Origin of the sequence: Pseudomonas sp. sp1636, assembly GCF_030376615.1 — a bacterium.
Taxonomy (GTDB): Bacteria; Pseudomonadota; Gammaproteobacteria; order Pseudomonadales; family Pseudomonadaceae; genus Aquipseudomonas.
On sequence record NZ_JARRAB010000010.1, the window covers coordinates 1 to 57671 of the forward strand.

The 57671-nt window shown below is 61.5% G+C and carries 46 protein-coding genes, 4 tRNA genes and 1 pseudogene (1 of these 51 running past the window's edge); 28 read left to right on the forward strand and 23 right to left on the reverse strand.

What is annotated here, in order from left to right:
* From P8H27_RS11505 to P8H27_RS11525, 5 genes and pseudogenes are all read right to left on the reverse strand, one after another.
* Nucleotides 1–2050: DUF4347 domain-containing protein (locus P8H27_RS11505; RefSeq protein ID WP_289637629.1), on the reverse strand; the 2050-nt coding region annotated here is incomplete at its 3' end.
* A 23-nt stretch (nucleotides 2051–2073) separates the two neighbouring features.
* The gene (locus P8H27_RS11510; RefSeq protein ID WP_289637630.1) at nucleotides 2074–2904 is read right to left on the reverse strand and encodes an efflux RND transporter periplasmic adaptor subunit; all 831 of its coding nucleotides are present in this window, start codon (nucleotides 2902–2904) and stop codon (nucleotides 2074–2076) included.
* Nucleotides 2905–2919: 15 nt separating this feature from the next.
* Nucleotides 2920–4449, reverse strand: a complete 1530-nt coding sequence (locus P8H27_RS11515) for a TolC family protein (RefSeq protein ID WP_289637631.1) — start codon at nucleotides 4447–4449, stop codon at nucleotides 2920–2922.
* A gap of 823 nt (nucleotides 4450–5272) precedes the next feature.
* A pseudogene (locus tag P8H27_RS11520) lies at nucleotides 5273–5377 on the reverse strand (trehalose operon repressor); the annotation flags it as partial.
* Nucleotides 5378–5810: 433 nt separating this feature from the next.
* The gene (locus P8H27_RS11525; RefSeq protein ID WP_289637853.1) at nucleotides 5811–6671 is read right to left on the reverse strand and encodes a MurR/RpiR family transcriptional regulator; all 861 of its coding nucleotides are present in this window, start codon (nucleotides 6669–6671) and stop codon (nucleotides 5811–5813) included.
* A gap of 192 nt (nucleotides 6672–6863) precedes the next feature.
* Here P8H27_RS11525 and zwf point away from each other — a divergent pair, with 192 nt between their 5' ends.
* From zwf to pgm, 4 genes are all read left to right on the forward strand, one after another.
* On the forward strand, nucleotides 6864–8333 hold the full coding sequence (zwf, locus tag P8H27_RS11530; protein ID WP_289637633.1) for a glucose-6-phosphate dehydrogenase: 1470 nt from the start codon (nucleotides 6864–6866) through the stop codon (nucleotides 8331–8333).
* The gene (pgl, locus tag P8H27_RS11535; RefSeq protein WP_289637634.1) at nucleotides 8320–9033 is read left to right on the forward strand and encodes a 6-phosphogluconolactonase; all 714 of its coding nucleotides are present in this window, start codon (nucleotides 8320–8322) and stop codon (nucleotides 9031–9033) included. The genes zwf and pgl overlap by 14 nt, the downstream gene beginning before the upstream one ends.
* A 19-nt stretch (nucleotides 9034–9052) precedes the next feature.
* Entirely contained in the window at nucleotides 9053–9733 is a 681-nt protein-coding gene (locus P8H27_RS11540) for a bifunctional 4-hydroxy-2-oxoglutarate aldolase/2-dehydro-3-deoxy-phosphogluconate aldolase (RefSeq protein WP_289637635.1), read from the forward strand.
* Nucleotides 9734–9822: 89 nt separating this feature from the next.
* Nucleotides 9823–11475 (forward strand): phosphoglucomutase (alpha-D-glucose-1,6-bisphosphate-dependent), encoded by a 1653-nt coding sequence (gene pgm / locus P8H27_RS11545; RefSeq protein ID WP_289637637.1) that lies wholly within the window; start codon nucleotides 9823–9825, stop codon nucleotides 11473–11475.
* 443 nt (nucleotides 11476–11918) lie between these two features.
* Here pgm and P8H27_RS11550 read toward each other — a convergent pair whose 3' ends face one another.
* From P8H27_RS11550 to P8H27_RS11575, 6 genes are all read right to left on the reverse strand, one after another.
* Nucleotides 11919–13109: an MFS transporter gene (locus tag P8H27_RS11550; RefSeq protein WP_289637638.1), complete on the reverse strand. Its 1191-nt coding sequence runs from the start codon at nucleotides 13107–13109 to the stop codon at nucleotides 11919–11921.
* A 358-nt stretch (nucleotides 13110–13467) separates the two neighbouring features.
* Nucleotides 13468–14697 (reverse strand): organoarsenical effux MFS transporter ArsJ, encoded by a 1230-nt coding sequence (gene arsJ / locus P8H27_RS11555; protein WP_289637640.1) that lies wholly within the window; start codon nucleotides 14695–14697, stop codon nucleotides 13468–13470.
* A 128-nt stretch (nucleotides 14698–14825) separates the two neighbouring features.
* A complete protein-coding gene (locus P8H27_RS11560; protein WP_289637642.1) occupies nucleotides 14826–15830 on the reverse strand; it encodes an ArsJ-associated glyceraldehyde-3-phosphate dehydrogenase in 1005 nt (334 codons plus the stop codon).
* 21 nt (nucleotides 15831–15851) lie between these two features.
* On the reverse strand, nucleotides 15852–16229 hold the full coding sequence (locus P8H27_RS11565) for a metalloregulator ArsR/SmtB family transcription factor (protein WP_289637644.1): 378 nt from the start codon (nucleotides 16227–16229) through the stop codon (nucleotides 15852–15854).
* A 346-nt stretch (nucleotides 16230–16575) separates the two neighbouring features.
* On the reverse strand, nucleotides 16576–17544 hold the full coding sequence (locus P8H27_RS11570) for a DMT family transporter (protein WP_289637646.1): 969 nt from the start codon (nucleotides 17542–17544) through the stop codon (nucleotides 16576–16578).
* A 19-nt stretch (nucleotides 17545–17563) separates the two neighbouring features.
* Nucleotides 17564–18268 (reverse strand): SDR family oxidoreductase, encoded by a 705-nt coding sequence (locus P8H27_RS11575; RefSeq protein WP_289637648.1) that lies wholly within the window; start codon nucleotides 18266–18268, stop codon nucleotides 17564–17566.
* A 121-nt stretch (nucleotides 18269–18389) separates the two neighbouring features.
* Here P8H27_RS11575 and gcvA point away from each other — a divergent pair, with 121 nt between their 5' ends.
* The 3 genes from gcvA to fusA all read left to right on the forward strand — a co-directional run bounded on the left by gcvA (nucleotide 18390) and on the right by fusA (nucleotide 22194).
* Entirely contained in the window at nucleotides 18390–19301 is a 912-nt protein-coding gene (gcvA, locus tag P8H27_RS11580) for a transcriptional regulator GcvA (RefSeq protein WP_289637650.1), read from the forward strand.
* A 120-nt stretch (nucleotides 19302–19421) separates the two neighbouring features.
* Nucleotides 19422–19766 (forward strand): hypothetical protein, encoded by a 345-nt coding sequence (locus P8H27_RS11585; RefSeq protein WP_289637652.1) that lies wholly within the window; start codon nucleotides 19422–19424, stop codon nucleotides 19764–19766.
* A 325-nt stretch (nucleotides 19767–20091) separates the two neighbouring features.
* A complete protein-coding gene (gene fusA / locus P8H27_RS11590) occupies nucleotides 20092–22194 on the forward strand; it encodes an elongation factor G (RefSeq protein WP_289637854.1) in 2103 nt (700 codons plus the stop codon).
* Nucleotides 22195–22197: 3 nt separating this feature from the next.
* On the opposite strand, the gene P8H27_RS11595 is transcribed toward fusA, so the two are convergent.
* Together P8H27_RS11595 and P8H27_RS11600 are read right to left on the reverse strand one after the other, a co-directional pair.
* The gene (locus tag P8H27_RS11595) at nucleotides 22198–22638 is read right to left on the reverse strand and encodes a hypothetical protein (RefSeq protein ID WP_289637654.1); all 441 of its coding nucleotides are present in this window, start codon (nucleotides 22636–22638) and stop codon (nucleotides 22198–22200) included.
* A gap of 489 nt (nucleotides 22639–23127) precedes the next feature.
* The gene (locus P8H27_RS11600) at nucleotides 23128–24987 is read right to left on the reverse strand and encodes a sigma-54-dependent Fis family transcriptional regulator (RefSeq protein ID WP_289637656.1); all 1860 of its coding nucleotides are present in this window, start codon (nucleotides 24985–24987) and stop codon (nucleotides 23128–23130) included.
* Between the two features lie 381 nt (nucleotides 24988–25368).
* On the opposite strand from P8H27_RS11600, the gene P8H27_RS11605 reads away from it, so the two are divergent.
* The 6 genes from P8H27_RS11605 to P8H27_RS11630 are packed head-to-tail and all read left to right on the forward strand — an operon-like array spanning nucleotide 25369 to nucleotide 31322.
* Complete coding sequence (locus P8H27_RS11605; RefSeq protein WP_289637658.1) at nucleotides 25369–26463, forward strand: ABC transporter ATP-binding protein; 1095 nt, start codon at nucleotides 25369–25371, stop codon at nucleotides 26461–26463.
* Nucleotides 26463–27575: an ABC transporter ATP-binding protein gene (locus tag P8H27_RS11610; protein WP_289637659.1), complete on the forward strand. Its 1113-nt coding sequence runs from the start codon at nucleotides 26463–26465 to the stop codon at nucleotides 27573–27575. Before P8H27_RS11605 ends, P8H27_RS11610 begins: the two co-directional genes overlap by 1 nt.
* Nucleotides 27572–28438 (forward strand): carbohydrate ABC transporter permease, encoded by an 867-nt coding sequence (locus tag P8H27_RS11615; protein WP_289637660.1) that lies wholly within the window; start codon nucleotides 27572–27574, stop codon nucleotides 28436–28438. Before P8H27_RS11610 ends, P8H27_RS11615 begins: the two co-directional genes overlap by 4 nt.
* 9 nt (nucleotides 28439–28447) lie before the next feature.
* Complete coding sequence (locus P8H27_RS11620) at nucleotides 28448–29248, forward strand: carbohydrate ABC transporter permease (protein WP_289637661.1); 801 nt, start codon at nucleotides 28448–28450, stop codon at nucleotides 29246–29248.
* A gap of 11 nt (nucleotides 29249–29259) precedes the next feature.
* Nucleotides 29260–29532, forward strand: coding sequence for a DUF2160 domain-containing protein (locus P8H27_RS11625; RefSeq protein WP_289637663.1), 273 nt, complete (start codon nucleotides 29260–29262; stop codon nucleotides 29530–29532).
* 47 nt (nucleotides 29533–29579) lie between these two features.
* Nucleotides 29580–31322, forward strand: coding sequence for an ABC transporter substrate-binding protein (locus P8H27_RS11630; protein WP_289637665.1), 1743 nt, complete (start codon nucleotides 29580–29582; stop codon nucleotides 31320–31322).
* 61 nt (nucleotides 31323–31383) lie between these two features.
* On the opposite strand, the gene folD is transcribed toward P8H27_RS11630, so the two are convergent.
* Nucleotides 31384–32238 carry a bifunctional methylenetetrahydrofolate dehydrogenase/methenyltetrahydrofolate cyclohydrolase FolD gene (gene folD / locus P8H27_RS11635; protein WP_289637667.1) on the reverse strand — a complete coding sequence of 285 codons (855 nt, stop codon included), beginning with the start codon at nucleotides 32236–32238 and terminating at the stop codon, nucleotides 31384–31386.
* A gap of 270 nt (nucleotides 32239–32508) precedes the next feature.
* Between folD and P8H27_RS11640 the strand changes: the two genes are divergently transcribed.
* The 10 genes from P8H27_RS11640 to P8H27_RS11685 all read left to right on the forward strand — a co-directional run bounded on the left by P8H27_RS11640 (nucleotide 32509) and on the right by P8H27_RS11685 (nucleotide 41452).
* Nucleotides 32509–32585: transfer RNA gene (locus P8H27_RS11640), tRNA-Arg, on the forward strand.
* Between the two features lie 34 nt (nucleotides 32586–32619).
* A tRNA-His gene (locus tag P8H27_RS11645) sits at nucleotides 32620–32695 on the forward strand.
* 53 nt (nucleotides 32696–32748) lie between these two features.
* Nucleotides 32749–32833, forward strand: a tRNA-Leu gene (locus tag P8H27_RS11650).
* Between the two features lie 127 nt (nucleotides 32834–32960).
* Nucleotides 32961–34271, forward strand: a complete 1311-nt coding sequence (tig, locus tag P8H27_RS11655; RefSeq protein ID WP_289637855.1) for a trigger factor — start codon at nucleotides 32961–32963, stop codon at nucleotides 34269–34271.
* A 92-nt stretch (nucleotides 34272–34363) separates the two neighbouring features.
* Entirely contained in the window at nucleotides 34364–35005 is a 642-nt protein-coding gene (gene clpP / locus P8H27_RS11660) for an ATP-dependent Clp endopeptidase proteolytic subunit ClpP (RefSeq protein WP_079201854.1), read from the forward strand.
* A 109-nt stretch (nucleotides 35006–35114) separates the two neighbouring features.
* A complete protein-coding gene (gene clpX / locus P8H27_RS11665; RefSeq protein ID WP_289637671.1) occupies nucleotides 35115–36395 on the forward strand; it encodes an ATP-dependent Clp protease ATP-binding subunit ClpX in 1281 nt (426 codons plus the stop codon).
* A 153-nt stretch (nucleotides 36396–36548) separates the two neighbouring features.
* On the forward strand, nucleotides 36549–38945 hold the full coding sequence (gene lon, locus P8H27_RS11670; protein ID WP_289637672.1) for an endopeptidase La: 2397 nt from the start codon (nucleotides 36549–36551) through the stop codon (nucleotides 38943–38945).
* A gap of 136 nt (nucleotides 38946–39081) precedes the next feature.
* Nucleotides 39082–39354 (forward strand): HU family DNA-binding protein, encoded by a 273-nt coding sequence (locus tag P8H27_RS11675; RefSeq protein WP_289637673.1) that lies wholly within the window; start codon nucleotides 39082–39084, stop codon nucleotides 39352–39354.
* A 49-nt stretch (nucleotides 39355–39403) separates the two neighbouring features.
* A tRNA-Asp gene (locus P8H27_RS11680) sits at nucleotides 39404–39480 on the forward strand.
* A gap of 97 nt (nucleotides 39481–39577) precedes the next feature.
* A complete protein-coding gene (locus tag P8H27_RS11685; protein ID WP_289637675.1) occupies nucleotides 39578–41452 on the forward strand; it encodes a SurA N-terminal domain-containing protein in 1875 nt (624 codons plus the stop codon).
* 62 nt (nucleotides 41453–41514) lie between these two features.
* Here P8H27_RS11685 and fabI read toward each other — a convergent pair whose 3' ends face one another.
* The 6 genes from fabI to P8H27_RS11715 are packed head-to-tail and all read right to left on the reverse strand — an operon-like array spanning nucleotide 41515 to nucleotide 49721.
* Complete coding sequence (fabI, locus tag P8H27_RS11690) at nucleotides 41515–42309, reverse strand: enoyl-ACP reductase FabI (RefSeq protein ID WP_289637678.1); 795 nt, start codon at nucleotides 42307–42309, stop codon at nucleotides 41515–41517.
* A 30-nt stretch (nucleotides 42310–42339) separates the two neighbouring features.
* Nucleotides 42340–43953 carry an ABC transporter ATP-binding protein gene (locus P8H27_RS11695; RefSeq protein ID WP_289637679.1) on the reverse strand — a complete coding sequence of 538 codons (1614 nt, stop codon included), beginning with the start codon at nucleotides 43951–43953 and terminating at the stop codon, nucleotides 42340–42342.
* A 1-nt stretch (nucleotide 43954) separates the two neighbouring features.
* Entirely contained in the window at nucleotides 43955–44974 is a 1020-nt protein-coding gene (locus tag P8H27_RS11700) for an ABC transporter permease (protein WP_289637681.1), read from the reverse strand.
* 1 nt (nucleotide 44975) lies between these two features.
* The gene (locus P8H27_RS11705; RefSeq protein ID WP_289637682.1) at nucleotides 44976–46049 is read right to left on the reverse strand and encodes a microcin C ABC transporter permease YejB; all 1074 of its coding nucleotides are present in this window, start codon (nucleotides 46047–46049) and stop codon (nucleotides 44976–44978) included.
* A gap of 1 nt (nucleotide 46050) precedes the next feature.
* Entirely contained in the window at nucleotides 46051–47895 is a 1845-nt protein-coding gene (locus tag P8H27_RS11710; protein WP_289637684.1) for an extracellular solute-binding protein, read from the reverse strand.
* Nucleotides 47892–49721: an extracellular solute-binding protein gene (locus P8H27_RS11715; protein ID WP_289637856.1), complete on the reverse strand. Its 1830-nt coding sequence runs from the start codon at nucleotides 49719–49721 to the stop codon at nucleotides 47892–47894. The genes P8H27_RS11710 and P8H27_RS11715 overlap by 4 nt, the downstream gene beginning before the upstream one ends.
* 146 nt (nucleotides 49722–49867) lie before the next feature.
* Between P8H27_RS11715 and P8H27_RS11720 the strand changes: the two genes are divergently transcribed.
* Nucleotides 49868–51313 carry an HDOD domain-containing protein gene (locus tag P8H27_RS11720; protein ID WP_289637686.1) on the forward strand — a complete coding sequence of 482 codons (1446 nt, stop codon included), beginning with the start codon at nucleotides 49868–49870 and terminating at the stop codon, nucleotides 51311–51313.
* Here P8H27_RS11720 and P8H27_RS11725 read toward each other — a convergent pair whose 3' ends face one another.
* Both P8H27_RS11725 and gloB read right to left on the reverse strand, forming a co-directional pair.
* Nucleotides 51314–52867 carry a LysM peptidoglycan-binding domain-containing protein gene (locus P8H27_RS11725; RefSeq protein ID WP_289637687.1) on the reverse strand — a complete coding sequence of 518 codons (1554 nt, stop codon included), beginning with the start codon at nucleotides 52865–52867 and terminating at the stop codon, nucleotides 51314–51316.
* A 101-nt stretch (nucleotides 52868–52968) separates the two neighbouring features.
* Nucleotides 52969–53742, reverse strand: coding sequence for a hydroxyacylglutathione hydrolase (gloB, locus tag P8H27_RS11730; protein ID WP_289637688.1), 774 nt, complete (start codon nucleotides 53740–53742; stop codon nucleotides 52969–52971).
* A 76-nt stretch (nucleotides 53743–53818) separates the two neighbouring features.
* Between gloB and P8H27_RS11735 the strand changes: the two genes are divergently transcribed.
* The 3 genes from P8H27_RS11735 to dnaQ all read left to right on the forward strand — a co-directional run bounded on the left by P8H27_RS11735 (nucleotide 53819) and on the right by dnaQ (nucleotide 55838).
* The gene (locus tag P8H27_RS11735; protein ID WP_289637690.1) at nucleotides 53819–54577 is read left to right on the forward strand and encodes a methyltransferase domain-containing protein; all 759 of its coding nucleotides are present in this window, start codon (nucleotides 53819–53821) and stop codon (nucleotides 54575–54577) included.
* A gap of 87 nt (nucleotides 54578–54664) precedes the next feature.
* A complete protein-coding gene (gene rnhA / locus P8H27_RS11740; protein WP_289637691.1) occupies nucleotides 54665–55117 on the forward strand; it encodes a ribonuclease HI in 453 nt (150 codons plus the stop codon).
* The gene (gene dnaQ / locus P8H27_RS11745; protein WP_289637693.1) at nucleotides 55110–55838 is read left to right on the forward strand and encodes a DNA polymerase III subunit epsilon; all 729 of its coding nucleotides are present in this window, start codon (nucleotides 55110–55112) and stop codon (nucleotides 55836–55838) included. The genes rnhA and dnaQ overlap by 8 nt, the downstream gene beginning before the upstream one ends.
* Nucleotides 55839–55969: 131 nt before the next feature.
* Here dnaQ and P8H27_RS11750 read toward each other — a convergent pair whose 3' ends face one another.
* Complete coding sequence (locus P8H27_RS11750) at nucleotides 55970–57460, reverse strand: aldehyde dehydrogenase family protein (protein WP_289637695.1); 1491 nt, start codon at nucleotides 57458–57460, stop codon at nucleotides 55970–55972.
* A gap of 145 nt (nucleotides 57461–57605) precedes the next feature.
* Here P8H27_RS11750 and P8H27_RS11755 point away from each other — a divergent pair, with 145 nt between their 5' ends.
* A protein-coding gene (locus tag P8H27_RS11755) for a LysR substrate-binding domain-containing protein (protein ID WP_289637696.1) crosses the window boundary here: on the forward strand, nucleotides 57606–57671 show its 5' end (the start). It continues 837 nt past the right edge of the window; 66 of the gene's 903 nt are visible here — the first part of the coding sequence; its start codon is at nucleotides 57606–57608; the stop codon falls past the right edge of the window.

Consider the following 57671-nt stretch of genomic DNA (forward strand, 5'->3'; position numbering starts at 1 on the left):
CCGCGACGTTCAGCGCGGCGCTGGCGCCGCCTCCGTCGCTATTAATCACGGGTGCGGTATTCGGGGCGGGAGCGACCAGGGTAAGGGTGGTATTGCCGCCACTGTAGAGGGCGCTGAAGGTGCCATTGACCGCCGAGATGCCGGTTAGCGTCAGGCTTTGGCCGCTGCCCAGGTCTACCGTGCCACTGGCGTTGCTGCCGTTAAGCGACGAATAGTCCGCGCCGACGATGACGATGGTGTCTTCCAGGGTGAAGTCTTCGATCCGATCCCCATCGTGATCGGCAACCGTACCGGTGAAGATATCACCGTCGGTGCCGCCGAACAGCGTGTCCACCCCGGCCCCGCCACTGAGGGTGTCGGAGCCGGCATCGCCGTGGATCAGGTCGTCATCTGCGAAGCCGCGCAACACATCATTGCCATCTCCGCCGTACAGAGTGTCGTTGCCAGCGTCGCCACTGATGTTGTCGTTGCCTTCACCCCCGTAGACCAGGTCGTCGCCGTTACCCGCCCAAATCAAGTCGATGCCTTCACCGCCCGACATGAGGTCATTTCCGTTGCCGCCGATCAAGGTGTCATTGCCATCGCCACCGTACATTGAGTCGTCACCGTCACCGCCGCTGAGGCCGTCGTTGCCGGCGTCGCCATAGATCACATCGTTACCGCCCAGGGCGTAGATGAAGTCACTGCCGGCACCGCCATAGAACGTGTCCATTCCGCCGTTGCCAGAGAGGCGGTCGTTACCGTCGTTGCCGTAGAGCACGTCATTACCGGCGCCGCCCGTCAGGGTGTCATTGCCGCTACCACCGATGAGGGAGAAATTGCCATCTGTTTCAGCGCTGCCGTCCCACCTTACCGAGGAGCTGCTGGCGGACGCGTCGACGGTCAGCGTCTGTCCGGCGGCTACGGTGGCGTTGTGGGCGGTAATGGACTGCACCCCAGCGGTGATGTTGATCACTTCGAAGTTGGTGAGCGTGCCAGCCCCAAAGGTCACGCTTTGAGCGGCGGAAATGTTCAGCGTGTCGGTGCCGCCCTGGCCGTCGATGGTGTCGCCGGCGTTCAGGCTGTTGATGGTGTCGGCCGTGACGGTGTCGTCACCGCCGGAGAGGGCCGGAACATCATTGCCGCCGGTGAGTGTATCGGCGGCCAGCAAATTGGCGTAGGTGGCCTGCGCAGCGGCTAGGAGGGGATTGCCGACCTCCACCGCTCCCGTGGAGGTTTCCAGCGTCCAGTCGCCGCCGAACAGCGCGGCTCCCGTTGCGTCGGTCGAGGCAGCTACATCGGCACCGGTGGTCAGCGCCATTGCGGAAAGAAATGCCTGACCGTTGCCGTCCGCCACGTTGCAACCATACAGCAGCAGGTCGCCCTCGTTGGTCAAGGCGGCCCCCACCTGCGCCAGATCGACCGCACGGTCTTGCAGAGTCGTGTTGTCCAGCGTCAGCGAGCCGAGGTCCAGCTTGCCTTCCGCGCCATGGCTGATCAGATGGATCGCGTCGATGCCGCTGCGCCCTTGTAGATAGCTCGCCATCTGCTGCAGGCCGTCGCCGCGACTGTCCAGCAGTACGACTTCAATACCGGCTCTGGCTCCGGAAGCCAGGGTCTGATAGTCCGGCACGTTGTCTTCGATAAAAATAATCTCGCTATAGCCATCGTTCGCCGCCGGATCGAGCGCGCTCAATAGGTGCGCGGTGTAGTCGCCGGCGGGCGTGAAGCTGCTGTTCTCCGTATCGTTTTGCTGGATCGCAGGTCCCTGCTCGGCGAACTGTGCGGCAATCGCCGCCAAGGCACCATGATCGGGCGGTGCGGTCATATCGGCTGCAGGCGTGACATCAACCGTAGTGGCCACGGCTGCACCGTCGAACATGAAGCGTTGTTCCAGCGCCAGCGGGCGGACACCGGAAAGGTTCAGCGCGCGGGCTTGCTGAGAGAGATCGCAGGTTGGCTTGTGCAAGGGCGAGGAGGCTGCGGGCGAAGTTGCCTGTGTTTCTGGCGGTTGAGCGTAAGCGAGCAGGCGGGAAAAAGGGTTCCAGATACTGCGATAACTGCGCTTCATTTTGCGGTACTCCATAACCAGGGCTATCGGCCTTCAGGCGGGACCATCAACACCCTGCCGCTCATACCCGAAATAAGTTCGTTGAATGTGCCATCAATGATGCCGGTCAGCATGACTGACTGACTGACGGGATCGACCCGTGCAGCTATGCGCGTCACTTTAGCGGGGTAACTGCGGCCCGTCTCATCAATTTTCACCTGAAACCCTTGTTCCGGTTGAACCCATGCCAGCCAACGGGAGGGCACGATGAACTCAAGTTCGAGCGCCGAGTCGTCAAGGATTTCTAGCAAGGCCTGGCCAGGCTGCACGTACTGCTGCTCGCGTATTTTCTGCTCGGCGATACGCCCAGCATAGGGGGCATCGATGCGGCATTTGCTGATGATCGCTTGATTGCCGTCTACCTCGGCACGAGCTTTTAGAACTTCGGCCTCGGACATATCTACTTCGAGTTTGCCGATCGATTTCAGCTCGGTCAGCCGCTGGTTGGCGCGCCAGACTTTTTCCGCAGCACTGAGCGCGGCTTTTGCCTTGTTCAGTTGTGCTTGCTGTAAGGAGCAGTCGAAGCGAATCAATGTCTGCCCTTCCTTGAATCGCCCACTTTCAGGTACCGGTAGGCCATTGACCTTGGCGCCGATTTCAGCCGCCAGAGTGGTGTAGCGGCGCGGAGTGAGCTGGGCGCGAATCTCTCGGCTGTCGAGGCCGCTGACCGTGACGGGCGGCGTGTTGTCGGGCCCGTTCGCCGAGGCCCAGAATGGGATTGCGGCGCAGCCCAAACCCAAGGCAAGGCGCAGACCGAGAGTAACCCCAGCCCGCCATAAGGAGAGCCCTGGGCCACAAGGAGCTGCATAAGGCATTCGTAACGTCCTCAACTATTGGGCTGCGTCAGGTGCAATCGCTGGGGGAGGAGGCAGTTCGCCGTTCTGCCAGGCTTGCAGCGACTGCCCCACGGCACTGCTGAGCTCCGCCAGGGAGAGGTTCTGCGCACTACTCAAGCTCGGCTCCAGTCCCAAGGTCGCTTGCAGGCGAGAGGCCGCTGCTTGGGCATTGGCGAGTGCTTGATAGCGACGCAGCAGGGAGAGGATAGTCGCGGTGCGCTGTGCGACGCGCTCCTGCTGGCCGATCTTGGCGGCATTCGCCTGGTTGTCGATGTGCTCCGCAATACGGCTATCGACGCTGGCAATGGTGTCGGCACGTTCCAACTGATGGGTGGCGTTTTCATAGAGCTGGCGTGCGATGTGCAATTGCGTGAGTACCGCGAGTTGGATGCTCATGCGTTTCTGATCGGCGAGCGCTACGCCGGCATCGGCGAGGCGCATTTGCGCAGGGGCCGCCAGCAGGTTGATGAGGTTGAAGGAAATCTGCGCACCGACCTCGTTCCAAGACTGATTGATCAGGAAGTCGTCGTCGTTGGTTTTATGACCGTAATTGAAAGACAGGCCGGGAAACAGCTTCAGCAGGATGCGCCGGGTTTCTGTCTGAGCGATGCGTGCGTTGTACATTCCCTCACGCAAATCGGCGTTCTGCATCAAGGCCTGTTCTTCGAGCCTTTCCATGGGAATTTCAAGCCAGGCCGTGTTGATGCGGGTATCGGGCTCGGTGACCTGGAAGTCCAGGGTTAGCGGTAGGTTGGTCAAGGACGCGAGTTCGACTCGCGCGGTCGATAATTCCTGATCGATTGCCTCCAGCAGGCGCAGATTCTCCAGCAACTGGCGCTGATAGCGCAGCGGTTCGAGCGGAGAGCGCAGCCCTTCGGATTCATTCTGTTGAGCATCGCGCAAGGCCGACTCGGCACTGCCGATGGTCTGCCGCAGTTCGGACTTCAGCGCCTGGGCGCTGGCAGTGCGCAGGAAGGCCGTACGGACGTCTTGGATCAGCGTATGCATGGCTCTGCGCCGACGCTCTTCCGCGACCAATACGCGATCGGCGTTCTGCCGCGCGGCGTAGTAGCTCTGGCCGAAGTCGAGCAGACTCCAGGAAAAGCCAAGATCGGTGGTGGTGTATTCGCGGCTTGAGGAAATCGTCTGGCCACCAATGACGGTGTCATTGCTGAGATCCTTGTTCAGGGTCAGCAGGTCTTCGTCACGTTTGCGATAGCCTGCGGCGGCAACGACTTTGGGTAGCAAATCATAGCGAGAGGCATCCAGCGTCCCGGTGGCCACGGCCTCTTCCATCATGCGTAGCCGGTGCTCGGCGTTGTACTTGATGGCACGACCGATGGCTTGTTCCAGCGACAAGGAGCCGTCGAGTGGCTCCACATTGTGTTGTGCGGCGGCCTGGTCGGCCTGTGTGGTGGCTTTTATCTCTGCGGGGGTCAAAGCTTCAGGTTGCAAGGACGCACAAGCGCTTAATAACAGGGCTGCGCCAACGACCGGAATAACAGTGAATTGTTTTATTTTCATAAGCGGTTATCTACCTACGCGCGAAGTTTACGGAACTGGTGAAGGAAGCCTCTGCGACCGGGTACGCGGCGATGCCCATGCAACGGGCAGGCATTCAAGGCGAGAGGAAATATTCTGGCAATCCATTGGTAGGCAGCGAGCACGACCTGGTCCAGGGCAGGCCTGGCTTTGTCGCACCGCGCGCGGTCAACTGGGTTCGTCGTCGAGTGTTTTTAATCAGGTATCTTCCCTGTACTTCGCCGAAATCTGGTCGGGGTAATGCATTGGCATCGATGGTAGTTCTGCAGGCATATCCACTGTGCAGCATTTACTCACCTAGCTTTGCGTCCCTGCTTCTTTCGATGGATTTTCTTTAATTATTGGACACTAAGCTCAGGTTCCGTGCACTGACAGTAGTTAAGGGGGGCGTGGCGCGCAAGTACCTCGGGAGGGATTAAACACGAATACAGGCCGTCGCGTCTTCGTTTAACGATATCGCTATCGGCAGCCGGCCATCATGACTTGAGGCGTGGTTTGAATTTTTTTGGTTGCCTGTACTGGATCACACGCGCTGGCGAGATGAGTAGCGCCGCGCCCGTGTTAGTAGCTTGCTTCGTCCGGTCTCCGTATGGGGTTGCGCAACGCGAGCCCGCTGTATCGAGATGGAGAAACTTGGCGGCCTCCTAGCGCTTTCGGCTGCCATTTCAACATGTAGGTCTGAAGGCAAGCGGTAAGGTGTTGTCGCTGTACAACCTTTCTTTGTCGCGATGGCATCGCATCAGGGCTGTTCACGGTGCAATACCGCAGGGCGTAATCGAGCGGAAAAATACAGGCGGACCCTTAATCAGCGTCGCGGCACATCCGAGAAGCAGAGCTTGTCCAGGGTGTGCCGCGATTCGGGGTATTCAACCAGGCGGCCATCCTGCAGGAAGGTGTGGTTCCTGATCACAGTTACAGGGCCCGGGCCTTGCTCCAGTAGGGCAAGAGCCTGGAAGTGCGCGATTCAGGCGACGGCGAGCCTGCTTCAGGGGTTGAGCGGCGGGCTGCTGGCCGAGCAGCCCCCCGCAGCACCTGGACAACCAGAGCGATTGGCGGGCGGGGTGTTGAGCGTGTGCGAACGATTGAGCGGTTTATTCTGGCGAGCCCTGACACCTCATCTGGTGGCGGACGAAGCCGCGTCCGAACCCATGACGCTGGTCGCGGCCCCGGGAGGCGAGGCTAATCTCAAGCCGCTACGCTGGGTGTTCTTATGCGCTTGCGTGCCGAGTTGCGCGAGATGCGCCGGCTCAGCTCGCCGCTGGTGTGGAGACGCTGAGGGTGTTGCCCGGTAGCTTTTGTGCACTGGCCCGTGCTGCCGGTGGTGGCGAGCTGAGCGAGCGGGCTCAGTCGCTCGAGTCGTCCGCCGGGTAGCGGCTGGCGTTGAGGCTTTCCTTGATCTTGCGCAGGTGCGGCTGGAAGTCCACGCCGCGGCGCAGGGTCACTCCGGTGGCGAGCACGTCGAGCACCGTGAGCTGGATGATCCGCGAGGTCATCGGCATGTAGATGTCGGTGTCTTCCGGCAGCGGGATGTCCAGGCTCAGGGTGCTGGCCTGGGCCAGGGGCGAGCCGGCGGCGGTCAGGCCGAGCACCGAGGCGCCGTTTTCCCGCGCCAGGCGCGCCACTTCCACCAGCTCGCGGGTGCGTCCGGTGTAGGAGATGATCACGAACAGGTCGCCGGTGTGCGCCACCGAGGCCAGCATGCGTTGCATCAGCACGTCGGCGTGGGCGGTCACCGCCAGGTTGAAGCGGAAGAACTTGTGCTGCGCATCCAGGGCGACCGGCGCCGAGGCGCCGAGGCCGAAGAAGTGGATCTGCCGGGCCTGGATCAGCAGGTCGACGGCGCGGCTGATGATCTGCGGGTCGAGCGACTGGCAGGCGCTGTCCAGCGAGGTAATGGCGCTGCCGAAGATCTTGCGGGTGTAGGCCTCGGGGCCATCGTCGGCTTCCACCGCGCGGCTGACATAGGCGGCGCCGCTGGCCAGGCTCTGCGCCAGCTGCATTTTCAGCTCGGGGTAGCCGTTGACGCCGAACGAGCGGCAGAAGCGGTTGACCGTCGGCTCGCTGACCAGGGCGGCTTGCGCCAGGGCGGCAATGCTCAGGCGGGTGGCTTGCTGCGGGCTCTGCAGAATCACCTCGGCGACTTTGCGTTCGGCCTTGTTCAGGCTGTCGAGGCGGCTCTGGATCTGTTCCAGAAGGTTGCGCACGCGATCCATATGTTGTCCTCGGGCTGTCGGTGAAAATGCCGGCTTATCCTACTGGGGCGCCGGGGCTGTCACCACTGGAAGCTGTTTTTTGGCATAATGTTGTTTTTATTACAACATGAAGCCTTGATTTATCCCCTTGCACAGGGTATTTCTAGCCTTACTTTATAGAAGATTGATAAAAGAACAAACATCATGCCTCTGATTACTGTTGATTCCTGCACTTTTGCCTTGTTCGGCGCGCTGGGCGATCTGGCTTTGCGCAAACTGTTTCCGGCACTCTATCAGCTCGACCGCGCCGGCCTGCTGCATGCCGATACGCGCATTCTCGCCCTGGCGCGCGAGAACGCCGACGCGCAACAGCACCTGGCCTGTATCGGCGAGCATTTGCTGCGTCATGTGCCGGCTAGTGAGGTCGACGAGGCGGTGCTGCAGCGTTTCCAGGCGCGCCTGAGCTACCTGAGCATGGATTTCCTCCAGGCCGACGACTACGCGGCCCTGGCCGAGCGGGTCGGCAATAGCGAGCGGTTGATCGCCTACTTTGCCACCCCGGCCTCGGTGTACGGCGGCATCTGCGCCAACCTGGCCCAGGTCGGCCTGGCCGAGCGTACCCGGGTGGTGCTGGAAAAACCCATCGGCCATGACCTGGCCTCCTCGCGGGCGGTCAACGAGGCGGTGGCCGAGGTGTTCGCGGAGACCAGCGTCTACCGGATCGACCATTACCTGGGCAAGGAGACGGTGCAGAACCTGATTGCCCTGCGTTTCGCCAACAGCCTGTTCGAGACCCAGTGGAACCAGAACCACATCTCCCACGTCGAGATCACCGTGGCGGAGAAGGTCGGCATCGAGGGCCGCTGGGGCTACTTCGATCAGGCCGGCCAGCTGCGCGACATGATCCAGAACCACCTGCTGCAACTGCTCTGCCTGATCGCCATGGATCCGCCCAGCGACCTCTCGGCCGACAGCATCCGCGACGAGAAGGTCAAGGTGCTCAAGGCGTTGGAGCCGATCAAGCCCGAGCAGCTCAGCCAGCAGGTGGTGCGCGGCCAGTACGTGGCCGGCAGCAGCGACGGCCAGGCGGTACCGGGTTATCTGCAAGAGGAAAATTCCAACACCCAGAGCGACACCGAGACTTTCGTCGCCCTGCGCGTGGATATCCGCAACTGGCGCTGGGCCGGCGTGCCCTTCTACCTGCGCACCGGTAAGCGCATGCCGCAGAAGCTGTCGCAGATCGTCATCCACTTCAAGGCGCCGCCGCACTACATCTTCGCCCCCGAGCAGCGCCAGTTGATCGGCAACAAGCTGATCATCCGCCTGCAGCCGGACGAGGGCATCGCCCTGCAGGTGATGACCAAGGATCAGGGCCTGGACAAGGGCATGCAGTTGCGTAGCGGCCCGTTGCAGCTGAGTTTCTCCGACACCTACCGCAGCGCGCGAATCCCCGACGCCTACGAGCGTTTGCTGCTGGAAGTGATGCGCGGCAACCAGAATCTGTTCGTGCGCAAGGATGAAATCGAGTCCGCCTGGCAGTGGTGCGACCAGTTGATCGCCGGCTGGAAGAGGCTCGGCGATTCGCCCAAGCCCTATCCGGCCGGCACCTGGGGGCCGATGGGTTCGGTGGCGCTGATCACCCGCGACGGGAGGTCCTGGTATGGCGATCTCTGAACTCGACCTGCCGCTTGGCGTGCTTGCGCGCAGCCTGAGCGATCCGCCGCGGCTGGCCGAAGCCCTCGCCACGGCGGTGGCCGCCGCCCTGCGCGTGGCCATCGAAACCCAGGGCCAGGCGACTTTGGTGGTTTCCGGCGGGCGCAGCCCGATCGCCTTCTTCGAGTGCCTGGCGCGGCAGCCGCTGGCCTGGTCGCAGGTGGTCATCAGCCTGGCGGACGAGCGCTGGGTGCCGGTCAATCACGCCACCAGCAACGAAGGCCTGGTGCGCCGGCATTTGCTGCGTGGCCCGGCCGCCGCGGCGCGCTTCATCGGTCTGTACCAGGTCGCGAGCAGCCTGGAACAGGCGGCGCTGCAAGCCGAGCAGGCGCTGGCCGAGTTGCCGCCGATCGACGTGCTGGTACTGGGCATGGGCGATGACGGCCACACCGCCTCGCTGTTCCCGCACAGCCCCAACCTGGCCGAGGCGCTGAGCGCCGCCTGCCCGCGCCGCTGCCTGCCGCTGCTGGCACCGGCCGAGCCGCGCCAGCGCCTGAGCCTGACCCTGCCGGTGCTGGCCTCGGCGCGCCTGCCGCTGCTGGCGATCCAGGGCCAGGCCAAATTGGCGACCCTGGCCGCCGCCCTGGCTGAGGGCGAGGTGGCGAGCATGCCGGTTCGCGCGCTATTGCATTCCCCCCTTGAGATTTACTGGTGCCCCTAGGGCCGAAGGACCAGCCGATATGACGAGCAACGACAACAGCCAGCACGCCCGCATGGCCGAAAAAATCGCCCAGATCGACAGCCTCTGCGCCCGTGCGCGGATCATGCCGGTGATCACCATCGCCCGCGAGGCGGACATCCTGCCGCTGGCCGATGCCCTGGCCGCCGGCGGCCTGACGGTGCTGGAGATCACCTTGCGCTCGGTGCATGGCCTCACCGCCATTCGCCTGCTGCGCGAACAGCGCCCGGAACTCTGCGTCGGCGCCGGCACCGTGCTCGACCGGCAGATGCTCGCCGCCGCCGAGGAGGCCGGGGCGCAATTTATCGTCACCCCGGGCTCCACCGCGGAACTGCTCAAGGCCGGCCTGGACAGTCCGGTGCCGCTATTGCCCGGCACCGGCAGCGCCTCGGACATCATGCTCGGCTATGCCCTCGGCTACCGCCGCTTCAAGCTGTTCCCCGCGGAAGTCTGCGGCGGCACCGCGGCGCTCAAGGCGTTTGGCGGCCCCTTTGCCGATGTGCGGTTCTGCCCCACCGGCGGCATCAATCCGGGTAACTTGCAGCGCTACATGGCTCTGGCCAACGTGATGTGCGTCGGCGGCACCTGGATGTTCGACAGCGAGTGGGTCAAGAACGGCGACTGGGCGCGCATTCAGCAGTGCAGTGCCGAGGCCCTGCAGCTGCTGGATGGCAATCGCTGAGCCGATCGGGCGTCAGCGGTCGGAGACTCGGCGTTGGCCTGTTAAGCTGTGGCTTTGCTTGAACAAGACCGACAATCAGGGAGCCACTTTTGAGTCCGCGTATTCACCCATTGGCCGGTAAGCCGGCACCCATAGCCATGCTGATCGATGTCGACCAGTTGCTCGCCGCTTACTTCGACCTGCAACCTGACCCCGGCATCGCCGCGCAGCGCGTGGCCTTCGGCACCTCGGGCCATCGCGGCAGTTCGCTGGCGCGCAGCTTCAACCAGAACCATGTGCTGGCCATCAGTCAGGCGATCTGCGATTACCGCAACAGCCAGGGCATCGACGGCCCACTGTTTATCGGCGCGGATACCCATGCGCTGTCGCAGCCGGCTCTCGACACGGCACTGCAAGTGCTGGCCGCCAATGGCGTGCAGACGATGATTTCGCGCGGCGGCGAGTTCACGCCGACCCCGGCGATATCCCACGCCATCCTGGTCTACAACCAGGGGCGTACATCCGGCCTGGCCGACGGCATCGTGATCACCCCGTCGCACAATCCGCCGGACAGCGGCGGCTTCAAATACAACGCGAGCAATGGCGGGCCGGCCGATACCGACATCACCGGCTGGGTGCAAAATCGCGCTAACGCCCTGCTCGAAGGCGGCCTCAAGGAGGTCAAGCGGCTACCGCTGGCCGAGGCGCGCCAGGCCGCGAGTACCCATGAGCATGATTACCTGGCGGCCTATGTCGCCGACCTCGGTAGCGTGATCGACTTCGAGCTGATCCGCGGCGCGGGCCTGCGCCTGGGGGTCGATCCCTTGGGCGGCGCGGGCGTGCATTACTGGTCGCGGATTGCCGAGCAGTACGCCATCGATCTGGATGTGGTGAGTCAGACCATCGACCCGCAGTTCGGCTTCATGAGCCTGGATTGGGACGGCAAGATCCGCATGGATCCTTCCTCGAGCGATGCCATGCAACGCCTGATCGGGCTCAAGGATCGCTACGACATCGCCTTCGCCTGCGACACCGATTACGACCGCCACGGCATCGTTGCGCCCAGTGTCGGCTTGCTGCCGGCCAACCATTTTCTCAGCGTGGCCATCGATTACCTGTTTCAGCAGCGTCCGCAGTGGAGCGCCAGCGCGGCGGTGGGCAAGACCCTGGTCAGCAGCGCGATGATCGACCGGGTCAGCGCGCGCCTCGGCCGGCCGCTGGTGGAAGTGCCGGTGGGCTTCAAGTGGTTCGTCGACGGTTTGTTTGACGGCTCCCTGGGTTTTGTCGGTGAGGAAAGCGCGGGGGCGACCTGTCTGCGCCGTGATGGCAGGGTCTGGACCACCGACAAGGACGGCATCGCCCTGGCTCTGCTGGCGGCCGAGATGACCGCCAGCCGTGGCCGCGATCCGGGCGAGCTGTATCGCGGGCTGAGCGCTGAGTTCGGCGCGGTTTACGCCGATCGAGTCGACGCGCCGGCCAACGCCGCGCAAAAACAGGCCCTGGGCAAGCTTTCGCCGCAGCAGGTCAACAGCAGCCAGCTGGCCGGCGATGCCATCACCCAGGTACTCGACAAGGCGCCGGGCAACGGCGCGGCGATTGGCGGTATCAAGGTGATCAGCGAGGGCGGCTGGTTCGCCGCGCGGCCTTCCGGCACCGAGGACATCTACAAGATCTACGCCGAAAGCTACCGCGACCAGGCGCACCTGCAGCGGATTCTTGGCGAGGCGCAGCAGATCGTCGATGCCGCGTTGGCCAAGGGCTGAGTTCGGCCTTTTGGCTCGCCCTGGGTAACCCCGACGCATTCCGGGTTTATCCGGCTACGGCATTGTCGCGCGAGTGCATGGCTCTGGGGAGTGTTGTGCTGTCTGGGCGGCGGAGCCTGTCAAAGGGTCGTTACGGCATGGTCTCGGCGGAATTTCCGCGGCCGGCTTTCGGGCTTCTGCCATTTCACCGCACTGGTGTTTTGCATCTGCAGCACCGGGCGGTGAACCGCTGCAAAGCCCGCGGCGTCGATAAGGCGCGGGGCCTTCTAACGTGGGCCTCTCATCAGGAAGGCTGCTGGCGCAGCATTCGTCCGAAGATACGGCAAAGGCATGACGGTTGCCTGACCGTCAATGGGCACGGTTTGTTCAGGGCGGGCCTGGAATGCCGATCAACAGCCTTTAGCAAGGACAAAGTCCGCTGGCGAGCGGGCCGGGTGGCCGCCTTATTGGGTCGCTCGTCTGAGTCCCAGCAGGAGCAGCGCCGCGGTCGCCAGGGCGGCACCGGCATGGAAGGTCACTGCGGCACCATACGCCTGCCACAGCCAACCGGCGGTCGCGCTGGCCAGCAGCACGGCGATAGCACTGATCAGATTGAACAGGCCAAAGGCGCTGCCTTTGAGTTCGGCGGGTGTGGTGTCGGCTACCAGTGCTGCCAAAATGCCCTGGCTGAAGCCCATGTGCAGGCCCCACAGGGCGACGCCGAGGAGCATGCTGACGACCGATTCGGCGTAGGCCAGCAGTACATCGGCGGCGATCAACAGAAGCAAACTGGCAGCCAGCAAGGCGCTACGCTCGATGCGATCCGACCACTTGCCCGCCGGATAGGCCGAGAGCATGTAGAACGCCGCCATCACCACCATGATCAGGGGCACCCAGCTAAGGGGTAAACCCAACTGCGCCGCGCGCAGCAGCAGAAAGGCTTCGCTGAAGCGGGCCAGGGTGAAGACCGCGCCTATGCCGACCACCCACCAGAATGCCCGGGAGAATTGCCCCAGCGATCGCAGCCGGACAGGCGAACGCAACGGCCGGGGTCGGGTTGGCCTGTCCGGTTCGCGAACCCCGCCCCAGAGCAGTGCCACCGCCAGCACGGCAGGGATTGGCGCGAACCACAGCACCTGGGTGATATTCCCGTCGAACCAGAGCATCAGCACAATCGCCAGGATCGGCCCGAGAAAGGCGCCTGCGGTGTCCATCGACTGGCGCAGGCCGAAGCAGGCACCGCGGATCGCGGCCGGGGCGACGTCGGCGATCAGTGCGTCGCGCGGGGCTCCCCGAATGCCTTTGCCGATTCTGTCTAGCAGGCGCGCGGCAAACACCGTTTGCGCCGAGTCGGCCAGGGGGAACAACGGTTTGCTCAGCGCGGCGAGGCCGTAGCCGAGCAGCAGCAAGCCTTTGCGCCGGCCGATGAAGTCACTGAACACGCCGGAAAATACCTTGACCAGCAGTGCGCTAGCCTCGGCCAGGCCTTCGATCAGCCCAACCGTGAGCATGCTGGCGCCCAGGGTTCCCACCAGAAACAACGGCAGCAGGCTGTGTACCAGCTCCGATGACAGATCCATGAACAGGCTGACCAGGCCCAGCGCCCAGATCGTACGCGGGATAGCCTGCTGTGGTGTGGCTTTAAACGCTGGCATGCTGCTGTCTCCTGGCAATTGGAGGTGCTGCGAGGGCTACCATTTACGGCCATCTTCAACCTGGGAAAGCGCTGGCAGGTCTGTCGTGCCTATCCACAGATCTGGCCAGCACGCACACCAATACCATGAAGCTGACGGCTGCCGAGATTGCTGCCTTGGACAAACCCAGTAATGCCGCTGGTAGCGTAGATTGGGGTGCAGGTCTCAGCTTCGTGCCTGGCCCTGTTTCTCACACCTGCCGGCTTATCGCGAGCGGCTACTGGCGCGCCCGCCGGTCATCGTACGGCATGACCCGGGCGGCGGTTTTGCGCCGGTCTATCCGGGGCCGCGGTCAAGTTGTGCGCCGGGGTGCAATTGATCAACCGGCGCGGGATGGCTCGGCATGCTTGGGCAGCCCCAGGGAAATCAGCGCGGCGAGCAGGACGAAGGCCGAGGAAATCCACAGGCAGGCTGCCAGGCCATAGGCCTGATAGACCCAGCCGGAGAGCAGGGTGCCGAGCAGCCGACCGAGGGCGTTGGACATGTAGTAGAAGCCCACGTCCAGGGATACGCCGTCTTCCTTGGCGTAGCTGACGATCAGGTAGCTGTGCAGCGAGGAGTTCACCGCGAACAGCACGCCAAAAACCATCAGACCACCGAGGAGTACCCAGTGCGCCGGCCAGCCGCTGGACAAACCCAGGGCGATGACGGCCGGTAACCCCGCCAATAAGGCGGCCCAGACGAAGGCGGCGCGGCCATCCGGCAACTGGCCGTGAGCCTTGCCGGTTATCGCCGGCGCGACGCTCTGGACGATGCCGTAGCCGATCACCCAGGCCGCGAGAAAGCCGCCGACCCGCCAGAAATCCCAGCCGAACACACTGGAGAGGTACACCGGCAGCGCCACCACGAACCAGACATCGCGCGCCCCGAACAGAAACAGGCGGGCCGCCGAGAGGAGATTGATCGCTCGGCTTTTCGACAGAATGTCGCGGAATCTGGGCTTGGCGCGGGCGCGCCCCAGATCCTTGTTCAGCAGGATCAGGCTGGCCAGCCAGATCAGCGTCAACAGCGCGGCCATCAGCAACACTGCGCCGGCGAAGCCGAACAGGGCGAGCAGGCCGCCGCCGAGGAAAAACCCCACGCCCTTGAGCGCATTCTTCGAGCCGGTGAGGAGCGCCACCCACTGGTACAGCCGGCCTTGCTGATTGCCCGGCACCAGCAACTTGAGCGAGCTCTTGGCGCTCATCTTGTTCAGGTCTTTGGCGATGCCCGACAGCGCCTGCGCACCCATTACCCAGGGAATGCCCAGCCAGGCCGCCGGCACCGTGAGCATCAGCAGGGCGGCCACTTGCAGGCCCAGGCCGATGTTCATGGTGCGGTTCAAACCCAGCCGCGCGCCCAGGTAACCTCCCACCAAGTTCGTCAGCACGCCAAACAACTCGTAGAACAGAAACAGCGCGGCGATGGCCAGCGGCGTATAGCCCAGGCTGTGGAAATGCAGCACCACCAACATGCGCAATGCACCGTCGGTGAGGGTGAAGGCCCAGTAGTTGCCGGTTACCAGCAGGTATTGGCGGATATCTGGGGCGAGGCGGGTCAGGGCGTGCATCCGGTCATCCAGCATCGAGGAAGAAAAGGCTTAGGACGGAGTCAGGCGCGCAGCGAACAGTCCGTCCTCTGCCGCCCGGCGGCGTACTGCGCGGCGAGTACGCCCTACGGCGCTGCGTCGATCGCGGATTACCCCGCCAGGCCGACCAGCCGCGCCAGTTCCACGGTGCGGTTGGCGTAGGCCCACTCGTTGTCGTACCAGGCGTACAGCTTCACCTGGGTGCCGTTGATCACCATGGTCGACAGTGCATCGATGACCGAGGAGCGCGGGTCGGTGCGGTAGTCGATGGACACCAGCGGACGTTCCTCGTAACCGAGGATGCCCTGCAACGAGCCGGCGGCGGCGGCTTTGAACAGGGCATTGACCTCGTCCACGCTGGTGGCGCGCTCGACTTCGAACACGCAGTCGGTCAACGAGGCATTGGCCAGGGGGACGCGCACGGCATGGCCGTTCAGGCGGCCCTTGAGTTCGGGGAAGATCTCGGCGATGGCCGTGGCCGAGCCGGTGCTGGTGGGGATCAGGCTCATCCCCGAAGCCCTGGCGCGGCGCAGATCCTTGTGCGGCTGGTCGAGGATGCTCTGGGTATTGGTCAGGTCGTGGATGGTGGTGATCGATCCGTGGCGGATGCCCAGGTGCTGGTGAATCACCTTGACCACCGGCGCCAGGCAGTTGGTGGTGCAGGACGCGGCGGTGACGATGCGGTGCGCAGCCGGATCGAACAGATCCTGGTTGACGCCCATGACGATATTCAGCGCGCCGGCTTCTTTTACCGGTGCGCTGACCACCACACGCTTGACCCCTTGAGCCAGGTAGCTCTGCAATACGGCGACGGTCTTCATTTTGCCGCTGGCTTCGATCACCAGGTCGCAGCCCGACCAGTCGCTGTCGGCGATGGCCTTGTTGGCGGTGACGCGCACGCGCTTGCCGTCGATCAGGAGGTCATTGCCTGCGCTCGAAGCCTCATGCTGCCAGCGGCCATGCACCGAGTCGAAGTTCAACAGGTGGGCGTGGGTCGCTGCGTCGCCGGCCGGGTCGTTGATCTGCACGAACTCGAACTCCGGCCAGCTCCAGGCGGCGCGCAATGCCAGGCGGCCGATGCGACCGAAGCCGTTGATTCCTACTTTGATGGTCATGTGGTGATTCCCTTGAGGCGGTCAATGGTGAGTCGAATGGTTCGGGTCGCAGGCGGCGAGGCGTTGGGGCCGTTCGCCCATGCAGTCGAGACGCTGCGAGTCATTGGCGAGCCAATGCCGGTTGGCCTCGAGCGTGGCGTGCAGCACGCTCAGCACCCAGGCCGGCAGGGTGGGGTGCAGGCGGTAGTAGACCCACTGGCCCTGGCGCCGGTCGGCGAGCAGGCCTGAGCTGCGCAGTTGGGCCAGGTGGCGGGAAATCTTCGGCTGGCTCTCGCCCAGAGCGCAGGTCAGTTCGCAGACGCACAGCTCCTGTTCGCGGGTAACCAGCAGCAGTATGCGTGCGCGGGTTTCATCGGCCAGGCACTTGAATACGCAGGGTGGGGCGAGCGGCTCGGGCATGGCTCGGATTCCGGCAACGATGGGGTTCGGCAAATATATGGAATTGCATATATTCAGTAAAGCCCGGATTTCCCAATCCGTAGAATCTTGCCGATTCCGGCCGCAGACCAGCGTTCTCTGCGGCGCATGATCAGCGTGTGCGCTGCGAACCGCGCTTGTTAATCCGGAGCAGGCTCTCGGGAAGGCCGTTCCCTCGCCGGCTTCTGTCGGCCGTCGCTGGCAGCTTCGGGCCATCTATGGCCGGTCATGCGCGGCGGCAACGGCCCCGTGGCGGTTGCCGGTGGTCGCAGTCGAACCAGGCCATCGCCTACCTTCATAACGCTCTGCTTGGCGTAACAGACAGTCGTTAGCTATGTTTCAGCCGCCTGCCTTGGCTGCTCGTGCCCGCACGCCCGCCACTGCCGCTTTGCTCATCCTGCTCTGGCGTTTTTGGCCTTGGCTTGCGTCCGAGTTGCATCATGCAAACGCCCAGCAGAATGGCCGCCATCGCGGCGATATCGAGCGGCCCGACCGCTTCGCCCACCCAGAACACGCCGATCGCCAGCGCCACCAGCGGCGGCAGGTAGGTCACGCTGGAGGCGACGACGGCACCGAGCCTCTGCACCAGCACGTAATAGAGAATGAAGGCGAGCCCGGTGCCGCACAGCCCCAGTCCGGCGATCAGTCCCCAAGTGGCGCGGCTGTCCTGGGAGAGCCTGTCGATGCCGGAGAGATCGGTCAGCAGAAGCAGCACCAGGCTGGCCAGGCCCGTCTGGTAGGTGGCCAGTGCCACGGCCGGCAGCTGGAGCGGGCTGATGAACTTGCGCGCATAGACGAAGGAAACGCCTACGCTCATCGAGCCCGCCAGCATGTAAGCCACGCCGACCAAACTGACATCCCCCAGGCCGGTCCAGGGCCGGGCAATCAGCAGGATGCCGAGGAAACCCAGCAAGGTTCCGCCCACCGACCTCAGGTTCAACGGCTCGTCGCGCAGGAACAGCAGGGCGGCGATAAAGGCGAACAGCGGGATGGCTCCGCTGAGCATGCCGGCCACGCTGGACAGCAGCAGGGCCGTGCCCTGGGCGAAGGCGAAGTAGTAGACGGCCGTCGCCAGCAGCGACATGACGAAGAAGTGGTGCAGGTGGCGCAGGTGGCGCCAACTCAGCACCCGCATGGCCAGTGCCAGGCAGAGGATCGGCAGAAAGCCGCACAGGACCCGCAGCAGGGTGATCTGTGCAGGGCTGATCCACTGCGCCGCCCATTTCATGAAAATGAAGTTGCTGCCCCAGATCAGCCCCAACAGGGCGAAGGCGGCATAGGCCAGATACTTGCTCACGTGTTGGTCGCTCCTCTGCTCAGACCGAGCGGGTGATGCCGCCATCGACCCGCAGATTCTGCCCGGTGATATAACCCGCGCCCTCGGAGGCGAGGAAAGCGATGGTCGCGGCGATTTCCTCGGCCCGGCCATAACGGCCCATGGGGATGCGCGCGCGAAACTCGTCCTGCTCCGGCAGGCTGTCGATAAAGCCCGGCAGTACGTTGTTCATACGCACGTTGTCGGCGGCATAGCGGTCGGCGAAGAGTTTGCTGAAAGCCGCCAGACCGGCGCGGAATACACCGGAAGTAGGGAACACCGGATCGGGCTCGAACGCCGCGAAGGTCGAGATATTGATGATGCTGCCGGACTGCTGCGCGACCATGGTCGGCGTCACCAGGCGCGTCGGGCGGATCGCGTTCAGCAAGTAGACATCCAGCCCCCTGTGCCACTCCTCGTCGCTCAATTCGAGCACCGGCGCACGCGGCCCATGGCCGGCGCTGTTGACCAGCACATCGATGCGCCCCCAGCGTTCCAGCGTCAGGTCGACCAGGCGCTGCAGATCGTCGTTCGACTGGTTGGAGCCGGTGACGCCCAGCCCGCCCAGTTGCTTGGCCAACGCCTCGCCCTTACCCGAGGCAGACAGGATCGCCACCTTGAAGCCGTCGCTGGCCAGTCGTTTGGCGGTCGCGGCACCCATGCCGCTGCCCGCGGCGGTGATGATGGCTACTTTTTCTACAGTCATGATGGCTCCTCGTGGATGCCGGAAATCGCTGCTGGATATCCGTTGCTATTCGATGAACTATAAGGGCATGAGCGCCTAGGCGCGAACCAGATCGGTTGCCTTATGACTGTAGAAAAACTATATGGGTAAAAATGATTCGGCGCGGCTGCCGCCCCTCAATGCCCTGCGCGTCTTCGATACGGTCGCGCAGCAGCTGAACTTCCGCCTGGCGGCCGAACAACTGAACGTCACCCAGGGGGCGGTGGCGCAGCAGATCCGCAAGCTCGAGGAGGATCTGGGCATCGACCTGTTCGTGCGCGAGGCGCACGGGGTGGCGTTGACGGACGCCGGACGGGCCTTTGTGCCGAATATCCGCCGGGCCTTCGAGCTGATCGGCGATGCCACGGCAAGCCTGCGCGCGGCCCCCACCCGCTTGACGATCAGCGCCACGCCAACCTTCGCGGCCAAGTGGCTGTTGCCCAGGCTGTCTGAGTTCGTGGCCGCCCATCCGCTGATCGACCTGCGCATTCTGGCGAGCGAGCAGCTGTCGAGCTTCCACGCCGATGGCGTCGACCTGGCCATCCGCCAGGGGCGGCCGCCGTTCGGGCCAGGATTGGAGGTGGATTTCCTGTTTGCGCAGGCGCTGATCGCCGTTTGTAGCCCCGCCCTGCTCGCGTCCCTGGATGCACCCGTCACCCCGGCGAGCCTGTGCGGCCAGGTGCTGCTTGAAGACAGCCATAACCTCTGGCCCGAGTATCTTGAACTGGCGCTGGGCCAGGCCAATGTAGGCGGAAGCAAACGTATGCAGTTCAACCAGACCAGCCTGGCCATAGACGCAGCCATTGCCGGCCAGGGATTGGCGCTGGCCAGCCGTTTCCTGGTGCAGGCGGAGCTGGCTGCGGGTCTATTGGTCCAGCCGTTCGCTGCCGAGCTACGCGGCACCCAAGACTTCTACGTCGTGGCCCCCCGTAAGCAACGACACCCCAAATCCACCCAGGCGGTTCGGCAATGGCTTATGAGGGAGAAGGAACCAGAGTCAGGCTGTATGGGTTGAATGGCCGCATATGGCCCGATTCCACTCATTCGCCGCTGCTTGCCCCAGCGGCCGTCTGGAAACCGACGGGCAGCGCCTGGGTCTAATTGAGCAGATACAGCCTGGAAGAGGGTCTCGGCCATGAAGCTGCGCGATTTTCTGTACCTCATTCTGCTGCTGCCACTGGCCGCCTGCAGCCCGCATGTCGGCGGGGATCGCGGCGGCTGGGTGCAGGAGCCTCCAGCGCATTATGCGCCGCCGCCCCAGGTTGAATGGCGCTGGGATCCCGATCTCGATGTCTATGTGGTACTTGGTTCGCCGCACCTGTATTACCGCGAGCGAATCTATTACCGCTGGCACGATGAGGGCTGGTACTGGTCGGATCGCCATGACGGCCACTGGAACAGGGGCCACAAGCACCTGCCGCCGGGCCTGTACAAAAAGTACGGAAAACAGCGCCGTTCCCATGGCGGCGGGGGTTACTAGCAGGCCGTTGAAAAATGTAGGCGAGGCAGCCGAGGCTAGGCAAAAACAGGCGAAAAAGCGCAGTTTACGTGTTGTAAATGAGCATTTTGAGCCTGTTTTCAACGACGCATCGGCAACGCAGGTAGTTTTTCAACGGCCTGCTAGCGGATTGCGAACCGATTCGCCGACGCCGTGCGCGCGGCTCACCTGATAGACGGCTGTCTAGGGTTGCGGCAGAGCGACGTGGCGGTGCTAGCGTTGAGTGGTGGGTTGCCGTTGGTTCACCGACGGCTCCTCTTTCTCATGCTTTCTGCGTATGGCTCAGCCAGTTATCGAGGTGATCGTCATGGCCCGAACCACCCCCATCAGCCATTACCGCAATATCGGCATAGTGGCGCATGTGGATGCCGGCAAGACCACCACCACCGAGCGGATCCTGTTCTACACCGGGGTCAACTACAAGATGGGCGAAGTGCATGATGGCGCCGCGACCATGGACTGGATGGCGCAGGAGCAGGAGCGCGGCATCACCATCACCTCGGCGGCGACCACGGCGTTCTGGAGCGGCTCGCGCAAGCAACTGGACAAGTACCGGATCAATATCATCGACACCCCCGGTCACGTCGATTTCACCATCGAGGTGGAGCGTTCCTTGCGCGTGCTGGACGGTGCGGTGGTGGTGTTCAGCGGCGCCGACGGGGTCGAGCCGCAGTCCGAGACGGTCTGGCGCCAGGCCGACAAGTACCGGGTGCCGCGCATCGCCTTCGTCAACAAGATGGATCGCGCCGGCGCCGATTTCCTCCGCGTGGTCGCGCAGATCAAGCAGCGTCTGGGCCACACGCCGGTGCCGATCCAGTTGCCGATAGGCCAGGAGGAGGAGTTTCGCGGGCAGATCGACCTGATCCGCATGAAGGCCATCTATTGGAGCGCCGAGGATCAGGGCATGAGCGGTCACGAGGAGGAGATTCCGGCCGAGCTGCTGGAACAGGCGCAACACTGGCGCGCCAACCTGCTCGAAGTCGCCGCCGAGGGCAACGAGGAACTGCTCGACAAGTACCTGGAGGGTGGCGAGCTGTCGGAGGACGAGATCAAGACCGGCTTGCGCCTGCGCACCCTGTCCTGCGAGGTGGTGCCGGCGGTCTGCGGCTCCGCGTTCAAGAACAAGGGCGTGCCGTTGGTGTTGGATGCGGTGGTCGAACTGCTGCCGGCGCCCACCGAAGTTCCCGCGATCCGTGGCACCCGGCCGGACGATGCGGAGCGCGAAGACCAACGCCATGCCGATGACGATGAGCCGTTCGCGGCGCTGGCCTTCAAGATCGCCAGCGATCCATTCGTCGGCACCCTCACCTTCATTCGCGTGTATTCCGGGGTGCTCAACTCCGGCGATGCGGTGCTCAATTCGGTCAAGGGCAAGAAGGAGCGGGTCGGGCGCATGGTGCAGATGCACGCCAATCACCGCGCCGAGATCAAGGAGGTGCGCGCCGGCGACATCGCCGCGCTGATCGGCATCAAGGACGTCACCACCGGCGACACCCTGTGCGACCTGAACAAAGCGATCGTGCTCGAACGCATGGATTTTCCCGAGCCGGTGATCGCCATCGCCGTGGAACCGAAGACCAAGGCCGACCAGGAGAAGATGGGGGTCGCCCTGAGCCGGCTGGCCCAGGAGGATCCCTCGTTCCGGGTGCGCACCGACGAGGAAACCACCCAGACCATCATCTCCGGCATGGGCGAGTTGCACCTGGACATCATCGTCGACCGCCTGCGCCGCGAGTTCGGCGTCGAGGCCAACACCGGCAAGCCGCAGGTGGCCTACCGCGAGACCATCCGCAACACCTGCGAGATCGAGGGCAAGTTCGTCCGCCAGACCGGCGGGCACGGCCAGTATGGCCATTGCTGGATCCGCTTCGCGCCGGCCGACGAGGGCCAGGACGGGCTGCAGTTCAGCAACGAGATCGTCGGCGGGGCGATCCCGCGCGAATACATTTCGGCGATTCAGAAAGGCATCGAGGAACAGATGAAAAACGGCGTGCTTGCCGGCTACCCGCTGCTCGGCCTCAAGGCCGCGGTGTTCGACGGCTCCAGCCATGATGTCGATTCCAGCGAGCTGGCCTACAAGATCGCCGCCTCCATGGCCACCAAACAGCTGGCGCAGCAGGGCGGGGCGGTGCTGCTGGAACCGCTCATGCGCCTCGAAGTGGTCACGCCCGAAGAGTACATGGGCGACATCATGGGCGACCTCAACCGCCGTCGCGGCCTGATCCATGGCACCGAGGACGCCGTCTCGGGCCGCATCGTGCGTGCCGAAGTGCCGCTAGGGGAGATGTTCGGCTACGCCACCGATGTGCGCTCGATGTCCCAGGGTCGCGCCAGCTTTTCCATGGAGTTCGCCCGCTATGCCGAGGCGCCGGCGCATATCGCCGCGGCCATCCTCAAAAAGTCGGGCTGAAGATTATGCGCTCTTCAATAGATCTTTTACGTAATCGCGTAGGCGTTCGAAATTCAGCAAAACCCAGAAGTTGAGACCTATCATAAAGCCAACAAATGAAAACAATTGGAACGTCACAGCAAAGCTAACCGTGCCGCCGCCGCCGGTCAGTGGCCATATCAAAAACATAGGGATGTCGGCTACCAATACGCCACCCAAAGTCAATGTAAAAATATTAACGCGCTTCTTTTTCGAGAGTAATTGATAAAAGCGGAAGCCGATAAAGAATTCATAGATATAGACAACGGGAAGGCCAACTAGCACGATGCCGAAAAATAAGCCGATAAAGGTCAGAAACCCGTCTTGCATATTAAAGCCAGGGACGTCGGCAAAAAATGCATAGAACGAGAATGCAAACGGCATTATCAGTGGCGCAAACCCCAGGGCTCTAGTTTCGTTTTTCATAATTTACTCGCTGTACGCATTCAGTCGGCGTTAAGGCTGTTAATTAACATAGGTTCACGAACACAGGGGTTCACAAACACATAGGTACACAAACGACTCGCAAAAGCGGACGCCATAGTACCTGAACTGGCCTTCTAGGGGAAAAGCGAACAGCCAGCAGGGCAGAGGCTAAAGCGGGCTAATGACTAACTGATTGTCATTATTGAATATTTTATATATTTCTCGTTGGGTTGCAGGGTTAACTTGAGTGTTTTGCTGGGTTTTATGGTTGGTGCGGCCAGGCCCATAGGCGATACCTCGAGCGGTCGAATCGTGCCTGGATCGCTAGCAGGCTGTTGAAAAACGACCTGCGTTGCCGATGCGTCGTTAAAAACAGGCTCGGCTGCCTCGCCTACGTTTTTCAACGGCCTGCTAGGCGGCCAATGGCCGTCGGCTTGTGACCGATCCCGGTCATGTAGTAACAGTTCGATTTTTTATCGGCGCGACGCTCTAGACCTTCAAGCCGTTCTCCCTTAACCGCTTATATAGCGTATTGCGGCTAACTCCCAGGCTTCGGGCTAGGTGCGAAATATTGCCCCCGCATGCCTCAAACTGTGCGGCCAAATCGCCGTCATTGGCTGCCGATAACTGCGGCTTGGGCCATTCCGGCGCGATCTCAGGCTCTTCCTGCAAGTCGGCAAAGAAATCATCCGGCAGATGCTCGGAGCGGATCGGTTGGTCGTCGGCCATGGCCAGGGCGATTTGCAACACGCTACTAAGTTGGCGCAGGTTGCCGGGCCAGGGGTGGCGCTCGAACAGGGCCAGTACTTCGTGGCTAAGGCCGGCCGCTTGCTGGGGTTCGCGGTGGTAGTCCCAGATGCGCTGGAACATCGCCGCCTTGTCGCTGCGTTCGCGCAGGGGGGGCAATTCCAGGTTGAGGCCACTGATGCGGTAGTAGAGATCCTGGCGGAACAGGCCGGCGTCGACGTCCTGGCGCAGCGGGCGGTTGGTGGCGGAGATCAGGCGGATGTCTACCGGATAGAGCTCGCTGCTGCCCAGCGGTTGCACGCAACGCTCCTGCAGCACGCGTAGCAGGCGCGCTTGCACCCGCAGCGGCATATCGCCGACTTCGTCGAGGAACAGCGTGCCTTTGTGGGCCTTGCGAATCAGGCCGACGCTGCCTTTCTGGTTGGCGCCGGTGAAGGCGCCTTTTTCGTAGCCGAACAGCTCGGACTCGACCAGCTCGGTGGGGATGGCCGCGCAGTTGACCGCGATCAGGCTTTGGCTGGCTCTTGAGCTGGCATGGTGCAGGGCTTTGACGAACACCTCTTTGCCCACCCCGGTTTCGCCATGCACCAGAATCGGTATGTCTTTTTCCAGCAGGCGTTCGGCTTGGCGCACGGCTTTGTCGACGCGTGGGTCGCCGAGGTTGATCGAGGCCAGGGTAAAGCCGTTGCTGGTGTCGGCGTTACGGGATGGCGCGGGGCGGAAATCGCGGGCCTGGATCGCCGGCGCCTGTTGCGGGCGTTTGAGCAGGGCATGGAAACGGTACCGGCCGGCGGCGCGCAGGGCGAACGGCAGGCCTTCGGGCTGGTTGAGCAATTGCAGCAAGGGCACGGCGAACAGGCTTTCAATGGTTACCCGCGACAGGCTGATGCCGAGCAGGGTGTCGGCACGGCGGTTGGCCGAGACCACCTGGCCGCTCTCGTCGAAGATCAGCAGGCCGGCCCACTGGCTGTCGAGGTTGTTCAGGCCGGTGTTGAAGATCAACTGGAAATAGCTGCCCTGGAACAGGTTGAGGATCAGCCGGTTCTCCACCGACTGGCTCATCATCTTGACCATGCCCAGGGTGTGGGAGGGCGGCAAGTAGCTGTCGCTGGAGACGTCCAGTACGCCGATCATCTGCCGCTGGGCATCGAAGATCGGCGAGGCGGAGCCGGTCATGAAACGGTTGGCCTTGAGGAAGTGTTCGTCGTGCTGGATGTGCACGGCCTGGGCGCAGGTCAGCGCGGTGCCGATGGCGTTGGTGCCGGTGTACTTCTCCAGCCAACTGGCGCCGGCGATAAAACCGGGGGCATGGGCCGGCTCGATAAAGCGCTGGTCGCCCCAGGACTGCAGCAACTGGCCCTGGCTGTCGGCCAGCATGATCAGGCAGTTGGAATTGGCCAGGATGTTTTCGTAGTAAGGCAGTACTTCCTGGTGGGTGGTCTGAACCAGGAAGTGTTTGCTCTCCAGCAGCGCCGAGATCTCGCCTTGGGCCGGGCGCTCGTAGGTCGGCGGGCTGACGTGGGTTAGGCCGAACTCGCGGCAGCGCGTCCAGGACTCCTGAATGATGGCCTCGTGGGAAAGCGGGTCGGCAGCTTCAGCCATAGAGTGTTCCGTTCGCCTGCGTGCTTGTTGTTGTTTTTAGCGGGCGGCGGGTCGTGATCCGGCGCCGTTATGCGATCCGTTTTGCGCGCCATAGTTTGCGCGCCATGGCTCCATAGGGCTCCATAGGGCTCCATAGGGCTCCATAGAATGTTGTTCAGGGTTGTTCATTGTCAACGGCCGAAGTGTTCAGATTGTTCAGTCTGAACACTGAACAACTGTGCAGACACTGGTTTGCGGTTGCTCGGTAGTTTTTATTAATTCCTTATTATTCAGTTGTTTACGATTATTTTCTGGCGAATTTCAGAGGTGGCACGGAAGTCGCTAGTACAGGGCAAAGCGGTTTTGCGCCGCAGGGCCGCACAACAATAATAAGGGCATGCCATGTCGCTAACCCTCGAGCACGTCAGTCGCGTCGTCGATAACCAGGTGTATATCGACGATGCCTGCCTGACCTTCGAAGCCGGATCTTTCAATGTGTTGCTGGGTCGTACCCTGAGCGGCAAAACCAGTCTTATGCGCTTGCTGGCGGGGTTGGATCGGCCGACCAGTGGCCGCATCCTGATGAATGGCGCGGACGTGACCGGGGTGCCGGTGCGCAAGCGCAACGTGTCGATGGTCTACCAGCAGTTCATCAACTACCCGACCATGACGGTGTTCGAGAATATCGCCTCGCCGCTGCGTCAAGCCGGTGTCGGCAAAGCCGAGATCGAGCACAAGGTGCAGGAAACTGCGCGCATGCTGCATATCGAGAATTTGCTCCAGCGCTATCCGCTGGAGCTTTCCGGCGGCCAGCAACAGCGCACGGCGATGGCCCGGGCGCTGGTCAAGGATGCCGATCTGGTGCTGTTCGACGAGCCGCTGGTCAACCTCGATTACAAGCTGCGCGAAGAGTTGCGCCAGGAAATGCGCGAACTGTTCCAGACGCGCAACACCATCGCCATTTATGCCACCACCGAGCCGAACGAGGCTCTGGCCCTGGGCGGTACCACCACTCTCTTGTATGAAGGCCGGGTGGTGCAGAGCGGCAAGACCGCCGAGGTCTATCATCGACCACAACAGGTGTTGGCCGCCGAGCTGTTTTCCGAGCCGGCGATCAATCTGATGGGCGGGCGCATCAGCGGCGCCGAGGTGAGTTTCGAGGAGGCCGTGCACTTTCCGCTCAATCCCGATCTGCGTGGGCTGGGTGAGGGTGCCTACCGCTTCGGCGTACGGCCCAGCCATATCGGCCTGGTGCCGTCCAACGACGACGACCTGGAGCTGGCGGTGACCGTCGAGCTGGCGGAAATCAGCGGTTCGGAAACCTTTCTGCATGTGCGCAACGAGCATTTTGTGCTGGTTCTGCATCTGCCGGGGGTACACGAGTACGACGTCGATACAGCGATCCTGATCTATATCCCGACCCACAAACTCTTCGTCTTCGACGCCCAGGGCCAGCTGGCTCAAGCGCCCAGTCGCCGTCTCGTGAGGAGTGCCTAATGGCCGAGATACGTCTACAGAATCTGGCGCACAGCTACAGTAGCCAGCCGCTCGGCCCGGCGGATTATGCGATCCGCGCCATGACCCATGTCTGGGAACAGGGTGGCGCCTATGCGCTGCTCGGCCCTTCCGGCTGCGGCAAGTCGACCCTGTTGAATATTATTTCCGGGTTGCTCAGCCCCTCCGAAGGCCAGGTGATCTTCGACTCCAAGGTGGTCAATCACCTGCCGCCAGAGCAGCGCAATATCGCCCAGGTGTTCCAGTTTCCGGTGGTCTACGACACCATGACGGTGTTCGACAACCTGGCCTTTCCGCTGCGCAACCAGGGCATGAGCGAGCCTAAGGTGATGAGCAAGGTGCATGAGATCGCCGAGGTGCTCGACCTGCATCCGCTGCTGCACAAGAAGGCGCGCAACCTGACCGCCGACGAGAAGCAGAAGGTCTCCATGGGCCGCGGCCTGGTGCGCGACGACGTCTCGGCGATTCTCTTCGACGAGCCGCTGACGGTGATCGATCCGCACCTGAAGTGGAAGCTGCGGCGCAAGCTCAAGCAGATCCATGAGCAGTTCAACATCACCATGGTCTACGTCACCCACGATCAGTTGGAGGCTTCGACCTTCGCCGACAAGATCGCGGTGATGTTCGGCGGCCAGATCGTCCAGTTCGGCACCCCGCGTGAACTGTTCGAGCGGCCCAGCCATACCTTCGTCGGCTATTTCATCGGCAGCCCGGGGATGAACCTGATCGAAGTCGAAGCCTGTCCGGGCGGCGTGCGCTTCGGTGATACCCAGCTGCCGCTGAGTGATGCGCTCAATCGACGCCTGAGCGAGCTGCCGGGCAAGCGCCTGCAGGTCGGCATCCGCCCCGAGTTCGTGCATGTTTGGGAGGGGCCGTACGAGGGTGCCCTGTGCTGCGAGGTGGTACATGTCGAGGATCTGGGAACCTACAAGATCCTCACCCTGCGTCTGGGCGAACAACTGCTCAAGGCCCGCCTGCAGGAAGATCAGGCGGTGCCGCAGAAGCAGGCGCATATCAGTTTCCCGGCGCAGTGGCTGATGCTCTATGCCGACGATTTTCTGGTCGAAACCGTTCTGCCGGAGGTGGCGCCATGAACAAGGTGCATAACAACAAGGCCTGGTGGCTGGTGTTGCCGGTGTTCCTGCTGGTGGCGTTCAGCGCCATCGTGCCGATGATGACGGTGGTCAATTACTCGGTGCAGGATATTTTCGATCACTCAAGCCGCTATTTCGTTGGCGTCGAATGGTACCGGCAGGTGCTGCAAGACACGCGCCTGCACGATTCGCTGTTGCGTCAATTCGTCTATTCGGGCTGCGTGCTGTTGATCGAGATCCCCCTAGGCATCGCCATCGCCCTGACCATGCCGACCCGGGGGCGTTGGGCCTCGCTGGTGCTGATCGTCATGGCCATCCCGCTGCTGATTCCGTGGAACGTGGTCGGCACCATCTGGCAGATCTTCGGGCGTGCCGATATCGGCCTGCTGGGCTGGAGCCTGAATGAGTTGGGGGTCAGCTACAACTACGCCTCCAATACCCGCGATGCCTGGGTCACGGTGCTGGTGATGGACGTCTGGCACTGGACCTCGCTGGTGGCGTTGCTGTGTTATTCCGGGCTGCGGGCGATTCCCGATGTCTATTACCAGGCGGCGCGTATCGACCGTGCTTCGGCTTGGGCGGTGTTTCGCCACATCCAGCTGCCGAAGCTGAAAAGTGTGCTGTTGATCGCGGTGATGCTGCGCTTCATGGACAGCTTCATGATCTACACCGAACCCTTCGTGCTCACCGGCGGCGGGCCGGGCAATGCCACCACCTTCCTCAGCCAGACCCTGACCCAGATGGCGGTCGGCCAGTTCGACCTGGGCCCGGCGGCGGCGTTCTCGCTGGTGTATTTCCTGATCATCCTGCTGGTGTCTTGGCTGTTCTATACCGCCATGACCCACGCCGACACGAATCGCTGAGGCCCGACCATGACCCTACGAAAGAAACTGGTGCTGGGACTGTACATCCTGTTCTTGCTGGTGCCGATCTACTGGCTGCTGAACATGTCGTTCAAGAGCAATACCGAGATCCTTGGCGGTCTGAGCCTGTGGCCGAGCAACTTTACCCTGGCCAACTACAGCGTGATTTTCACCGATCCGAGTTGGTACCAGGCCTACCTCAATTCGCTGTATTACGTCAGTTTGAACACCCTGATTTCCCTGACTGTGGCCTTGCCGGCGGCCTATGCTTTTTCACGCTATCGCTTTCTCGGCGACAAGCACCTGTTCTTCTGGCTGCTGACCAACCGCATGGCGCCGCCGGCAGTGTTCCTCTTGCCGTTTTTCCAGCTGTATTCCTCGATCGGCCTGTTCGATACCCATATCGCCGTCGCCTTGGCCCACTGTCTGTTCAACGTGCCGCTGGCGGTGTGGATTCTCGAAGGCTTCATGTCCGGGGTGCCGAAAGAGATCGACGAAACCGCCTACATCGACGGTTACAGCTTCCCGAAATTCTTCGTCAAGATCTTCATCCCGTTGATCGGTTCGGGCATCGGCGTCACCGCATTCTTCTGCTTCATGTTCTCCTGGGTCGAGCTGCTGCTGGCGCGCACCCTGACCTCGGTGGACGCCAAGCCCATAGTCGCGGTGATGACCCGCACGGTCTCGGCATCCGGTATCGATTGGGGGGTATTGGCGGCTGCCGGGGTCTTGACCATATTGCCGGGCATGCTGGTGATCTGGTTCGTGCGTAACCATGTGGCCAAGGGCTTCGCCCTCGGTCGGGTCTAAGGAGCGAAACGATGGATTGGATGGCTTGGACTCTGCCCACCGCACTGTTTTTCGGTGCTATCGCGCTGCTGCTGGCCGGCATGACGCTGTGGGAGTTGCGCTCGCCCTGTGCCGAGCGCGCAGGTTTTCTGCCGATCAGCACCACCCGTGGCGATCGACTGTTTATTGGTCTGCTTGGAAGCGCCTACCTGCATTTGCTGGTGGTTGGCGTGACCGATTGGAGTGTCTGGATAGCCTCGGCGCTGTCCTTGTTATGGCTGTTTGCAGTGATGCGTTGGGGCTGAGCCGTTTTCCGCTTTGCCTCGCCCTAAACTCTGAGATGGAGGTCTCTATGCTCGACAATAACAACAAAACCCGACATAGCATGGCGTTGGCTGCCTTGCTGGCGTTGTCCGGATTGAGCGGCGCGGCCTGGGCCGACGCCTATGAGGATGCGGCGAAAAAATGGATCGCCGCGGAGTTCAATCCCTCGACCCTGACTCCCGAGCAGCAGCTTGCAGAGTTGCAATGGTTCATCAAGGCCGCCGAGCCGTTTCGTGGCATGAGTATCAGTGTGGCCTCGGAAACCATCGCCACCCACGAGTACGAGTCCAAGGTGCTGGCCAAGGCCTTTAGCGAAATTACCGGCATCCAGCTCAAGCATGACCTGATGCAGGAAGGTGATGTGGTCGAGAAGCTGCAGACCCAGATGCAGTCGGACAAGAACATCTACGACGGCTACATCAACGACTCCGACCTGATCGGCACCCATTTTCGCTACGGCAAGGCGGTGTCGCTGACCGACATGATGGCTGGTGACGGCAAGGACTTCACTTCGCCGACCCTGGATCTGCCCGATTTTATCGGCCTGTCCTTTACCACGGCACCGGACGGCAAGCTCTATCAGCTGCCTGATCAGCAATTTGCCAACCTTTACTGGTTCCGTGCCGACTGGTTCGAGCGCCCGGAGCTGAAAGCCAAGTTCAAGGAACTCTATGGCTATGAGCTGGGGGTTCCGGTCAACTGGTCGGCTTATGAAGATATCGCCGAGTTCTTCTCCGAGAAGGTCAAGGAGATCGACGGTCAGCGCATCTATGGTCATATGGATTACGGCAAAAAAGACCCGTCCCTGGGCTGGCGCTTCACCGATGCCTGGTTCTCCATGGCCGGCGGTGGCGACAAGGGCCTGCCCAATGGCCTGCCGGTGGACGAGTGGGGCATTCGCGTCGACGGCTGCCGACCGGTCGGTTCCAGCGTCGCCCGTGGCGGCGACACCAATGGCCCGGCGGCGGTCTTCGCGACCACCAAGTACGTCGACTGGATGCGCCAGTACGCGCCACCCGAAGCCCAAGGCATGACCTTCTCGGAGTCGGGGCCGGTGCCGGCGCAAGGCAACATTGCTCAGCAAATCTTCTGGTACACCGCCTTTACTGCAGATATGACCAAGCCTGGCTTGCCAGTGGTCAATGACGACGGCACGCCTAAATGGCGCATGGCGCCGTCGCCGAAAGGGCCGTATTGGGAAGAGGGCATGAAGCTCGGTTATCAGGACGCCGGTTCCTGGACCTTCCTCAAGTCCACCCCGGACAAGCAGCGTCTGGCCGCCTGGCTGTATGCGCAGTTCGTTACCTCCAAGACCGTATCGCTGAAGAAGACTCTGGTCGGCCTGACGCCGATTCGCGAGTCTGATATCAGCTCGCAAGCCATGACCGACGCAGCGCCGAAGCTGGGTGGTCTGGTCGAGTTCTATCGCAGCCCGGCGCGGGTGCAGTGGACACCGACCGGCACCAACGTGCCTGACTACCCGCGTCTGGCCCAGTTGTGGTGGCAGTTCATCGCCGAGGCGGCCAGTGGCGACAAGACTCCACAGCAGGCGCTGGATGGCTTGGCTGCCGCTCAGGACACCATGTTAGGGCGTCTGGAGCGCTCCGGCGTGCTGGGTGAGTGCGGGCCGAAACTAAACGAGCCGCGCGACCCGCAATACTGGCTGGATCAGCCGGGGGCGCCCAAGCCGAAACTGGCTAACGAGAAGCCGAAGGGGGAAACGATCAATTACGAGGAGCTGCTCAAGTCCTGGGAGCAGGCGCGTAACTGAAGCCATGGTTGTGCAATAAAAAACGGCACCCACGGGTGCCGTTTTTTATGCGGTTGCGCACTTACTTGTGCAGGTGCTCGGCCGCGTGCAGGGTGTTTTCCAGCAAGCAGGCGCGGGTCATGGGGCCAACGCCGCCCGGCACCGGAGTGATCCAGCCGGCGCGGGGCAGGGCGCTGTCATACTCCACGTCGCCGGTCAGTTTGCCGTCTGCCTGGCGGTTGATCCCCACATCGATAACGATGGCGCCTGGCTTGATCCATTCCCCCTTTACCAGGCCCGGTTTGCCGGCGGCGACCACTACTATGTCGGCTTGCGCCACATGGCAGGCCAGTTCCTTGGTGAAGCGGTGGGTGATGGTGACGGTGCAACCGGCCAGCAGCAGTTCCATGGCCATGGGCCGGCCGACGATGTTCGATGCGCCCACTACCACGGCATGCAGGCCATACAGATCGACGCCGGTGCTGTGCAGCAGGGTCATGATGCCTTGCGGCGTGCAGGGCCGCAGCAATGGCATGCGTTGGGCCAGGCGACCAATGTTGTAGGGGTGGAATCCGTCGACATCTTTATCCGGGCGGATGTGTTCGAGCAATAAAGATGCATCCAGGTTTTCCGGCAGCGGTAGCTGCACAAGAATGCCGTCAATAGTCGGGTCATCGTTCAGCCGTTCGATCAGCGCCAGCAGCTCGGCTTGGCTGGTGCTGGCGGAAAGGTCGTAGGCCTGGGAAACAAAGCCGACTTCTTCGCAGTCTTTGCGCTTGTGTGAGACGTAGACCTGAGAGGCAGGATCGCTGCCGACCAGGATCACCGCGAGGCCGGGTGCTCGCAGGCCTTGTTGGCGCCTTTCGGCAACCCGTTTGGCGATCTGCTGGCGGAGGCTGGCGGCGATCGCTTTGCCATCGATCAGTTGTGCGGTCATTGCGCTTGGTTAACCATTGAAAAGGATTGAAAAAGGACGCGCATTCTCGCATGGCGAAACCCTGGGGCAAAGGCGCGTACTGGGGTTTTCGCGTAACTCCTTTATATAGCTGAATTTTTTTAGTATTCCCTGTTGACGTGCTGGCGGCGCCTCTATAACATTCGCCCCGCTTGTCGAGCACAGCCAGTCGCTGGGTAAGACGGCAAATGCAGAGGTCGCAAGATTTTTGCTGAAGCCGAAAGCTTTAAGTCTGCAGTTGCAGATGGATAGGCGCCCGTAGCTCAGCTGGATAGAGCATCCGCCTTCTAAGCGGATGGTCGCAGGTTCGAGTCCTGCCGGGCGTGCCATTTGGCAGCTTTGGCGCAAGTAACATGCAATATGGTGGGCGTAGCTCAGTTGGTAGAGCACAGGATTGTGACTCCTGTTGTCGTGGGTTCGATCCCCATCGTCCACCCCATATTAAAAGGCGCCAGGTCAAAAGCCTGGCGTTTTTGTTTGAAGCCTTACCACGCGGACGTGGTGGAATTGGTAGACACACTGGATTTAGGTTCCAGCGCCGCAAGGTGTGAGAGTTCGAGTCTCTCCGTCCGCACCATCTTTTAGCTCCCTCCCGTTTGCCGCTAGCATCTAGGGTGACTTCTGCAAATTGACCCTCTAGAATGCATGCCCTTGATTCGGGGCCGGTAAACGGCCGGCCTATGTCTGTGCAACGAGGAATACCCATGCAAGTTTCTGTTGAAAGCACTTCTGCTCTTGAGCGTCGCATGACCGTCGGCGTTCCCGTCGAGCGCATCGAGACTGAAGTCAACAAGCGTCTGCAGCAGACTGCCCGCAAGGCTAAAGTTGCTGGCTTCCGTCCTGGCAAGGTGCCGATGAGCGTCATTCGCCAGCGCTACGAAGATGCCGCTCGTCAGGAAGCCCTGGGCGACCTGATTCAGTCGACCTTTTACGAGGCCGTGGTCGAGCAGAAGCTCAATCCGGCTGGTTCTCCGGCCGTCGAGCCGAAAACCTTCGAGAAGGGCAAGGATCTGGAATACGTCGCGACTTTCGAGGTTTTCCCGGAATTCCAAGTGACTGGCCTCGAGACCATTGCCATCGAGCGTTTGCAGGCTGATGTGGCTGATGTCGATGTGGACAACATGCTGGAAATTCTGCGCAAGCAGAATACTCGCTTCGAAGTGGCCGAGCGCGCCGCCGAAACTGGCGACCAGTTGAATATCGATTTCGTGGGCAAGATCGACGGCGAAGCCTTCGCAGGCGGTTCTGCCACTGGTTCTCAGCTGGTTCTGGGCTCTGGTCGCATGATTCCTGGCTTTGAAGACGCCTTGGTCGGCGCCAAGGCCGGTGATGTGCGAGTAATCAATCCGGTGTTCCCGGAGGATTACCAGAATCTGGATCTGGCCGGCAAAACTGCCGAGTTCAGCGTTACCGTGAACAGTGTTTCCGCTCCCCAGCTGCCTGAGCTCAACGACGAGTTCTTCGCTCAGTTCGGTGTCAAGGAAGGCGGCCTGGAAGGCTTCCGCGCTGAAGTGCGCAAGAACATGGAGCGCGAACTGCGTCAGGCCATCAAGTCCAAGGTGAAGAACCAGGTGATGGACGGTCTGCTCGCTGCCAACCCGATCGAGGTGCCCAAGTCTCTGATTGGTAACGAAGTCAATCGTCTGCGCGTACAGGCTGTGCAGCAGTTCGGCGGCAACATCAAGCCCGAACAACTGCCGGCGGAGCTGTTCGAAGAACAAGCCAAGCGTCGCGTTGTGCTGGGTCTGATCGTTGCCGAGGTGGTCAAGCAGTTCGAGCTCAAGCCCGACGATGTCCGCGTGCGCGAAATGATCCAGGAAATGGCCTCGGCTTATCAAGAGCCCGAGCAGGTCGTGGCCTGGTACTACAAAAACGACCAGCAAATGAACGAGGTTCGTTCGGTTGTGCTGGAAGAGCAAGTTGTAGATACTGTTTTGCAGAAGGCCAATGTGACCGACAAAGCGGTCTCTTACGAAGAAGCTGTCAAGCCGGTGGAAGCTCCGCAAGCCGCCTGATTTCTTTACCTCGTTCGAGCACACCATAAGCCAGCCACCGTGCTGGCTTATGCGTATTTGATACATGACTGTTTAGGGAGCGAGTGCAAGAAATGTCCCGCAATCCTTTTATGCAACAAATGCCAGATATCCAGGCCGCTGGCGGCTTGGTGCCCATGGTCATCGAGCAAACGGCCCGCGGTGAGCGCGCCTATGACATCTACTCGCGCCTGCTCAAGGAGCGCGTGATCTTCCTGATCGGCCCGGTCGAAGACTATATGGCCAATCTGGTAGCCGCGCAGCTGTTGTTCCTGGAAGCGGAAAATCCGGACAAGGACATCCATCTGTACATCAACTCGCCAGGTGGTTCGGTGACCGCGGGTATGTCGATCTACGACACCATGCAGTTCATTCGGCCCGATGTGTCGACTATCTGCATCGGCCAGGCGTGCAGCATGGGTGCCTTGCTGCTGACTGCCGGTGCTGCCGGCAAGCGTTTCTGTTTGCCGCACTCGCGGATGATGATCCATCAGCCGCTGGGTGGCTTCCAGGGCCAGGCCTCGGATATCGAGATTCATGCTCGCGAAATCCTGACCATCCGTGATCGCCTGAACAACGTGCTGGCGGGTCACACCGGTCAGCCGCTGGATGTTATTGCGCGTGATACCGATCGCGATAATTTCATGAGCGGTGAGACGGCGGTTGCTTATGGCCTTATCGACAAGGTTCTCGATAAGCGCCTGGCTTCCAGCTAATTCGCGCCGAGCGTGCATGGCCGACTTGCAGTCGGTCGCATTGCGGGCTTGAAAATGCCCGCGTTTGCCTCCATCTTGTTTTTCAAGCCTACCGTATTGGATTGATCGAATGACTGACACCCGCAATGGCGAGGACAACGGCAAGCTGCTTTATTGCTCCTTCTGCGGCAAAAGCCAGCATGAAGTACGCAAATTGATTGCCGGCCCCTCGGTCTTTATCTGCGACGAGTGCGTCGACCTGTGCAACGACATCATCCGCGAGGAGGTGCAGGAAGCCCAGGCCGAGAGCAGCGCGCACAAACTGCCTGCGCCAAAGGAAATCAGCACCATCCTCGATCAGTATGTGATCGGTCAGGAGCGGGCGAAGAAAGTATTGGCCGTGGCGGTATACAACCACTACAAGCGTCTTAATCAGCGCGAGAAGAAGGACGATGTCGAGCTGGGCAAGAGCAATATCCTGCTGATCGGTCCGACCGGTTCGGGTAAAACCTTGCTGGCCGAAACCCTGGCGCGCTTGCTCAACGTGCCGTTCACCATCGCCGACGCCACCACCCTCACCGAAGCCGGCTATGTGGGTGAGGACGTCGAAAACATCATCCAGAAGCTGCTGCAGAAGTGCGATTACGATGTGGAAAAGGCCCAGATGGGTATCGTCTATATCGATGAAATCGACAAGATCTCGCGCAAATCCGACAACCCCTCGATCACCCGTGACGTGTCGGGCGAGGGGGTGCAGCAAGCCCTGCTGAAACTGATCGAGGGCACCGTGGCCTCGGTTCCTCCGCAGGGTGGACGCAAGCATCCACAGCAGGAATTCTTGCAGGTCGATACGCGCAATATCCTGTTTATCTGCGGCGGCGCTTTCTCTGGGCTGGAAAAAGTCATCCAGGGCCGTTCGACCAAGGGTGGTATCGGCTTCAATGCCGAGGTTCGCAGTAAGGATCTGGGTAAGAAGATTGGTGAGTCGCTGCGCGCAGTCGAGCCGGACGATCTGGTTAAATTTGGCTTGATTCCGGAGTTCGTCGGTCGCTTGCCGGTTATCGCCACTCTCGACGAGTTGGATGAAGCTGCGCTCATGCAGATTCTCACCGAGCCGAAGAATGCCCTGACCAAGCAATATGCCAAGCTTTTCGAGATGGAAGGCGTCGACCTGGAGTTCCGTCCCGATGCGTTGCAATCCGTAGCGCGCAAGGCTTTGGAACGCAAGACCGGGGCTCGTGGTTTGCGCTCGATCCTCGAGGGTATTCTGCTCGATACCATGTACGAGATTCCCTCGCAGTCGGAGGTCAGCAAGGTGGTTGTCGATGAGAGTGTTGTCGATGGCTCATCCAAGCCCCTGTTGATTTACGAGAATAGCGAACCTGTTGCCAAGGCCGCGCCTGACGCGTAAAGCATGCTTGTTACATGGTGAAAGCAAGGGGCCTGCGGGCCCCTTTGCTTTTGCAGTCGGAACGCTTGTTTTTTGCTGGGGCTACCCCCATCTTAGGGTGAAGGGTTATCCCATCTATTTAAGGCCTAATGGGCCGCTGTAGAGCCGAAAATCATGAAGACAACCATCGAATTGCCTCTCCTTCCGCTACGCGATGTCGTGGTCTATCCGCACATGGTGATCCCGCTGTTCGTCGGGCGCGAGAAATCCATCGAGGCCCTAGAGGCCGCGATGACCGGGGAGAAGCAAATTCTGCTGCTCGCCCAGAAAAATCCTGCGGACGATGATCCCGGCGAGGACGGACTCTACCGTGTGGGAACCGTGGCGACGGTATTGCAACTGCTGAAACTGCCCGATGGCACCGTGAAGGTGCTGGTCGAGGGTGAGCAGCGCGGGGCGGTCGAACGTTTTATCGAAGTGGATGGCCACTGCCGCGCCGAAGTGCAGTTGATCGACGAAGTCGATGCGCCGGGACGTGAGTCCGAGGTGCTTGTCCGTAGCCTGCTCAGTCAATTCGAACAGTATGTGCAGCTGGGGAAAAAGGTTCCGCCGGAGGTGCTGTCCTCGCTCAATAGTATCGATGAGCCGAGTCGTCTGGTTGACACCATGGCGGCGCACATGACGCTGAAAATCGAGCAGAAACAAGAAATTCTGGAAATCACAGAGTTGCCGGCGCGGGTTGAGCATGTGCTCGCCCTGCTGGATGCCGAGATCGATCTGCTGCAGGTCGAAAAGCGCATTCGCGGTCGGGTCAAGAAGCAGATGGAGCGCAGTCAGCGCGAGTACTACTTGAATGAGCAGATGAAAGCCATTCAGAAAGAGCTCGGCGACAGTGAAGAAGGCCACAATGAGCTGGATGAGCTGAAAAAGCGCATCGAGAATGGTGGCTTGAGCAAAGAGGCCTATGGCAAGGCCCAGACCGAACTGAACAAGCTCAAGCAAATGTCGCCCATGTCGGCCGAAGCCACGGTGGTGCGCTCCTATATCGACTGGCTGGTGAATGTACCGTGGACGGCTCGGAGCAAGGTGCGCCTGGATCTGGCCCGCGCCGAGGCTATCCTGGATGCCGATCACTACGGTCTCGATGAGGTCAAGGAGCGTATCCTTGAGTACCTCGCCGTGCAGAAGCGAGTGAAGAAGATCAAGGGGCCGGTATTGTGCCTGGTCGGGCCGCCAGGTGTGGGCAAGACTTCGTTGGCAGAGTCCATCGCGCACGCCACCAATCGTAAGTTTGTGCGTATGGCGCTCGGCGGCGTGCGCGACGAGGCCGAAATTCGTGGACACCGGCGTACCTATATTGGCTCGATGCCCGGTCGCCTGATCCAGAAAATGACCAAGGTCGGCGTGCGCAACCCCTTGTTCCTGCTCGATGAAATCGACAAGATGGGCCAGGACATGCGCGGCGATCCGGCTTCCGCGCTGCTCGAGGTGCTCGATCCTGAGCAGAACCACAATTTCAATGACCATTACCTGGAGGTCGACTACGACCTCTCCGATGTGATGTTCCTCTGTACCGCCAACTCGATGAATATTCCGGCAGCTTTGCTGGATCGCATGGAGGTGATCCGTCTTCCTGGCTATACGGAAGACGAGAAGATCAATATCGCCATCAAGTACCTGGCGCCCAAGCAGATCCAGGCCAATGGCCTGAAAAAGGGCGAGCTGACTCTCGAGCGCGAAGCCATTCGCGACATCATCCGCTACTACACCCGCGAGGCGGGCGTGCGCAGCCTTGAGCGGCAAATTGCCAAGGTCTGCCGTAAGGCGGTGAAGGAGCACAGCCTGGAAAAACGCTTTGAGGTGTTGGTGACGGCGGGCTCGCTGGAACATTTCCTCGGCGTGCACAAGCACCGTTATGGCTTGGCGGAGCAGCAAGATCAGATCGGTCAGGTGACCGGACTGGCCTGGACTCAGGTGGGTGGCGAGTTGCTGACCATCGAGGCCGCCGTGGTGCCGGGCAAGGGGCAGTTGATCAAGACCGGCTCGCTGGGCGATGTGATGCTCGAATCCATTACTGCGGCCCAGACCGTGGTGCGTAGCCGGGCGAAAAGCCTGGGAGTCCCTCTGGACTTCTATGAGAAGCGCGACATCCATATCCATATGCCGGAGGGGGCAACGCCGAAAGACGGCCCTAGCGCGGGCGTGGGGATGTGCACGGCGCTGGTCTCGGCCTTGACTCAAATTCCAGTGCGCGCAGATGTGGCCATGACCGGAGAAATCACCCTGCGCGGTCAAGTGTTGGCCATCGGTGGCTTGAAAGAAAAACTCCTGGCTGCACATCGGGGGGGAATCAAAACCGTGATCATTCCGGAAGAGAATGTGCGCGATTTGAAAGAGATTCCGGAGAACATTAAGCAGGACTTGCAGATTAAACCGGTTAAATGGATTGACGAGGTCCTGCAAATTGCGCTGCAATACGCGCCGCAGCCCTTGCCTGATGCGGCTCCGGAGCTGGTTGCAAAGGATGACAAGCGTGAGACTGATTCCAAGGGGCGAATTAGCACGCATTAGCAGGGGGACTTTCTTGACACAATTTTAGAGCCCTTGTTATAAAGCGGCTCTTATTGTGTAGGAAGACCATCCAGCATTCGTTTTGCTTACACTAAAAATCAAGAAACAAACTCAACAGAAATTAAGGGGACTTAGAGTGAACAAGTCGGAACTGATCGATGCCATCGCTGCATCTGCTGATATCCCGAAAGCTGTTGCTGGCCGTGCGCTGGATGCAGTGATTGAATCTGTCACTGGCGCTCTGCAGGCTGGTGATTCCGTTGTGCTGGTTGGTTTCGGTACCTTTGCGGTCAAGGATCGCGCTGCGCGTACTGGTCGCAATCCGCAAACTGGCAAGCCGATCAGCATTGCTGCCGCCAAGATCCCAGGTTTCAAGGCCGGTAAGGCACTTAAAGACGCCGTCAACTAAGCGCCTTTCAGGCATTGCCCCAGCTCGGCTTAATTGCTGATCTGGCAGCGGAGCGGTAGTTCAGTCGGTTAGAATACCGGCCTGTCACGCCGGGGGTCGCGGGTTCGAGTCCCGTCCGCTCCGCCAGTTACGAGAAGGCGCATCCTCGGATGCGCCTTTCTTCTATCCGGATTTTACCCACACTGCACGGCTGCTTTTTTTGTACAGTCGTTCTGGGGGAAGCATGCTGCAAAACATCAGGGACAATTCACAGGGTTGGATTGCCAAAACCATCATCGGTCTTATTGTGGTACTGCTCGCGCTGACCGGTGTCGAGGCCATTTTTACCGGCACCAGCGACAGCCAGAATGCCGCTGAAGTCAACGGCGAAAAAATCACGCTCAATGACCTCGGCCAAGCCGTCGAGATGCAACGGCGTCAGCTGTTGCAGCAGCTTGGGCGTGACTTCGATGCGTCCTTGCTGGACGAGAAGTTGCTGCGCGAGGCCTCACTGAAGGGCCTGATCGAGCGCACTTTATTGCTGCAGGGCGCAACCGCCGCCAAATTCGCCTTTGCCCCGGCAGCGCTCGATCAGCTGATTCTGCAAACGCCCGAGTTTCTGGTGGATGGCAAGTTCGATGCCGATCGTTTCGACCAGGTAATTCGCCAGCTCGGCTACACACGCATGCAGTTCCGCCAGATGCTCGAGCAGGAAATGCTGATCGGCCAGCTGCGTGCCGGCCTCTCCGGCAGTGCCTTCGTGACCGATTCGGAAGTGGCTGCTTTCGCGCGCCTGGAAAAGCAGACCCGTGACTTCGCGACCCTGACCCTCAAGGCCGATAGCGATGCGGTTCAGCTCAGCGATGACGACATTAAGGCTTATTACGATTCACAGGCCAGTCAGTTCATGAGTCCTGAGCAGGTCGTGCTGGAATATGTCGAGCTGAACAAGGATGCATTCTTCGATCAGGTTGAAGTCAGTGATGAAGACCTGCAAAGCGCTTACGAAAACGAAATTGCCAATCTGGCCGAGCAGCGCCAAGCCGCGCATATCCTGGTCGAGGTGAGTGATTCGCTCGACGAGAAGCAGGCCAAGAGCAAGCTTGAGCAAGCGCAGAAACGCCTGCAGCAAGGCGAAGACTTTGCCGCGCTGGCCAAGGAGTTTTCCGACGATCCGGGTTCCGCCAACAATGGTGGCGATCTTGGTTATGCCGGCCCAGGCGTCTACGACCCGGCCTTTGAAGAGGTGCTGTATGCCTTGAGCGAAGGCCAGGTCTCAGCGCCAGTGCGCAGCGAGTTTGGCTGGCACCTGATCAAATTGTTGGGCGTGCAGGCACCGGAGGTGCCGAGCTTTGCCAGCCTGCAAGACAAGCTGGTACGTGATCTGAAAACACGCAAACTCGAGCAGCGCTTTGTCGAGGTCAGCAAGCAGCTTGAAGATGCCGCGTTCGAAGCCTCGGATCTGGTTCAGCCTGCCCAAGAGCTGGGGCTGACGATCAAAACCAGCGAAGCCTTTGGGCGTGAGGGCGGTGAAGGGCTGGCGGCTAATCGCCAGGTGATTCAGGCTGCATTCAGTGCCGAGGTGCTGGAGGATGGCAGTAACAGCAGCACCATCGAACTCGACCCGAATACCGTCGTTGTGCTACGCGTCAAGGAGCACCGCAAACCTGAGCAGTTGGCTCTCGAACAGGTCGAAGCGAGCATACGCGAGCAACTGACCAGGGGGCGTGCCAGTGAAGCGGCCAAGGCTGAGGGCGAGGCTCTCCTGGCAGCCTTGATCGATGGCAAGACGCCGGTTGAACAGGCTGATTCGGGGCAGGCCTGGGAGGTGGTTGAAGCGGCTACACGCAGCCAGGAGGGGGTTGAGCCCGCCGTCCTGCAGGCGTTGTTCCGTATGCCCAAGCCAAGCGCGGCCGAGCAGTCGACTTTTGTCGGGGTCAGCTTGAGCAACGGCAACTATGTGGTTGTTCGCCTGAACGGTGTCAGTGAGCCAGCGGCGGCGTTGAGCGAGGAAGACAAGGCCATGTACAGCCGTTTCCTCGCCTCGCGCAGTGGTCAGCAGGACTTCGCGGCATTCCGCAAGCAATTGGAGGCAAAAGCCGATATCGAACGTTTCTGATATCTGTCGAGGATAAAAAAGGCCGCTAACAGCGGCCTTTTTTATTATTCATGCTGTGGCGATCAGTCTTCCATCGCGCCCATGGCGGTGGTGTTGAAACCGCCGTCGACGTACATGATTTCGCCGCTGACGCCCGAGGCCAGGTCGGAGCAGAGGAAGGCGCCGGCATTGCCGACTTCTTCGATGGTCACGTTACGGCGCAAGGGGGTCTGCTTCTCGTTGGCCGCGAGCATCTTGCGGAAGCTCTTGATTCCCGATGCGGCGAGGGTGCGGATGGGGCCTGCAGAGATGGCGTTGACCCGGGTGCCTTCCGGGCCGAGGCTGCCGGCCAGGTAGCGTACACCCGCTTCCAGACTGGCCTTGGCCATGCCCATGACGTTGTAGTTGGGCATGGTGCGCTCTGCCCCCAGGTAGGAGAGGGTGAGCAGGCTGCCGTTGCGTCCCTTCATCATCTCCCGGCCGGCCTTGGCCAATGCCACGAAGCTGTAGGCGCTGATGTCGTGAGCGATGCGGAAGCCTTCGCGAGTGGTGACTTCGGTGAAGTCGCCGTTGAGTTGATCGCCGGGGGCGAAACCGACCGAGTGGACGATGCAATCCAGGCCGTCCCACTGCTTGCTCAGGGCTTCGAATGCGGCGGCGATTTCTTCGTCGCTGGCCACGTCGCAGGGGAAGCACAGCTCGGGGCCGGAGCCCCAGCCGGCGGCGAACTCTTCGACGCGACCCTTGAGTTTTTCGTTCTGATAAGTGAAGGCCAGTTCGGCACCCTCGCGGTGCATGGCTGCGGCGATACCCGAGGCGATGGACAGTTTGCTGGCAACGCCAACGATCAGTACGCGCTTACCGCTTAGAAAACCCATGTGTGTTCTTCCTCTTCCTGCTTTAAGGATTTAGTCAGCAGCGCCCGGAGCCAATAAGGCGGCTTCCAGCAACTGCTGGGTGTAAATATGCTGTGGCGCGGCGAAGATCGCCGCTGCCGGGCCTTGTTCGACCGCTTGACCTTCCTTGACCACGATCAGGTGGTGGCTGATCGCCCGAACCACCGCCAAGTCGTGGCTGATGAACAGGTAAGTCAGGTTGTACTTGGCCTGCAATGAACGCAACAACTCCACTACTTGACGCTGAACCGTACGGTCGAGCGCCGAAGTCGGCTCGTCCAATAGTATCAGCGCCGGTTTCAGCACCAGTGCGCGGGCAATGGCAATCCGCTGCCGTTGTCCGCCGGAAAACTCGTGGGGGTAACGGTGCCGGGTATCCGGATCCAGGTCTACCTCCATAAGTGCGTCGATGATCGCCTGTTCCTGCTCCGCCGGCGTGCCCATGCGATGAATGCGCAGACCCTCGCCGATAATCATGCCCACCGTCATGCGCGGGCTCAGGCTGCCGAAGGGATCCTGAAACACCACCTGCATCTGCCGGCGCAGCGGACGCACTTGTTGCTGCGCCAACCCATCCAGTGCCTGGCCCTGAAAACGAATGGCGCCCTGGCTGCCGATCAGCCGCAGGATTGCCAGGCCCAGGGTGGATTTGCCGGAACCGCTTTCGCCCACGATACCCAGGGTTTGGCCCTGGGGCAGGCTGAAATTGATGCCATCCACCGCTTTCACATAGTCGACGGTACGCCGCAGCAGTCCTTTCTTGATCGGGAACCACACGCGCAGATCGTCGACTTCCAGCAGCGGCGGGCCTGCAGGGTTGGCTACCGGCTCGCCGCTCGGCTCGGCACCGAGCAGTTCCTGGGTGTAGGGATGCTGCGGCGCATGGAACAGCTGTTCACACGACGCTTGTTCGACGATCTTTCCCTGCTGCATGACACATACGCGATGGGCAATTCGTCGCACCAGGTTGAGATCGTGACTGATCAGCAGCAGCGCCATGCCCAGACGCGCCTGCAGATCCTTGAGCAGTTCGAGGATTTTCAGCTGCACGGTGACGTCCAGCGCGGTGGTCGGCTCATCGGCGATCAGCAATTCCGGCTCGTTGGCCAGGGCCATGGCGATCATCACCCGTTGCCGTTGGCCGCCAGACAGTTCATGCGGGTAGGCCTTGAGGCGCTTGTACGGTTCGGGGATGCCGACCAGCCCGAGCAGTTCCAGGGTGCGTGCGGTGGCGGCTTTGCCCGACAGCCCTTTATGCAGGGCCAGCACTTCATTGATCTGTTTCTCGATGCTGTGCAGCGGGTTAAGCGACGTCATGGGTTCCTGAAACACCATGGCGATGCGGTTGCCGCGGATGTTGCGCAGCTTGTTTTCGCCGAGCGTGAGCAGGTCTTGCCCGCCATAGTGAATAGTGCCGCTCGGATGCCGGGCCAAGGGGTAGGGCAGTAGGCGCAGGATCGAGTGGGCGGTGACCGACTTGCCTGAGCCACTTTCACCGACCAGGGCCAGGGTCTCGCCGCGGCGGATATCGAAGCTGACGCCTTCGATCACGCGTTGCTTCGAGTCACCGCTGACAAATTCGACGGCCAGGTCACGTACTTCGATAAGGGTGTCGGATCGGGTCATCTTATTTCCTCGGATCGAAGGCATCGCGTGCCGCTTCGCCGATAAACACCAAGAGGCTGAGCATCAGCGCCAGTACGCTAAAGGCGCTGATGCCGAGCCAGGGCGCCTGCAGGTTGGATTTACCCTGGGCGACCAGTTCGCCCAGAGAGGGCGCCCCCGGCGGCAGGCCGAAGCCGAGGAAGTCCAGTGCGGTCAGGGTGCCGATGGCGCCGGTGAGAATGAAGGGCATGAAGGTCATGGTCGAGACCATGGCGTTGGGCAGGATGTGATTGAACATGATGGCGCCGTTCTGCATGCCCAGGGCGCGGGCGGCGCGCACGTATTCCAGGTTGCGTCCGCGGAGGAACTCGGCGCGCACCACATCGACCAGGCTCATCCAGGAGAACAGCAGCATGATGCCCAGCAGCCACCAGAAATTCGGCTGCACGAAGCTGGCCAGAATGATCAGCAGGTAGAGCACCGGCAGGCCCGACCAGATTTCCAGAAAGCGTTGCCCGACCAGGTCGACCCAGCCGCCATAGAAGCCCTGCAGGGCGCCGGCGAACACGCCGATGATCGAGCTGAGAATGGTCAGGGTCAGGGCGAACAACACCGAAATGCGAAAGCCGTAGATCACCCTGGCCATGACATCGCGGCCCTGATCGTCGGTGCCCAGCCAATTGTCGGCGGAAGGCGGTGCCGGGGCGGGTACCTGCAGCTCGTAATTGATGCTGGAGTAGCTGAAGGGGATCGGCGGCCAGAGCATCCAGCCGTCCTTCTGCTCGATCAGCTCCTGGATGTAGGGGCTCTTGTAATTGGCTTGCAAGGGGAACTCGCCGCCGAAGGTGGTTTCCGGGTAACGCTTGAGCACTGGGAAATACCACTCGCCGTCATAGTGCACGACCAGGGGTTTGTCGTTGGCGATCAGTTCGGCGCCGAGGCTCAGGCCGAACAGCGCGAGGAAGATCCACAACGACCACCAGCCGCGCTTATGGGCCTTGAACAGGAGCAGGCGGCGCTGATTGAGCGGGGAGAGCGTCATTTCAACCCTCCCGGCTTTCGAAGTCGATGCGCGGATCGACCAGGGTGTAGGTGATATCACCGATCAATTTCACGGCCAATCCCAATAAGGTGAAGACGAACAGGGTGCCGAAAACCACCGGGTAGTCGCGGTTGATGGCCGCCTCGAAACTCATCAGGCCCAGGCCGTCGAGGGAAAATATCACCTCGATCAACAGGGAACCGGTGAAGAAGATGCCGATAAAGGCCGCGGGGAAGCCGGCAATGATGATCAGCATGGCGTTGCGGAACACATGGCCATAGAGCACGCGGTTACTGCTCAGGCCCTTGGCTCTGGCAGTGGTCACATACTGTTTGTTGATCTCGTCGAGGAAGCTGTTTTTGGTCAGCAGGGTCAGGGTGGCGAAGTTGCCGATGACCAAGGCGGTCACCGGCAGCGCCAGGTGCCAGAAGTAGTCGAGAATCTTGCCGCCGAGGCTGAGTTCGTCGAAGTTGTTCGAGGTCAGGCCGCGCAGCGGAAACCAGTCGAGGTAGCTGCCGCCGGCGAACACCACGATCAACAGAATGGCGAACAGGAAGGCCGGGATCGCATAGCCGACGATGATCGCCGAACTGGTCCAGACGTCGAAGGCGCTGCCGTGGCGGGTGGCCTTGGCGATGCCCAGCGGGATCGAAACCAGGTACATGATCAGGGTGCTCCACAGCCCCAAGGAGACCGACACCGGCATCTTCTCGATGATCAGGTCGATCACCCTGGCATCGCGGAAAAAGCTCTCGCCGAAGTCGAAGCGGACATAGTTTTTCAGCATGATCCAGAAGCGTTCGGGGGCCGGCTTGTCGAAGCCGTACAGGCGCTCGATCTCGGCGATCAGTTCCGGGTCGAGACCCTGTGCGCCGCGATAGTTGGAGCCGGCGATGGCGACTTCGGCGCCGCCGCCGGCGATGCGGCTGGTGGCGCCCTCGAAGCCTTCCAGCTTGGCGATCATCTGTTCCACCGGCCCGCCGGGGGCGGCCTGGATGATGATGAAGTTGATCAGCAGGATGCCGAACAGGGTGGGAATGATCAGCAACAGGCGACGGAAGATATACGCCAGCATCTTATTGCTCCGTATTCGCCGCGGCGGCGTTGTCCACTGCGGCGGGGGGCTGTTGCGGGCGAGCCCACCAGGTGTTCAGGCCGATGTCGTATTGAGGGGTGACTTTCGGGTGCTCGAAGCGGTTCCAGTAGGCCACGCGCCAGGTCTTGATGTGCCAGTTGGGGATCACGTAATGACCCCACAGCAACACGCGGTCGAGGGCCCGGGTATGGGCGATCAGGCTTTGCCGGGAAGTGGCGTTGATCAGACCATCGACCAGTTGGTCGATGGCAGGATCTTTCAAGCCGATGAAATTACGGCTGCCGGGATTGTCGGCGCTGCTCGAATGCCAGTATTCGCGCTGCTCGTTGCCCGGCGAATTGGACTGGCCGAAGCCGCCCACGATCAGGTCGAAATCCCGCGAGCGCAGACGGTTGATGTACTGCGAGACATCGACTCGACGGATCACCAGTTCCATGCCGAGATCGGCCATGTTGCGCTTGAATGGCAGCAGTACGCGCTCGAACTCGGTTTGCGCGAGAAGGAACTCGAGGCTGACCGGCTTGCCTTCGGCGTCGAGCATCTGGTCGCCTTCGATACGCCAGCCGGCTTCCTGCAGCAGTTGGTAGGCCCGCCGCTGCTGTTCGCGGATGATGCCGCTGCCGTCGGTGACGGGTACGTTGAACTCATCGCTGAACGCCTGCGCCGGGATCATGCTGCGCAGCGGCTCGAGGAGCTGCAGTTCGTCGGCGCCGGGTAGGCCGCTGGAGGCCAGTTCGGAGTTGTCGAAATAACTGCGGGTGCGGGTATAGGCACCATTGAACAACTGGCGGTTGGTCCATTCGAAGTCGAACAGCAGACCCAGCGCCTCCCGCACCCGTTTGTCCTGGAACAGTGGCCGACGGGTGTTGAAGATGAAGCCCTGCATGCCGGTGGGGTTGTGGTTTTCGATCTCTTCTTTGATCAGTTGGCCATTGGCAACGGCGGGGGTGTCGTAGGCGGTGGCCCAATTTTTCGCGCTGGTTTCCAGCCAGTAATCGAACTGCCCGGCTTTCAGGGCCTCGAGGGCCACGGTGTTGTCGCGGTAGTAATCGATGCGCATGCTGTCGAAGTTGTAGAAGCCGCGGTTGACCGGCAGATCCTTGCCCCACCAATCCTTGACTCGCTCATAGCGAATCGAGCGGCCGGCTTTGACCTCGGCCACCACATAGGGGCCGCTGCCGAGCGGAATCTCCAGGTTGCTCTTGCTGAAGTCGCGTTCGGCCCACCAGTGCTTGGGCAGTACCGGCAGTTGGCCGAGAATCAGCGGCAGCTCGCGGTTGCCGGCATGCTTGAAGATGAAGCGCACCTGGCGCGGGCCTTCGACTTCGACCCGTTCGACATCGGCATAGTAGCCGCGGTAGGTGGGCGCTCCCTGGGTCATCAGGGTCTCGAAGGTGAACTTGACGTCCTCGGCGGTCACCGCTTGGCCGTCGTTGAAACGGGCCTCGGGACGCAGGTAGAAACGCACCCAGGTATTGTCTGCGGCTGTTTCGATGGTTTGCGCGAGCAGGCCGTACTCGCTGAAGGGCTCGTCCAGGCTATGACGAGTCAGGGTGTCGTACACCAGGCCGATATTATCGGCCGCTACCCCTTTGTTGATGAAGGGGTTGAGGCTGTCAAAGCCGCCAAAGCCGGCCTGGCGCAAGGTGCCGCCTTTGGGGGCATCGGGGTTCACGTAGTCGAAATGCTGGAAGTCGGCCGGGTATTTCGGCGCTTCCTGATACAGAGTCAAGGCGTGCTGGCCGGCGGCCTGGCTCAGGCTGGCCAGGCCGAGCAGCAAGAGGGTGCTGGCGTGCAGCAGAAATGAGCGCAGAGGCGGCGTCATCGGGCATTCTCCGTGGGTTTCAGCCACCAGGTGCGCAGGCCCAGGGTGTAGGGCGGCGTGGTGACGAAGGCAAACCGATCGCGGTAGGCCAGGCGGTGGTAATTGATGTACCAATTGGGGATGGTGTAGTGCTGCCACAGCAGCACCCGGTCGAGTGCGCGGGTGGCAGCGATCTGTTGATCGCGGGTCTTGGCTGACAGCAACTTGTCGAGCAAGGCATCGACCACCGGATGATTTACGCCTGCGTAGTTCTTGCCGCCCTTGACCGTGGCCTGGCTGGAGTGGAAGTACAGCGACTGCTCGAGGCCCGGGCTGAGGGTTTGCGGCAGGGTCAGCAAAATCATGTCGAAGTCGAATTGATCCAGGCGCTGTTTATACTGCGCGCGATCGACGGTGCGCAGGTTGGCCTGGATGCCGATGCTGGCGAGGTTCTCGGTGAACGGCTGAAGAATTCGTTCGAGGTTTGGGTTGACCAGCAAGATCTCGAACCGCAGCGGCTCCCCCTTGGCGTTCAGCAGGCGCTGGCCGGATGGCTTCCATCCCGCCTCGCCCAATAGACCGAGAGCGTGGCGCAAGGTTTCCCGGGGGATGCCGCGACCATCGGTTTGCGGCATGGCGAAGGGTTCGCTGAACAAGCGTTTGGGCAGTTGTTTGCGATAGGGTGAGAGCAGCAGCCATTCGGCACCTTGGGGCGTACCGGTGGCGGAGAACTCGCTGTTTGGGTAATAGCTCTTGGCTCGTATGTAGGAGTCGTTGAACAGCGCGCGGTTGCTCCACTCGAAGTCGAACATCAGCCCCAGGGCTTCACGTACCTTGCGTTCGGCGAAAGCCGCGCGCCTGCTGTTCATGAACAAGGCCTGGGTCTGCGTGGGAATCTGATGCGGGATCTCGGCGCGGATCACCTCGCCACGCAGCAGCGCCGGAAAGTGGTAGCCGTTGGCCCAGTTCTTCGCTTGTTGTTCGATATAGAAGTCGAATTCGCCGGCCTTGAAGGCTTCGAAGGCCACATGGCTATCGCGGTAGAACTCCACCTCGACCCGGTCGAAGTTGTATTTGCCGCGATTGACCGGCAGTTTCTCTCCCCACCAATTCTTTACCCGCTCGAAGGTCAGGCTGCGTCCCGGGGCGACTTGGGTGATGCGGTAAGGGCCACTGCCCAGCGGCGGTTCGAATGTGGTGGCCTTGAAGTCGCGGTTCTTCCAGTAGTGTTGTGGCAGTATCGGTAACTCGCCCAGGCGCAGGATCAGCAGTGGGTTGCCCGAGCGTTTGAACACGAAGCGGATGCGGTGGCGATTGAGGATGTCGACCCGCTTCACTTCCTGCAGGTTGGTTCGGTACTGCGGGTGGCCCTCTTTGAGCAGCAGCCGATAGGAAAACGCCACGTCAAAGGCGGTGATCGGCTTGCCGTCATGGAACTGCGCTTGCGGGCGCAGATTGAACACCACCCAGCTGCGATCTTCGCTGTACTCGACCGATTTGGCGATAAGGCCATAGCTGGAAGTCGGCTCATCGCCGGAGGGGTCGTAATGGCCGGTGCCCGCCATCAGCGGTTCATTAAGCTCAGTGACGCCGTATTGAAGGAAATTGGCGGTGGAAATCGGGCTGGTGCCCTTGAAAGTGTAGGCGTTGAGGGTGTCGAAGGTGCCCGTGGCCATGAGTCGCAGCGTTCCGCCTTTCGGGGCGTCGGGATTGACCCAGTCGAAGTGGGTGAAGCTGGCCGGGTATTTGAGTGCGCCAAATTGCGCATAGCCGTGGCTTTCGTTGACGGTTGCCCACGCGGGAAAGCCGATGGCCAAGCTGAGGATTAGCGAGAGGAGGGGACGCATCAAGTGGAAGATCCGATCCGGAGCGGCTTTTGGGCTTCTTGTCCGGTACAGTAACAGCTTGTATCCGTAGGAAAAAGACCAAGTCTATTGGCTGGGTATGCGGGCATTATTACTCTCTTTGGCTTAATCACCACGAGGCCTTGAACTTGGATACACCTAGCCATGGTCTGCAGTCATGGATTGATCGTCTGAACCAGGCCGAATTGCCTGCCCTGGCCGCTGTGGTGCAGGATCTGCAGCGCTTGGCACAGCAAGAGCACTCTTCGGTGCAGCAACTGGCGGACGTCTTGCTTCGTGATGCTTCCCTGACATCCAAGGTGCTGCGTGTCGGCAACAGTGCTTATTACAACCCTTCGCAAGAAACGATCAGAACCATCTCGCGGGCCATCGTCCTGATCGGCTTCGACAATGTACGCCTGATCAGCCTCTCCGTGAGCCTTATCGACGGTTTGCTTGCCGGTGCTCCGCGCGAGCAGTTGCAGGAACTGCTCGCGCGTTCGTTTCACGCCGCCGTACAGGCGCGCAATATTGCCGGCTACGTGCTGTCGAGGCATGAGGAGGAGGTGTTTATCGCAGCCTTGCTCTATCACTTGGGCGAGCTGGCTTTTTGGGGCTGTGGCGGTGCGCAGGCGGACGAGTTGGCCTGCGCCCTGGCTCAGCCGGGCGTCGATGTCGAGGAAACGGTACGTGCGGTGCTCGGCACCAGCTTCCGCCAGCTGACCCAGGGCTTGGTAAAAGGCTGGAATCTCGGCGAGATTGCCAGCTTGGCGCATCACAGCGCCAACCATAACGACCCGGCGGTGCGCGCGGTCAGTCTGGGCGCCCGGATCAGTGAGGCGGCGCTCGAAGGCTGGGACTCGCCGGCGATGGAGAGCTTGGTCGGCGAGATGGCGGGATTCATCGGGGTCAGTCCGCAAGAGGCCATGCAGCAGGTATTGGCCAGCGCCGATGAAGCGGTCAAGGTGGCCGCGACCTTTGGCGCCAGTCAGCTCTGCCGGCTGATCCCCAACACCGATCCCGAGCAAATCCGTCTGCAACAGGAACAGCGCAAGGCGCGCCTGTTGCAACCCAACCTGCAGCTCCTGCAACAGGCCTTGCAGGATCTGGGGTTGATGGCGTCTCGCCGAGGCGATGTCGGCTTGATTCTCGATACCTTGCTCAAAGGCCTGCATCAGGGGGCGGGGCTGGAGCGGGCGATGTTGGTGGTGCTGGCCGATGGGCAAAGTTGCTTTCGCGCCAAACGGGTGCAGGGCGAAGACACCGAGGGCTGGATGAGTGACTTCCTGCTGCCGGTCGAACAGCGCGAGCAGCCGCATATCTTCAGCTACGTGCTGCGCAATAAAGAAGCACTGTGGATGGGTGTGCCAGCCAGCTATAGCCTCAATGATCTGGTGACCCAGCCGATCCGTCAGCGGCTGGGCCAGGGCATGTTCTTTATCGCCCCGCTGTTGGCAGGCAGCCGCGAGATCGGTGTGCTCTATGCCGACAACCGGGTATCCGGGCGGGCGTTGAAACATGAGCAGTTTGTCGCCTTTCAGCGCTTCACCCAGCTCACCCAACGTTGCCTGGAGGCGCTGAGCCAGCGCGCTTGATCAGCGCGCCAGGCGCAGGGCCAGGGTCTGCCCCGGCTTGAGCGCACTGCTGGTGCGCGGGTTCCAGCTCTTGAGGTGCTGCATCTGCACCTTGAAGCGTTTGGCGATCAGGTACAGCGAATCGCCCTTGCGCACCCTGTAGTAGGTCACTTCGCCGCGCTCGCCCGTCGGCGCGGCCTGGCCGTCACGTAGCGCCAGGGTCTGGCCGACCCGCAGCTGGTTGCCGGTCAGATTGTTCCAGCGTCGTACATCCTCGAGCGCAACCCGGTGGGCCTTGGCGATTTGCCAGAGGTTGTCGCCGCTTTTCACCCGGTAGTTGCGTGGTGCGGCTTCCTGGCTGGCGAGTCGCTGGAACAGCGGTTCTTTCGGCTGGCGACCCGGTTGTGCCGGGATGCTCAGTACCTGGCCGATGCGCAGCTGGTTGCCGCTGAGCCGATTGATGTCCTTGAGGGTGCTGACCGTGAGGTGGTAGCGGTTGGCAATACTGTTGAGGCTGTCGCCGGAGCGCACGCTGTATTGCTGCCAGTCCACTAGATCCTGTGGCTTCATCAGCGCCAGGTTGGCGGCCAGCAGTTCCGCATTGGCGGTGGGCACCAGCAAATGTTTCGGGCCGTCCAGGGTGATGCGTTTCTTGAAGGCGGGGTTGAGCTGATACAGCTCATCTTCATCCAGCTCAGCCATGGCCGCGACCCTGGACAGATCCATGCGCTGCTTGAGTTCGACCTGCTCGAAATACGGCTCGTTGGCAATCGGCTCGAGGCTGACGCCATAAGCTTGCGGGGACATCACTACCTGCGACAGGGCCAGCAGCTTGGGCACGTAATTTTGCGTCTCTTTGGGCAGTGGCAGGTTCCAGTAGTCGGTTGGCAGGCCGAGTCTCTGGTTGCGCTCGATGGCCCGGCTGACGCGGCCTTCGCCGGCATTGTAAGCGGCCAGGGCGAGCAGCCAGTCGCCGTTGAACATTTCATGCAGGCGCGACAAGTAGTCCATCGCGGCATTGGTCGAGGCCATGACATCGCGGCGGCCGTCGTACCAACTGGTCTGGCGCAGATTGAAATAACGCCCGGTGGAGGGAATGAATTGCCACAAGCCCACCGCGTTGGCGTGGGAATAGGCAAAGGGGTTGTAGGCGCTTTCGATCATCGGCAGCAATGCCAACTCCATCGGCATATTGCGTTCGGCCAGCCGCTCGACGATGTAGTGGATATAAGGGCTGCTGCGCTCGCCGGATTTTTCAATAAAGGAGGGGTTGCTGACGAACCACAGGCGCTGCTGCTCGATGCGCGGGTTGATGCCGATCTGATCCTGCAGTTGATAGCCGTCACGGACACGCTGCCAAATATCTTCGGGCTCTGCCGTGGCGAGGCTATCGCTCAGCCATACCGGTTCTCGCTCCAGGCCCACGGTCAGATCGGTGTCGTTACCGCGACCATTGTCGAGGCCTTTGCCGGTGCTCTGACAGCCGGCCAGAGTGGCACAAAACACCACCACGAGCGCCTGGGCGCCTTGTGCCAATGCCTTTAAATTCAAGGTCTTGCGTGGTGATAAAGGCATTGGCTGGTTGGGGCTTCCCGAGATAAAGGTCGGGCGATTCTAGGAACCGATGCCGGGGTGGTCAAGTTTTAACCACTTTTTTTGCGAGGTTATCGATTTTTTTAGAAGTGATCCTTCCACGCGCGCAGGCACGCAAAAACCTCGCTGGACGAGCGTTTTTGCGCGCCGTCATGCTCGTCAATTTTGGCCTTGACCGAGGCTTCGGCGCTACGTAAAAAAGGATTGGTCGCGCATTCCAGGGCCAGGTTGGAGGGTAGGCTGATGCGTCCTTCGGCGCGCCAGGCGCTGACTTCCTGCAGGCGTTGGGCGATTTGCGGATTGTTTGGTTCGACCGCCTGGGCAAAGCGCAGGTTGCTCAAGGTGTATTCATGGGTGCAATACACCAGGGTTTGCTCGGGCAGGGCCGCCAGGCGGCGCAGTGAGTCGTGCATCTGCGCGGGGCTGCCTTCGAACAGGCGGCCACAGCCGGCGGCGAACAGGGTGTCGCCACAAAACAGCCAGTGCTGGTCTGCCTGGTAATAGGCGATATGCCCCAGGGTATGCCCGGGTACTTCGATGACGCGCAAGCGCTGGCCGAGCACTTCGACCTCGTCGCTTTCGCGCAAGGCCAGATCGCGTGCGGGGATATTCTCGCGCGCCGGGCCGAGTACCCGTGCCCCCGTCGCCGCCTTCAACGGCTGGATGCCGCCCACATGGTCGGGGTGATGGTGGGTGATCAGTATGTCGCTCAATTGCCAGTCCGGGTGGCTGTTCAGCCAAGCCAGCACCGGCGCCGCATCGCCGGGGTCGACCACCGCACAGCGGCGCTGTTCGGTGTCTTGCAGCAACCATATATAGTTGTCCGAGAAAGCGGGCAGGGCGTCGATCTTTATCATCGTGCGGGTCGCTAAGCAGGTCATAAAGGTGCATCTTAGGACTCATTGGCAATGCTGGCTACGCAGGTAATCCTTTATGTCCGATCATCCCTTCGCCCAGGCCGATGCCGATTGGCTCAAGCTCATCGGCACGGCGCGCCATTGGTTCAATGGGCCCTATGGGCAGTTGTTGCTGGAGGATGAGCAGCGTTTGCTGGAGGAAGAACTGGCGCGCTTCTTTGGCGGTTACCTGGTGCATTACGGCCCTTCCGCGAACGCTTCGCCGAATGCCGCGCAGATCCAGCGCAGCGTACGGGTCGGTGCGCCTTTCAGTGGCGTGGAGATCGTCTGCGAAGAGCAGGCCTGGCCGCTGACCGAGTATGCGGCGGATGTCGTGTTATTGCAGCATGGCCTGGACTTCAGCCTGTCGCCCCATGGGTTGTTGCGAGAGGCGGCGCACAGCGTTCGTCCGGGCGGGCATTTGCTGGTGGTCGGGATCAACCCGATGAGCGCCTGGGGCGTGCGCCGCCTGTTCGCTCGCGACGCCTTGCGCCAGGCCCGCTGCATCGCGCCCAGGCGGGTCAGTGACTGGCTGCACCTGTTGGGCTTTGCGCTGGAGAAACGCCGCTTCGGATGCTATCGTCCGCCGCTTGCTTCCACTGCCTGGCAGGCTCGTCTGGCACCGCTGGAAGCCTGGGGCGATGCTTGGCAATCGCCAGGCGGTGGCTTCTATCTATTGGTGGCGCGCAAGCTGGTGATAGGTTTGCGTCCGCTGCGCCAGACGCAACGAGCCCCCATGGGCAAGCTGGTGCCCATGCCGGTGGCCAAGGTCAGTCGCCGCGACTCGAAGCCGTAAGTGCTGGCAGGCCGTTGAACGCGTAGGTGGTTATTCAATGGCCTGCTAGAGCCTGCCGAGCGGAATTTATTGAGAGAAATGCTCTGCATGAATGAACAAGTCGAGATTTACACCGATGGTGCCTGCAAGGGCAATCCCGGCATCGGAGGCTGGGGCGCGTTGATGATTTTCAAGGGCGTGGAAAAAGAACTCTGGGGCGGCGAAGCCGAAACCACCAACAATCGCATGGAACTGACCGCGGCGATTCGCGCCCTGGCCGAGTTGAAGCGTGCTTGCGACGTGCGTCTGGTGACCGACTCGCAGTACGTCATGCAAGGTATCCAGGACTGGATGCCGAACTGGAAGAAGCGCGGCTGGAAAACCGCCGCCAAACAGCCGGTGAAAAATGCCGACCTGTGGCGCGAGCTGGACGAGCAGGTCAACCGGCACACCGTGACCTGGCAGTGGGTGCGTGGGCATACCGGTCATCCCGGGAATGAGCGTGCCGACCAATTGGCCAACCGTGGCGTCGATGAAGTGAGAGGGCTGCAACGTGCGTAGCGTAGTACTGGATACCGAAACCACCGGCATGCCGGTCGCCGATGGCCACCGGATCATCGAGATCGGCTGTGTCGAACTGATGGGCCGGCGCCTCACCGGGCGGCATTTCCATGTCTACCTGCAGCCGGATCGCGAGATCGACGAGGGCGCCATTGCGGTGCACGGCATCACCAATGATTTCGTCCAGGACAAGCCGCGCTTCAAGGAAGTGGCCGACGAGTTCTTCGAGTTCATCAAGGGCGCGCAGCTGATCATCCACAACGCGGCGTTCGACGTTGGCTTCATCAACAACGAATTCGCCCTGATCAAACAGCAGGATCGCGCCGACATCAGCGAGCATTGCTCGATCCTCGATACCCTGCTGATGGCTCGCGAGCGCCATCCGGGGCAGCGCAACAACCTGGATGCGCTGTGCAAGCGCTATGGCGTCGACAACTCGGGGCGCGACCTGCACGGCGCCTTGCTCGATGCCGAGATCCTCGCCGACGTCTACCTGACCATGACCGGCGGCCAGACCCACCTGTCCCTGGCCGGCGACGGCTCCGAGGGCGACAGCAATGGTCGTCAGCAGCCCAGTGCGATTCGTCGCCTGGCCGCCGAACGTCAGCCCACCCTAGTGGTTCGCGCTTCTCAGGCCGAGCTGGAGGCGCATAGCGCGCGCCTGGCCGCGATCGAGAAAGCGGCCGGCGGCCCTGCGTTGTGGGCGACGTTGGAGCCATAGTGCGCACAGGCTGGTGCCGCTTCTGTAGGGGCCAGCCGGCGGGCTGCTACAGAGGTTGTTCGGCCGTATCAATAAATAAAAAAGCAGCCCCGACGCAATGCGCCGGGGCTGCTTTTTTAGTGCGTGGATACTCAGTCGAAGACGATGCCCTGGGCCAGCGGCAACTCGCGGGAGTAGTTGACCGTGTTGGTCTGCCGGCGCATGTAGGCCTTCCAGGAATCGGAGCCGGATTCGCGGCCGCCGCCGGTTTCCTTCTCGCCGCCGAAGGCGCCGCCGATTTCCGCACCGCTGGTGCCGATGTTGACGTTGGCGATGCCGCAGTCGCTGCCGGCGGCGCTCTGGAACTGCTCGGCCTCGCGCAGGTCGGTGGTGAAGATGCACGAGGACAGGCCTTGCGGCACCTCGTTGTTCAGGTGCAGGGCCTGGTCGAAGTCGCTGTAGCTCAGCACGTAGAGGATCGGTGCGAAGGTCTCGTGGCGCACCACCGCGCTTTGGCCCGGCATCTCGACGATGGCCGGCGCCACGTAGTAGGCGTTGGGGTACTGCTCGGCCAACTGGCGCTCGCCGCCGAACACCTGGCCGCCTTCAGCGCGGGCCTGGTTCAGCGCGGCCTGCATGGACTCGTAGGCATGCTGATCAATCAGCGGGCCGACCAGGTTGCCCTGCAGCGGATGGCCGATGCGCACCTTGGCGTAGGCCACTTTCAGGCGGGCGACGATCTCGTCCTTGACCGATTCGTGGGCGATCAGCCGGCGCAGGCTGGTGCAGCGCTGGCCGGCGGTGCCCACGGCGCCGAACAGGATGGCGCGCACGGCCATGTCCAGGTCGGCGCTGGGGGCGAGGATCATGGCGTTGTTGCCGCCCAGTTCGAGGATGCTGCGGCCGAAACGGGCGGCCACCCGCGGGCCGACTTCGCGGCCCATGCGGGTGCTGCCGGTGGCGCTGATCAGGGCCACGCGCGGGTCGTCGACCAGGGCTTCGCCGGCGTCGCGGTCGCCGATGACCAACTGGCTGAGGCCCTCGGGGGCGTCGCCGAAGGCCTGCAGGGCCTGCTCGAACAGGGCCTGGCAGGCCAGGGCGGTGAGCGGGGTCTTCTCCGAGGGCTTCCAGATCACCGCGTCGCCGCAGACCAGGGCCAGGGTGGTGTTCCAGGCCCAGACCGCGACCGGGAAGTTGAAGGCGCTGATCACCCCGACCACGCCGAGCGGCTGCCAGGTCTCGCGCATATGGTGGCCCGGACGCTCGGAGGCGATGGTCAGGCCGTAGATCTGCCGCGACAGGCCGACGGCGAAGTCGCAGATGTCGATCATTTCCTGCACCTCGCCCAGGCCTTCCTGGGTGATCTTGCCGGCTTCCCAGGACACCAGCTCGCCGAGGTCGGCCTTGTGCTGGCGCAACACCTCGCCGAACAGACGGATCAGCTCGCCGCGACGGGGGGCGGGGACGGTGCGCCAGGCCTGGAAGGCCTGCTCGGCGCGCTCGATCTTGGCCAGCACGGCGGCGCGATCCTCCAGGCTGACCGAACCGATCTGGCTGCCGTCGATGGGGGTGTATACCGGGTAGTTGCCATTCTCTACTGCGTGGGCGTTAACCCCGAGGCGGCTCAGAAGTCCGTCAACCATGGCTATCTCCTGTTTCTGCTGGTGGTTGAAAATTGCGATCCGGGTCAGTATTAATCTTCCGGCTGGAAGACAACAAGCGACCATTATTCGCCATGTCATTCCTTGGATTCATTCATTTGCCTTAATTGGCCTTCGCGAGTAGCCCATGTCCAAACGTCTGATGCCGTCGATGGCCGCCCTGCAGTGTTTCGAGGCCGTGGCCCGGCATCTC

Coding starts and splice junctions, on each gene's coding strand:
- P8H27_RS11510 (WP_289637630.1), bottom strand. CDS start 2,904: ATGCCTTATGCAGCTCCTTGTGGCCCAGGGCTCTCCTTATGGCGGGCT.
- P8H27_RS11515 (WP_289637631.1), bottom strand. CDS start 4,449: ATGAAAATAAAACAATTCACTGTTATTCCGGTCGTTGGCGCAGCCCTG.
- zwf (WP_289637633.1), top strand. CDS start 6,864: ATGCCTCTGATTACTGTTGATTCCTGCACTTTTGCCTTGTTCGGCGCG.
- pgl (WP_289637634.1), top strand. CDS start 8,320: ATGGCGATCTCTGAACTCGACCTGCCGCTTGGCGTGCTTGCGCGCAGC.
- P8H27_RS11540 (WP_289637635.1), top strand. CDS start 9,053: ATGACGAGCAACGACAACAGCCAGCACGCCCGCATGGCCGAAAAAATC.
- P8H27_RS11550 (WP_289637638.1), bottom strand. CDS start 13,109: ATGCCAGCGTTTAAAGCCACACCACAGCAGGCTATCCCGCGTACGATC.
- arsJ (WP_289637640.1), bottom strand. CDS start 14,697: ATGCACGCCCTGACCCGCCTCGCCCCAGATATCCGCCAATACCTGCTG.
- P8H27_RS11560 (WP_289637642.1), bottom strand. CDS start 15,830: ATGACCATCAAAGTAGGAATCAACGGCTTCGGTCGCATCGGCCGCCTG.
- P8H27_RS11565 (WP_289637644.1), bottom strand. CDS start 16,229: ATGCCCGAGCCGCTCGCCCCACCCTGCGTATTCAAGTGCCTGGCCGAT.
- P8H27_RS11575 (WP_289637648.1), bottom strand. CDS start 18,268: ATGACTGTAGAAAAAGTAGCCATCATCACCGCCGCGGGCAGCGGCATG.
- gcvA (WP_289637650.1), top strand. CDS start 18,390: ATGGGTAAAAATGATTCGGCGCGGCTGCCGCCCCTCAATGCCCTGCGC.
- P8H27_RS11585 (WP_289637652.1), top strand. CDS start 19,422: ATGAAGCTGCGCGATTTTCTGTACCTCATTCTGCTGCTGCCACTGGCC.
- fusA (WP_289637854.1), top strand. CDS start 20,092: ATGGCCCGAACCACCCCCATCAGCCATTACCGCAATATCGGCATAGTG.
- P8H27_RS11595 (WP_289637654.1), bottom strand. CDS start 22,638: ATGAAAAACGAAACTAGAGCCCTGGGGTTTGCGCCACTGATAATGCCG.
- P8H27_RS11600 (WP_289637656.1), bottom strand. CDS start 24,987: ATGGCTGAAGCTGCCGACCCGCTTTCCCACGAGGCCATCATTCAGGAG.
- P8H27_RS11605 (WP_289637658.1), top strand. CDS start 25,369: ATGTCGCTAACCCTCGAGCACGTCAGTCGCGTCGTCGATAACCAGGTG.
- P8H27_RS11610 (WP_289637659.1), top strand. CDS start 26,463: ATGGCCGAGATACGTCTACAGAATCTGGCGCACAGCTACAGTAGCCAG.
- P8H27_RS11615 (WP_289637660.1), top strand. CDS start 27,572: ATGAACAAGGTGCATAACAACAAGGCCTGGTGGCTGGTGTTGCCGGTG.
- P8H27_RS11620 (WP_289637661.1), top strand. CDS start 28,448: ATGACCCTACGAAAGAAACTGGTGCTGGGACTGTACATCCTGTTCTTG.
- P8H27_RS11625 (WP_289637663.1), top strand. CDS start 29,260: ATGGATTGGATGGCTTGGACTCTGCCCACCGCACTGTTTTTCGGTGCT.
- P8H27_RS11630 (WP_289637665.1), top strand. CDS start 29,580: ATGCTCGACAATAACAACAAAACCCGACATAGCATGGCGTTGGCTGCC.
- folD (WP_289637667.1), bottom strand. CDS start 32,238: ATGACCGCACAACTGATCGATGGCAAAGCGATCGCCGCCAGCCTCCGC.
- tig (WP_289637855.1), top strand. CDS start 32,961: ATGCAAGTTTCTGTTGAAAGCACTTCTGCTCTTGAGCGTCGCATGACC.
- clpP (WP_079201854.1), top strand. CDS start 34,364: ATGTCCCGCAATCCTTTTATGCAACAAATGCCAGATATCCAGGCCGCT.
- clpX (WP_289637671.1), top strand. CDS start 35,115: ATGACTGACACCCGCAATGGCGAGGACAACGGCAAGCTGCTTTATTGC.
- lon (WP_289637672.1), top strand. CDS start 36,549: ATGAAGACAACCATCGAATTGCCTCTCCTTCCGCTACGCGATGTCGTG.
- P8H27_RS11685 (WP_289637675.1), top strand. CDS start 39,578: ATGCTGCAAAACATCAGGGACAATTCACAGGGTTGGATTGCCAAAACC.
- fabI (WP_289637678.1), bottom strand. CDS start 42,309: ATGGGTTTTCTAAGCGGTAAGCGCGTACTGATCGTTGGCGTTGCCAGC.
- P8H27_RS11695 (WP_289637679.1), bottom strand. CDS start 43,953: ATGACCCGATCCGACACCCTTATCGAAGTACGTGACCTGGCCGTCGAA.
- P8H27_RS11700 (WP_289637681.1), bottom strand. CDS start 44,974: ATGACGCTCTCCCCGCTCAATCAGCGCCGCCTGCTCCTGTTCAAGGCC.
- P8H27_RS11705 (WP_289637682.1), bottom strand. CDS start 46,049: ATGCTGGCGTATATCTTCCGTCGCCTGTTGCTGATCATTCCCACCCTG.
- P8H27_RS11710 (WP_289637684.1), bottom strand. CDS start 47,895: ATGACGCCGCCTCTGCGCTCATTTCTGCTGCACGCCAGCACCCTCTTG.
- P8H27_RS11715 (WP_289637856.1), bottom strand. CDS start 49,721: ATGCGTCCCCTCCTCTCGCTAATCCTCAGCTTGGCCATCGGCTTTCCC.
- P8H27_RS11725 (WP_289637687.1), bottom strand. CDS start 52,867: ATGCCTTTATCACCACGCAAGACCTTGAATTTAAAGGCATTGGCACAA.
- gloB (WP_289637688.1), bottom strand. CDS start 53,742: ATGATAAAGATCGACGCCCTGCCCGCTTTCTCGGACAACTATATATGG.
- P8H27_RS11735 (WP_289637690.1), top strand. CDS start 53,819: ATGTCCGATCATCCCTTCGCCCAGGCCGATGCCGATTGGCTCAAGCTC.
- rnhA (WP_289637691.1), top strand. CDS start 54,665: ATGAATGAACAAGTCGAGATTTACACCGATGGTGCCTGCAAGGGCAAT.
- P8H27_RS11750 (WP_289637695.1), bottom strand. CDS start 57,460: ATGGTTGACGGACTTCTGAGCCGCCTCGGGGTTAACGCCCACGCAGTA.